Source organism: Streptomyces sp. S063, assembly GCF_002832675.1.
Taxonomy (GTDB): domain Bacteria; phylum Actinomycetota; class Actinomycetes; order Streptomycetales; family Streptomycetaceae; genus Streptomyces; species Streptomyces sindenensis.
The window spans coordinates 5,687,456-5,743,243 of the sequence record NZ_CP021707.1; the positions used below are offsets into that span (position 1 = coordinate 5,687,456).

Here is a 55,788-nt window from a genome sequence, read left to right on the forward strand (position 1 = left end):
GGAAGGGCGGCTCGGGTATCACCTCGAGTCCGCCCTTCTGGTGCGTGCGCTGACCCACCGTTCGTACGCGTACGAGAACGGCGGCCTGCCCACCAACGAGCGGCTCGAATTCCTCGGGGATTCGGTGCTCGGCCTGGTGGTCACGGACACGCTGTACCGCACCCACCCCGACCTGCCCGAAGGCCAGCTGGCCAAGTTGCGGGCCGCGGTGGTCAACTCGCGTGCGCTGGCGGAAGTGGGCCGCGGCCTCGAACTCGGCTCCTTCATCCGGCTCGGCCGCGGTGAAGAGGGCACGGGGGGCCGGGACAAGGCTTCCATCCTCGCCGACACACTGGAAGCAGTGATCGGCGCGGTCTATCTCGACCAGGGCCTCAGCGCGGCCTCGGAGCTGGTCCACCGGCTCTTCGACCCGCTGATCGACAGGTCCTCGAACCTCGGCGCCGGCCTGGACTGGAAGACCAGCCTCCAGGAGCTCACCGCGAGCGAGAGCCTCGGAGTCCCCGAGTACCTCGTCACGGAGACCGGCCCGGATCACGAGAAGACCTTCACTGCTGCCGCTCGCGTCGGTGGTGTCTCGTACGGCACCGGCACCGGCCGTAGCAAGAAGGAAGCGGAGCAGCAGGCGGCCGAGTCCGCCTGGCGCGAGATCAGCGCCGCCGCAGAGGCACGGCAGGCCGCGGAGAAGTCCGCGGCCGACGGAGGGGCCGCCGACACCCCTGCCGACCCGTCGCCGAACACGGACGCCGCTCCGGCCTGAGCGAGACGGGAACCCCTCGGTGCGAACCGCGCCGAGGGGTTTTCCCTGTCCAGGGGCGGCCCCTCGACCGAGGTGGTCCCGGTGGCACCCGCGGCCTCCGCGTTTCCGCCCGCCTCGTCCCCCGTACTACCGTCGATGTGTCTGGAGTGGTGCACCGTGCCCGAGCTGCCCGAGGTCGAAGTCGTCCGCAGGGGGCTTGAGCGCTGGGTCAGCGGGCGTACCGTCACCGAGGTCGAGGTCCTGCACCCGCGCTCGGTCCGCCGGCACCTCGCGGGCGGCGTCGACTTCGCCGCCCGGCTGCGCGGGGCCCGCCTGGGAGCGGCGATGCGGCGCGGCAAGTACCTCTGGGTCCCGATCGAGGAGGCCTCCGCCTCGCTGCTGGGCCACCTCGGCATGAGCGGACAGCTGCTGGTGCAGCCCGCGGACGCGCCCGACGAGAAGCACCTGCGGATCCGGATGCGGTTCGACGACGCGCTCGGCACCGAACTGCGCTTCGTCGACCAGCGCACCTTCGGCGGGCTCTCGCTGCACGGCAACACCCCCGACGGACTGCCCGACACCATCGCGCACATCGCCCGGGACCCGCTCGACCCGCTCTTCGACGACGCCGCGTTCCACACCGCGCTGCGGCTGCGCCGCACCACCGTCAAACGCGCCCTGCTCGACCAGTCACTGATCAGCGGCGTCGGCAACATCTACGCCGACGAGGCGCTCTGGCGGGCCAAGCTGCACTACGACCGGCCGACCGCGACCCTGACCCGCCCCAAGTCCGCCGAACTGCTCGGCCACGCCCGCGACGTCATGAACGCGGCCCTCGCCCAGGGCGGCACCAGCTTCGACAGCCTGTACGTCAACGTCAACGGCGAGTCCGGCTACTTCGACCGGTCGCTCGACGCGTACGGCCGGGAGGGCGAGCCCTGCAATCGGTGCTCCACCCCGATGCGCCGCCGGGCCTGGATGAACCGCTCCAGCTACTACTGCCCGCGCTGTCAGCGGCCGCCGCGCGCCTCGTCGTAGCGCGCCCGGGCGGCCAGGACCTCGTCCATCCGCCCCTCGACGCAGTGGATGAGACCGAGGAGCTTCTCCGCGACCTCGCGCCCGAACGGGGTGAGCTCGTAGTCCACCCGGGGCGGGTTCACCGGCTGGGCCTCCCGCAGGACGAGCCCGTCCCGCTCCAGGGCGTGCAGGGTCTGGGAGAGCATCTTCTCGCTGACCCCGTCGACGCGGCGGCGCAGCTCGTTGAACCGGAGGCTCTCCTCGTACAGCGCGCCGAGCGTCAGACCGCCCCAGCGCCCGGTGACGTGCTCCAGCGTCGAGCGCGAGGGGCAGGCGCGGGAGAAGACGTCGAACGCGAGGCTGCCGAAGCCGTCCGCACCCCTGCTGCCCGTACCCGTGCTGCCCGTATCCGTATCGCTGGCCATACCAAAAGCTTACTCCCGTACAGCGCTCACCCCGAGGGGGCGCTGTACGGGAGCAAGGGGACCGGCGGGCCGGGTCAGAAGCCGAAGAAGTGATCGGCCGGGTCTGCTACCTGCGGCCATGCAGTCGATCAGCGCAGTGACCTGCGACTGAGCTGTCGATGGTTGTCAGCGTTGGTCGTTGCTATGCGGCCTTCTACGGCCCCAAGGCGGCCCAGGCGGAGCGGACCAAACTAGCTGTGTGCAGGCTGCCGTGCCTCTATCTTTATGCGATGGCGATGTCTAAATCTGCCGTGCAGAGGCTAGGCAAGAGGCTTGAGCTGCCCGGGGCCGTGTCGGAGGAAGATCTCACCCTGCTGGAGGATCTGCTCATCGACTACGACGAACTCCTGACGGCCGCCCGGGGGGTGATCGACGAGCTGTGCGACATCCTTGAGTGGCCGCTGGGCGTCACTCACAGGCTCAAGACTACGGATACCTTGATCCAGAAGCTTCAGCGAGCGAAGGAGCGAGGAGCGAGCACGAACCTGGCTCGTGTACAGGACATCGCTGGCATTCGGGTCTCGGGTCGTCTTACGCTGGCGGAGCAAGACCTCCTCCGAGAGATGATCGTTGACCGGTTTGAGCAGCAAGGTCACGGATGTTCATTCAAGGATCGTCGCGAAGATCCGATGGTGGGCTACAGAGCCGTACACGTGATCGTGTCCATCGATGGCCGGTTTGTCGAGGTTCAGATACGCACAACAGGGCAAGACCTATGGGCCAACGTCTTCGAGCGGATCGCGGACATCTTCGGGCGTGGCATCAGGTATGGAGATCCGCCTGAGTTCGGTGGGGAAGCGGTGACGGACATCATCGCCAGCATGGAGGTCTTCTCGGCTAAGCTGTATGAGCTGGAGAAGATGGTAGAAGATTCGCGAGAAGCTACCCTGGGGCTCCAAGACTCGATTCTCAGTACACTGCGCCACATCTTGCAGCAGACTGAAGCCATCAAGGAAGGCTAGCTACATGAAGGCACTGAAGCACTTCCTGCTCGTCTACGATCGTCGTACTGGTGAGACCGATGTGCGCTGTGAGTACCCGGCCTCTGAGGGGCGAGCCGCACTTCGTGCCAGGTTTAAGCTGGAACGCGAACTGCGCGGGGAGCATGACACTGAGATCGTGGTCCTCACCGGCTCATCTCTTGAAGGTCTGAGGAAGACCCACTCCAGGTACTTTGGCGGAGCAACCGGCAGGGCGCTTGCAGCGGCCTGACCTGCGTGAACGCTAGCGAACCCGATTTGCACAACGGAGCGTAGTCCCGATTATGTTGCCAGGGCGGCGATCGGTACTACGCTCCGTCGCTATGCTGACCTTCGGTCACGGAGCGTAGTACCGATCGCCGCCCTGGCAAGTATTTTTTGCTAAACGCATGCCAAGAATTGACCTTTTCTTTACCGAGGCTGCGACGCTGCAATCTCGCCTTTCGCCACCACTCGCCCTAGCTCCCATCCCGTCCGCCTTCGACCCACACGTCGTGGAGCGGTCGTGGTTCAGGGCGTCAAGGTGGAGCGCGCCACTGTACGAACGACCTTGACGCCCTGGGCCGCGACTGCTCGGCTCTGCCTGGGTCGAAGGTGGTCGGGATGGGAGCCCCACGACGCTCGCCACGCTCCGGCCGGCACTCGCGAACGGTGCCCCCTCCATCCCGGAGTCTGAGCGCCCCCGCCGGAGGCATCGTCTTGAAGCCGCGGGCTTGGTTCTCGTCTCATGCCCCTCGGGCCTATCCACTGCGGGCGCGCGTCGGCGGCGGCAGCGCCGAGCGGGCCGAAGGCAGGAGCGCGGGCGCAGCCAGAGCCGGGAAGCGCGCCCGGCGGAGCGGAGCGCAGCCGGGTGCCTTGATGAGGTAGAGAAACCTGTAACCCGGCCTGCGTGCTGACTAGGGAGCCTGCTCGGCGGAGAGGGCGTCCGCGATAGCTTGCATCTCGTGGGTAACGGCGTTGGCACCCAGAGAAGCGAACGTCTCGGCCTTGTTGGGCTTGTTGGCGTAGCCGATCACGGTGGCTCCAGCAGCCCGTGCGGCTTGGATGTCAGTCACTGAGTCACCGATCAGAGCGCATACAGAAACGTCCACGTGCATCAGTTCAGCGGCGTGGATCAGCGGGTACGGATTCGGCTTCATGAGATGCGGCTGCTCGGACGGGCGGCCCACGATCTCGGCGACGTACCCCCCCAACTCGTGACGGTCCAAGAAGGCCCTCACGCATTGGGCCGAGTTGTTGCTTACCACCGCAATCCCCCGGTTGGACTCCTTGGCTGCCAGCAGCGCAGCCACAGATCCCGGCGTCGGAGCTCCAGCAACCTCAACCGCCCGAACCTCTGCTGCCGTGAGGGCCTGCTCGATCATCTGGCCCAAAGCGGCGTCCGCCTCGTGGGCAATGCTCAGAACCTCGATGGGGTCGGTCGTTCCCATAGCCTTCGCGCCCGCAGCTTGGTCTTCAGCCGAAAGCAGCCGGGTCAGTTCGCTGGCGACTTGCGGTGCCGGCAGCCCGGCGAATACGTCGCAGAGAGGCCCGTCGAAGTCGAACAGCAGAACGCGGGCCCCGGTGAGCGCCTGGCTGAGCGGGTCAGTGGGCATCAAGATCAAAGTCCCTTCCGATGGTTCCCCACACACTGTCGAACCACATGCGGGCCTGCTGCACCTGTTGGGCCCCGCTGGAGGATTCACCGTCGTTGAGGGAGTGGTGGAACAGCACGGTGTCCTTGCCCACCAAGTCGTAGATCTCGATGGTTTCGCCTTGGGCGACGACCTTGTTGGGCCGGATCGGGTAGTACCCAAAAAAGGCATCCTCGCCGTTGACGACGTACAGCTTGAAGAAGGGCGTTCCGCTGTGGACGCGCACCTGGATGCGCGTTTCTGAGACCAGACCCAGGTGCTTCAGCTCGGCGAAGGAGTCACGGATGCTGCGGGTGTAGCTGACCATGATCTCCCGCATGCGGTCGCGGAGGCGCTGATCATCCCCTCCGTCCGTCATCCGGACCGGCGCGGCCTGGGCCACAGACATGTCCGGAACGAGGATCCGCATGGTGATGCTCTGCGGCGTCAGCCTGCCCACGCGGATCTTGTCCAACGGCTCTTGCAGCGCACCGTGCAGGGTTTCGCTGGAGAACCCGGCGAAGTCGATGGTGACCTCATCCCGGCTGAACGCCTGCTCTACATACGGGCGAAGACCAGATGGGCGCTCGGTGCGGTTGCGGACGTAGACCCCGCTGCCCTTACGGGAGACGACGAGTCCCTCGTCTTCCAAATCCCGCAAGGCCCGCTGGATTGTGGCCCGCGCGAAGCCATACAGCTCGGTCAGCTCTTTATGGGACGGGAGCTTCTCCCCGGGGGCGATTCGGCGAGTTCGGATGGCGGCGCTCAGGCTGCTCGCCACCTGCTCGTACGGAGGTCGATCGTCGTCTGGGTCCAACGGTTCGGGAACGAAGCTCATCCGTCGATGGTAGGGGACCGAAGCCCTACCAGGACAGTCATGTCGGTCAAGTTGTTGACATGGCTAGCCATGCTCCCTAACTTGGGACGTGGCCAACCAAGCTAGCCAGGTTGGTCAAGTCGGGGCGGCACCCCTACGGCCAAGCAGATGTGCCGCCCCTCGTCCCCTGAGGGAGCTTCCATCATGCCTGCAACGCTCTTAGCCACGCGTGCCAGTTCGGATTCTGCCGCTGAGCGTGTCTTGCTCACGGTCTTGCGGATGACGGGTGCCGAACGGTCGGTCGCGCTGTACGCCTCGGACATGCCCACGGGCTTCTCCTGGTCGCGGGGCGTCACGCCGCAGGTGATCGCCTGGGTCATGCAGGGCGTTGACCGCCTCGGCTTCGACGACGTGTACCGCTCCGGCATCGAGGTGCAGTACTACAGGGTTCTGCGTCTGGCCGGTCAGGTTCCGGCAGAGGCGCGGCGCTGGCTCCGTGGTCGCTTCCCCGACCGTGCGCGGCTGGGCTGTGTCGAGCGGGCCAACGCCATGCTGACCTTCCGTCTGGGCGACCACGAGCCGGTTTCCGGCTTCGTCGGGGACGACACCTTCCGGGTCTACCGCGCCTACGGCGATGACGCGGACGAGGTGGGCGTGTGAGCTTCCCGGACGACGCCCTGCACGCGGCTGAGTGGGCCGACGAGAAGCGGGCCGAGCAGATCGGAATGTACCTCGACGCCCACGACGTACGCCCCTACACCCGGTTCTTCACCGTGGTCGATGACGCGCACTACGCCGAGGAAGACGCCAAGGTGCGCGGCCTCTACCGGCCGATCGGGCACGGCTACCCGAGGGAGGACGACCAGTGACGTCCTTCCCCGTAGAGCCCTCGGCCGTGGCCGGTACCGCCGCCATCGTGGGCACCGACCCGCTGACGCTGGCTGACCTCTTACGGGTCGCCAACGCTCCAGGCTTCGATCGGTGGCAGGAGCAGGTCCGCCGGACCGGTGGCTGCTCGGACCCGATCCACCTGGAAGGCATGACCACCACCCGCGACGCCAAGTCCGGGCAGGTGCTCTACTCCTACAGCACCCAGGGCGAGCCCGGCGGACGGCTCCGTGTCGCGTGCGGGAACCGGCGGGCTTCCCGCTGCCCCTCCTGCGCCTGGACCTACGCCGGAGACACCTTCCACCTGATCCGCGCCGGGCTCACCGGTGACGTGGCCAAGGGGACTCCGGTCACGGTGCGCACGCACCCCAAGGTCTTCGCCACGCTCACCGCCCCGAGCTTCGGCCCGGTCCACAACCGGCCCACCAAGGGTGTCTGCCGCTGCGGCACGGACCACCCGGAGGACTCCCCGCTGCTGGGTACGGCTCTGAACCCTGGGACGTACGACTATGCGGGGGCGGTGCAGTGGAACAACCACGCCGGGGACCTCTGGCGACGGTTCACCATCTACCTCCGCCGGGAGGTCGCCGCCCGCGCCGGCCTTTCCCAGAAAGCCGCTGCCGAGGTCTGCCGGGTCTCCTTCGGGAAGGTCGCCGAGTTCCAGAAGCGCGGCGCGGTCCACTTCCACGCCATCGTCCGACTCGACGGCCCCGACGGACCCGAGACCCCGCCCCGGGCTGGGCCTCCGTCGCCCTGCTCACGGATGCCATCCAGGCGGCTGCCGCCCGCGCCACGGTCCCGCTCCCGCCCTCCGGCGACTACCCGGCCCGGATGCTGGCGTGGGGCACGCAGGTGGACGTACGGCCCATCGGCGCCGGGAGCGCGAATGAGGATCTGTCGGAGGAGGCGGTTGCCGCGTACGTGGCGAAGTACGCCACCAAAGCCGCAGAGACCACCGGGACGGTTGACCGCCGCATCGGGGAACTGGGCGAGCTGGACAAGCTCACCGACCTGCCCGACCACGCCCGCCACCTGATCGAAGCCTGCTACGCCCTGGACGACGCCTACCCGGACCGGATGCTGTGGCGCTGGGCCCACATGCTCGGCTTCCGAGGCCACTTCTCCACCAAGTCCCGTGCCTACTCCACCACCCTCGGCGCACTGCGCCAGGTGAGGGCCGACTACCGGGCCCGCCAGGAACGCCGCGAACGCGGCCTGCCCGACCCGGACGACGCCCCGGAGGGCTCCACACTGACCCTCGCCCACTGGACGTATGCCGGGCACGGCCACACCCCCGGCGAGTCCTGGCTCGCGGCGACCATCGCCCGCGATATCCAGACCGGCCGTACCACCGCCCGCGAAGCACGCGCCGAACTCGAAGACCTGGACCACCTCGACGCGGTGGAGGGGTGGGCATGAGGCGTGCGCTGCCCGACCGCTACCTGACCCCGCTCGACCTGGCTGACCTCCTGGGCGTGCCCGTCGAGACCGTCTACCAGTGGCGGCGCAAGGACACCGGTCCCCGCGGCTTCCGCGTCGGCCGGCATCTGCGCTACGACCCCGAAGACGTCCGCGCCTGGGTCGCCACCCTCATGGACAAGGAAGCCGCCTGATGGCCGGACACATCCAAGACCGCTGGTACAAGACCGAGCCCGGACCGAGCGGCAAGCCCGTACGCGTCAAGACCGACCGCCACGGCATCGGCCTGCGCTACCGCGCCCGCTACATCGGCCCCGACGGCACCGAGAAGTCCAAGAGCTTCCCCGACAAGCAGAAGCGCAAGGCTGAGACCTGGTTGTCCAACGTCGAAGCAGACATGTCCCGTGGCGACTACATCGCGCCCGAGGCAGGCAAGGTCACCTTCGAGCAGTACGCGACGCGGTGGATGAAGACGCAGATGACGGACCCGGCGACCCGCGAAGCCGTCGAGATGCGGCTGAGGCTCCACGCTCTCCCGCACATCGGTAAGCGGCCCATCGGGTCGTTCAACCCGACCCACCTTCGCCTCTGGATGCGGGGCCTGGAGGACGCGGGCCTGTCCGCCGCCTACCGGCGCGGGATCTTCGCTCACGTATCGACGGTGTTCACGGCCGCAGTCGAGGACCGAGTCATCCGGGCGAATCCGTGCTCGGCGCGATCGGTCAAGGCTCCTCGTCTCGATCCCCGAAAGATCAAGCCTTGGTCTGCCGAGCGCGTCAAGGCTGTTCGGGATGCCTTGCCGGAGAAGTGCCGCGCGATGGTGGATCCCGCTGCCGGATGCGGTCTGCGTCAGGGGGAGGTGTTCGGGCTCGCGGTTGAGGACGTGGACTTCTTCGGTGGTGTCCTCCACGTGGTCCGGCAAGTCAAGTTGCTCCGTGGGCGGCCCGTCTTCGCTCCGCCCAAGGGAGGGAAGGAGCGGGATGTTCCTCTGCCGGAGTCCATCGCCTTCGGGTTGGCCGGCCACCTGACGCGGATGCCTGCTGTCGAGGTGACGTTGCCGTGGAAGACGTTGGACGGCCCGCCCGTCACTGCGGCGCTGATCTTCCGGAGCCCTGAGGGGCACGCACTGAACCGCAACAAGTTCAACGATCGTCAGTGGCGGCCTGCTCTGCGTGCTGCTGGTGTGGCTGAGGGGCGGGATAACGGGATGCACGCGCTGCGGCACTTCTACGCGTCGGTGCTTCTGGACGCGGGGGAGAGCATCAAGGCTCTGAGCGAGTACCTGGGGCATCACGACCCCGGCTTCACGCTGCGGACCTATACCCACCTGATGCCGTCGAGCGAGACCCGCACGCGCGCTGCCGTGGACGCAGTCTGGGCCGCCCCGGTTACCGATGACGGCCCGGAGACGGCCCAGAAGGGGCTATAGGTCGTTGACCTGCGGATTTCTCAAAAGCCGAAGTTCTGGACCCACCACGGGCCGCCGGGGCCCTCGTGGATACCGATGCCGATGGTCTTGTAGTCGCAGTTGAGAATGTTCGCCCGGTGGCCTTCGCTGTTCATCCAGCCCTCCATCACTGCCCGGGCGTCCGCCTGGCCGCGGGCGATGTTCTCCGCCGCCAGCCCCTGGACGCCCGCCTGCGCGGCCCGGTCCCACGGGGTGTCGCCGTCCGGGTCCGTGTGGTCGAAGAAGCCACGGGCCGCCATGTCCTCGCTGAAGTTCTGGGCGAGCGAGGTCAGCGGGGCGCTGGTGGACAGCGGGGAGCAGCCGACCTTCGCGCGCTCCTGGTTCACCAGGGCCAGCACCTCGCTGCGTGCGGAGGCGTCGGTCGGGGAAGGGTTCGGCTTCTTGCTGGGCGGCGGGGCGGTGGAGGTCTTCGGCGGTGCCGGGGCCTTGCTCGTCGGGGCGGAGCTCTTCTCCGGGGCCGAGGTGGGGGCCTTCGACGTCTTCGACGGGGTGGCGGCCGGCTTCTTCGACGTGGAGGGCGCGGCCGACTTCGACGGGGCCTTCGAGGTCTCCGAGGGGGAGGGCGTCTTGGACGGGGTCTCGGACGCCGTCCTCGACGGCGACTTGCTCGGCGCCTTTGGACGCTCGCTGTCCCGGTCGGCGGGGGAGGAGGACCGGTCGGCCGGCGCGGTGGAGCTGCCGCCCTGCGTCAGCAGGTCCGGAGCGCCGCCCGTGCGTACCTGGTCGGCGGCGGTCGGGGAGCCGGTGGTGTACGTGTCGCCGCCGGGGACCAGGCCAGAGGCGACGGCCACGGCGCCGACGGCCACAGCGGCAGAGACGCCGAGGAGTCCGGTCCGGATCGGTACGGCGGACTTCTTCCGGCGTGTGCCCCGGCCCCGGGAAGCGGCCTTGGCCGCGGGCTGCTCAGCGGCGGGGCCTGCGGCGGATCGTCGATGGCGTCCCATGCGCTGTGCCTTCCTGATTCTCCGGACGTCGTTGCGACGTCACGCGACTGCCCCGTTTGCTGAACGGCCCCGATGATCGAATGCGATCGCACGCGGAGCGGTGGAGCGAGCGAATGCCGCTCGACCGACTTTTCCGTCGACGCCCGCCACCCGCCCGATACTCACCCGATCGAGTGAGGCTGCTGCGACGGGACTGTAGCCCATGGGTGAAAGGGGGCGGCGTGGTTCTTGAGCAATTGGCCGGTTAGCGTTCGGGCATGAACGAAGAAGCACGCCTCGTCGTCTGGGTACGCGGCCGAGTACAGCAAGTAGGCTTCCGCTGGTTCACCAGGGCAAACGCTTTGGAGATCGGCGGCCTCATCGGGTTCGCCCTCAATCTCGACGACGGCAGAGTGCAGATCGTGGCAGAAGGACGGCGTGAGAATTGCCACCGTCTGCTGGACTGGCTGAGGTCCGACGACACACCCGGGCGCGTGGACGGGGTCACTGAGATCTGGGACACCCCGCGCGGTGGCTACGAGGGATTCGCCATCCGCTGATCCGGCCCGGAGCGACCCCTTCCGATCCGCTCCGTGAACGCCCTGCGCCGAACCGTCACCGGAACGCCCTCCCGGCCCCCGCCCGGCCCTCGCACCCGAAATGACCTGCGGCGGGACCCGGAGGAGACCGATGGTTGCCAGATGCGGAATGTCGTGCAAGGCTGCGGCATTGACGAAGATCCGCGCACCCTTCGGGGTCCCGCAGGAGAGTCGCGCCGCAAGATCGTCCAGCCGCGCGCCCCCGGGACACCCGGGCACACAGGGTGTGATCGTGTTGACCGTCAAACTTTTTGGTGAGACGCTGAAAACCCCGCGCACCTTAGCTGTTCGGTAGAGCTGACAAGCAGCAGAACCGCAGTGGTGACAGAGCCCTGCCGAGCACCGCGGGTGCGATCCCCTGACGACCCACACCGCATCGGTCGGTCACTCATTGTGGAGGACCATCCATCATGGCAAAGGCGCTTCTCGGTTACGTCGGCGGTTCCGACCCGCGACTCCTCGCCGAGATGCGACGGCTCCAGCAGCGCGTCCAGGACCTGGAATCCGAGCTCACCCGGATCCAGGACGAGAACGACGCGCTCAACGCCGCCGCTCAGCACCAGGAGTCGCTGCTCGACAGCATCGACATCGACGTACCCCAGGGCGAGCCTGCACTGACCTGACCGTGACGGCCCCTTCGGGCCGGTCGGGCCGGGCACGCTCAGTAGCCTCGGAATCTCTCTGATCCGTCCTGCGTCACGGATCGCCGTCCCCGAACACCGGGGTCCCCGCACCGCCGGGGATGTCGATGTCCGGTCATCTGGCGATGCACGGCGCGGGCCACAACTGGATGAACGGTGACGTCGGCAGCACAGCGACGCCGACCAGATTCACAGGGACGCTTCGGCGTCCCTTTTTCTTTGCCCGACGGCCATCCCCGGGCCTGCCCCCCTTCGCTTACCGTCTGATGTGCCCTGCACCTTCATCAGCGAAACCGAGAGTGAAAGGTAGAGTCCGGCGGCGTGCACCTCAAGGCCCTGACCCTGCGTGGTTTCAAATCGTTCGCGTCCGCCACCACCCTGCGGTTCGAACCGGGGATCACCTGCGTCGTCGGACCCAATGGATCCGGAAAATCCAATGTGGTGGACGCGCTCTCCTGGGTCATGGGGGAACAAGGGGCCAAATCCCTGCGCGGCGGCAAGATGGAAGACGTGATCTTCGCCGGGACGACCGGGCGACCGCCGCTCGGCCGCGCGGAAGTCTCGCTGACGATCGACAATTCCGACGGCGCATTGCCCATCGAGTACGCCGAAGTGACGATCACTCGGATCATGTTCCGCAATGGCGGCAGCGAATACCAGATCAACGGCGACACCTGCCGACTGCTCGACATCCAGGAACTCCTCTCCGACTCCGGTATCGGGCGTGAGATGCACGTCATCGTCGGGCAGGGCCAGTTGGACTCCGTGCTGCACGCCGACCCGATGGGCCGCCGGGCCTTCATCGAGGAAGCCGCGGGCGTCCTCAAGCACCGCAAGCGGAAGGAGAAGGCGCTGCGGAAGCTGGACGCGATGGGCGCCAACCTCGCCCGTGTCCAGGACCTCACCGACGAACTGCGCCGCCAGCTCAAACCGCTCGGCCGGCAGGCCGCCGTCGCCCGCCGGGCCGCCGTCATCCAGGCCGATCTGCGCGATGCCCGGCTCCGGCTCCTCGCCGACGACCTGGTGACCCTGCGGGACGCGCTGCGCGACGAGATCGCCGACGAGGCCGAGCTGAAGAAGCGCAAGGACGCGGCCGAGGCCGAGCTGAAGACGGCCCTCCTCCGCGAGGCCGAACTGGAGGGCGAGGTGCGCCGGCTCGCGCCCCGGCTCCAGCGCGCCCAGCAGACCTGGTACGAGCTCTCCCAGCTCGCCGAGCGGGTCCGCGGCACGGTCTCGCTCGCCGACGCCCGGGTCCGCAGCGCCTCCCAGGCGCCCGCCGAGGAGCGCCGCGGCCGCGATCCGGAGGACCTGGAGCGCGAGGCGGCCCGGATCCGCGAACAGGAGGCGGAGCTGACGGCGGCCCTGGAGGCGGCCGAACACGCGCTGGAGGACACCGTCGCCCACCGCGCCGACCTGGAACGCGAGCTGGCCGCCGAGGAGCGCCGGCTCAAGGACGCGGCCCGCGCCATCGCCGACCGGCGTGAAGGGCTCGCCCGGCTGAACGGCCAGGTCAACGCGGCCCGCAGCCGGGCCGGTTCGGCCCAGGCCGAGATCGACCGGCTGGCGGCCTCCCGTGACGAGGCCCAGGAGCGTGCGGTCACCGCCCAGGAGGAGTACGAGCAGCTCAAGGCCGAGGTCGAAGGACTGGACGGCGTCGACGAGGAACTGACCGCCCGCCACGAGGAGGCCAAGCGGGCCCTGGCCGAGGCCCAGGCCGCCCACAGCGCGGCCCGCGACGAGGCCACGGCCGCCGAGCGCAGGCGGGCGGCGGTAGCGGCCCGGCACGAGGCACTGGCCCTCGGGCTCCGCCGCAAGGACGGCACGGGCGCGCTGCTCGGCGCCCGGGACCGGCTGACCGGGCTCCTCGGGCCCGCCGCCGAACTGCTGACCGTCGAGCCCGGGTTCGAGATCCCGGTCGCGGCCGCCCTCGGCACGGCGGCGGACGCGGTGGCCGTCACGGACCCGGCCACCGCCGCCGACGCGATCCGGCTGCTGCGCGGACGGGACGCGGGGCGCGCGTCGATGCTGCTGGGCGGGGAGCGGGTGCCCGTGCCGGGGCAGGGCGGCGAACAGAGGCCGGGTGAGGAGTGTCCCGCCGCCCAGCTCCCCGCGCAGAGCGGTGCGCCGGGCGGTACGGAGACCGGGGCCGGTGCCCATGGCCGTACCGAGAGCGTCACGCTCACCACCACCGCGCCCGCCGTCGCCGACCTCGTGCGAGGGCCCGCCTCGCTGGTCGGGGCCGTCCGCCGCCTCGTCGCGGACATGGTGGTCGTCGCGACACTGGAGGACGCCGAGGAACTGGTCGCCGCGCACCCCGGGCTGACCGCGGTGACCGGGGAGGGGGACGTGCTCTCCGCCCACTTCGCGCACGGCGGGTCGGCCGGGGCGCCCAGCCTGCTGGAGGTGCAGGCCTCCGTCGACGAGGCCGCCGCCGAGCTGGCCGAGCTGGCCGTACGGTGCGAGGAGCTGGCCGAGGCCCAGCGCCGGGCGGGGCAGCGGCGCACGGAGCAGGCCGCGCTCGTCGAGGAGCTGGGGGAGCGCCGCCGGGCGGCCGAGCGGGAGAAGTCCGGCTTCGCCCAGCAGCTCGGGCGGCTCGCCGGGACGGCCCGGAGCGCGGCGGGCGAGGCCGAGCGCATGACCGCCTCCGCCGCCCGCGCCCAGGAGGCCCTGGAGCGGGCCACCGAGGAGGCCGAGGAGCTGGCCGAGCGGCTGCTGGTCGCCGAGGAGACACCGGCCGAGGAGGAGCCCGACACCTCCGTACGGGACCGGCTCGCCGCCGACGGCGCCAACGCCCGCCAGACCGAGATGGAGGCCCGGCTCCAGGCCCGTACGCACGAGGAGCGGGTCAAGGCGCTGGCCGGGCGCGCCGATTCGCTGGACCGGGCCGCCCGGACCGAACGCGAGGCCCGCGCCCGCGCCGAACAGCGCCGGGCCCGGCTGCGGTACGAGTCCGAGGTCGCCTCCGCCGTGGCGTCGGGCGCCCGTCAGCTGCTGGCGCACGTCGAGGTGTCCCTCGTACGGGCCGACCAGGAGCGGACGTCGGCCGAGGCGGCGAAGGGCGAGCGGGAGCGCGAGCTGGCCGTCGAGCGCGACCGGGGCCGGGAGCTGAAGGGCGAGCTGGACAAGCTCACCGACTCGGTGCACCGGGGCGAGGTGCTGGGCGCGGAGAAGCGGCTGCGGATCGAGCAGCTGGAGACGAAGGCCTTGGAGGAGCTGGGCGTGGAGCCCGCGGGGCTGATCTCCGAGTACGGGCCCGATCAGCTGGTGCCGCCGTCGCCCGCCGCCGAGGGCGAGGAGCTGCCGGAGGATCCCGAGCACCCGCGCAACCAGCCGAAGCCGTACCGGCGGCCCGAGCAGGAGAAGCGGCTGCGGTCGGCCGAACGGGCGTACCAGCAACTCGGGAAGGTGAATCCGCTCGCGTTGGAGGAGTTCTCGGCGCTGGAGGAACGGCACAAGTTCCTGTCCGAGCAGCTTGAAGACCTGAAGAAGACCCGGGCCGATCTGCTCCAGGTGATCAAGGAGGTCGACGAGCGGGTCGAGCAGGTCTTCACCGAGGCCTACCACGACACCGCCCGGCAGTTCGAGGGCGTCTTCTCGCGCCTCTTCCCCGGCGGCGAGGGCCGGCTCATCCTCACCGACCCGGACAACATGCTGACCACCGGCGTGGATGTCGAGGCGCGCCCGCCGGGCAAGAAGGTGAAGCGGCTCTCCCTGCTGTCGGGCGGCGAGCGGTCCCTGACGGCGGTGGCGCTGCTGGTCTCGATCTTCAAGGCCCGGCCCAGTCCGTTCTACGTGATGGACGAGGTCGAGGCCGCGCTCGACGACACCAATCTGCAGCGGCTGATCCGGATCATGGAGGAGCTCCAGGAGAGCTCGCAGCTGATCGTGATCACCCACCAGAAGCGGACGATGGAGGTCGCCGACGCGTTGTACGGCGTGTCCATGCAGGGCGACGGGGTCTCGAAGGTCATCAGCCAGCGGCTGCGCTGACTCCTCAGCGAATCATCAGAGGTTCGACGCACCTTTTGGGCACCCCGGGGTACACGGCACCAGACCCGCTGTTTGACTTCGTTTCTTGAACGCATAACCTCTGCAAAGTTGATTTGGTCTTCAAGTGGTGGCGAGACGGATGATGTGCGCCACTGGGAAGGCTCACACCCCACGTCTGCCCCCCGGCCAGGCATCAGGAGTTCACGTGACCAGCAGCACAGCGAACGGACCCGAGTCCGGGGCGAGGGCGGCCCACCCGGAGCACCTCGGCCACGTCATCTTCATCACCGCGGCCGCGGCGATGGGCGGCTTCCTCTTCGGCTACGACAGCTCCGTCATCAACGGCGCCGTCGAGGCGATCCGCGACCGGTACGACATCGGATCCGGAACGCTCGCCCAGGTCATCGCCATCGCGCTGATCGGCTGCGCGATCGGCGCTGCCACCGCGGGCCGGATCGCGGACCGGATCGGCCGCATCCGCTGCATGCAGATCGCCTCGGTGCTCTTCACCGCCAGCGCGATCGGCTCCGCGCTGCCGTTCGCGCTCTGGGACCTGGCGATGTGGCGCATCATCGGCGGCTTCGCCATCGGCATGGCCTCCGTGATCGGCCCGGCCTACATCGCCGAGGTCTCCCCGCCCGCCTACCGCGGCCGGCTCGGCTCCTTCCAGCAGGCCGCGATCGTCATCGGCATCGCCGTCTCCCAGCTGGTCAACTACGCCGTCCTCCAGATCGCCGACGGCGACCAGCGCGGAGAGATCCTGGGTCTGGAGGCCTGGCAGTGGATGCTCGGGGTGATGGTCGTCCCGGCCGTCCTGTACGGACTCCTCTCCTTCGCCATCCCCGAGTCCCCGCGCTTCCTCATCTCGGTGGGCAAGAAGGCCGAGGCCCGCAAGATCCTCGAAGAGGTCGAGGGCGACAAGATCGACCTCGACGCGCGCGTGACCGAGATCGAGACGGCCATGCACCGCGAGCACAAGTCCTCCTTCAAGGACCTGCTCGGCAACCGCTTCTTCTTCCTGCCGATCGTCTGGGTCGGCATCGGCCTCTCGATGTTCCAGCAGCTCGTCGGCATCAACGTGGCGTTCTACTACTCGGCGACGCTGTGGCAGTCCGTCGGCATCGACCCGACCGACTCGTTCTTCTACTCGTTCACCACCTCGATCATCAACATCATCGGCACGGTGATCGCGATGGTGCTGGTCGACCGGGTGGGCCGCAGGCCGCTCGCCCTCGTCGGCTCCATCGGGATGGCGGTCGCGCTCGCCGTCGAGGCCTGGGCCTTCTCCGCCGACCTGGTCGACGGCAAGCTCCCCACCGCCCAGGGCGCCACGGCGCTGGTCGCCGCCCACGTCTTCGTACTCTTCTTCGCCCTGTCGTGGGGTGTCGTCGTCTGGGTCTTCCTGGGCGAGATGTTCCCGAACCGCCTGCGCGCCGCCGCCCTCGGCGTCGCCGTCTTCGCGCAGTGGATGGCCAACTGGGCGATCACCGCCAGCTTCCCGAGCCTGGCCGACTGGAACCTCTCGGGGACGTACATCATCTACGCCTGCTTCGCCGTGCTCTCGATCCCCTTCGTGCTCAAGTTCGTGAAGGAGACCAAGGGCAAAACGCTCGAGGAGATGGGCTGATCCCCGCTGCCCCCTCCTCACGGCGCCGCCCCGGCTCACTCGAGCCGGGGCGGCGCCGTTTCAGGCGATCGCCCCGCAGAACACCCGCAGGCTCCGCCACCCCTCCTCCACCGGCATCCCGCCGCACAGCGGATGCAGCACCAGGCCCTCCGCGCCCAGCCCCGCCGGCTCTTCCGGCGTGACGATCCGGTACACCCCCTCCTCGCGCAGCTCCGTCGCCGCCGAGCGCACCGCCGAGCGGATGTCCTTGGGCTGCCAGGAGGCGTACGTCCGCGCCTCGTGCGGCAGGTGCTCGCCGTACAGCGCCCACGTCCGCTCCGGGTCCTCGGAGACATGCAGCAGCGGGGTGCGCTCGGCGGGCATCACGCAGAAGCCCTCCGTCCCGTGGGCCGCGCACCGCTCCCGGTAGTACGCCTCCAGCTCCGGCAGATGCGCGCTCGGGAACAGCGGCAGCCCCAGCCGCGCCGCCCGCCGCGCCGCCGCCCGCGAGCTGCCGCCCACCAGCAGCGTCGGATGCGGCCGCGTGTACGGGCGCGGGGTGACCCGCGCCGTACGGCCCCGGTACGGGAACGGCTCCCCGGTCCACGCCGCCAGCAGCGTCTCCAGCAGCTCGTCCTGGAGCCTGCCGCGCCGGCCCCACTCCACTCCGGCCCGCTCGTACTCCTCCGGGCGGTAGCCGATCCCCGCCACCGTCACCAGCCGGCCCGCGCTCAGCAGGTCCAGCACCGCGATGTCCTCCGCGAGCCGCAGCGGATCGTGCAGTGGCCCGATGATCGCCGAGACGGTCACCGCGATCCGCCGGGTGGCGCCGAAGACCGCGCCGACGAAGGTGAACGGGGAGGGCAGCCAGGAGTTCGCCACCCCGTGGTGCTCCTCGGTCTGCACCGTGTCGACGCCGTGCGCGTCCGCCTACACCGCCATCTCCAGGGCGGCGCGGTAGCGGGCCGAGAGCGATACGGGGGTGGCGTCGGGCTCGACGAGATTGAACCGGACCACGGTGAAGGCCATCGGGGGCGTCCCTTGGCCGAAGCGGGCGGCTGTACGAGCAGGCGGGCGGGCGACTGCCCCATCGGGCGGCCGCACCGTACCTGGCGAGGCGTCAGAAGTGGAGAGGTTCACATCCGCATTGCGGCCAAAAGGTGCATACGAGGCCCACCGGATCGCCGGGGGACCGCCGGGGCAGCGCCCGCGGTGCGGCCGTGGCCGATACTGGACGGGTTATGGAACTCGTCGAAATCGTCATCCTCGCTGTAGTCATCGCCCTGGTCGCTGTCGGCCTGGTCGGCGGGCTCGTGGTCGGCAGCCGCAAGAAGAAGCAGCTGCCGCCCCCGCCCCCGAGCACGCCGACCATCACCCCTCCCGCCGAACCGCAGGTCGGCGAGGAGGCCGAGACGCCGCGCGACGAAGCGCGGCGCACCATCGACGAAGTCGGCCTCCCGGACGCCACCGCGCCCGTGGAGCAGGAGGCTCCGGTCGCCGAGGCCCCCGCGCTGGAGGTCCCCGAGCCCACCGCCGGCCGGCTCGTCCGCCTGCGGGCCCGGCTCGCCCGCTCGCAGAACTCGCTCGGCAAGGGGCTCCTCACCCTGCTCTCCCGGGACAACCTCGACGAGGACACCTGGGAGGAGATCGAGGACACCCTCCTCACCGCCGACGTCGGCGTCGCCCCCACCCAGGAACTGGTCGAGCGGCTCCGCGAGCGCGTCCGCGTGCTCGGCACCCGTACCCCGGAAGAGCTGCGCACCCTGCTCCGCGAGGAGCTGATCACCCTGCTCGGCCCGGACTTCGACCGCGAGGTCAAGACCGAGGGCGGCGCGGAGACCCCCGGGGTCGTCATGGTCGTCGGGGTCAACGGCACCGGCAAGACCACTACCACCGGCAAGCTGGCCCGGGTGCTCGTCGCCGACGGCCGCAGCGTGGTGCTCGGCGCGGCCGACACCTTCCGCGCCGCCGCCGCCGACCAGCTCCAGACCTGGGGCGAACGCGTCGGGGCTCGTACGGTCCGGGGCCCCGAGGGCGGCGACCCGGCGTCGATCGCCTACGACGCGGTCAAGGAAGGCATCGCCGAGGGCGCGGACGTCGTCCTCATCGACACCGCCGGCCGGCTGCACACCAAGACCGGCCTCATGGACGAGCTGGGCAAGGTCAAGCGCGTCGTGGAGAAGCACGGCCCGCTGGACGAGGTGCTGCTCGTCCTCGACGCCACCACCGGCCAGAACGGTCTGGTCCAGGCCCGGGTGTTCGCCGAGGTCGTGGACATCACCGGCATCGTCCTCACCAAGCTCGACGGCACCGCCAAGGGCGGCATCGTCATCGCGGTCCAGCGCGAGCTGGGCGTGCCCGTGAAGCTGATCGGCCTCGGCGAGGGTCCGGACGACCTCGCCCCGTTCGAGCCGGGCGCCTTCGTGGACGCCCTGATCGGCGACTGAACCGCCCCGCATCCGGTACGGCGGACGGGCGGCGGCTCCTCTCAGGAGCCCGCCGCCCGTCCGCCGTTTCCGTACTGCTCGGAGGGCTGCGAGCGGTGGCAGATCAGGGGGCTATGAGCGGTGGCAGACGTACGCCAGGGTCCCCAGCAGCAGCCGCGCCTGCGGGGGAGCGGCCGCCGTGTCCAGCACCGGGGGCCGCAGCCAGCGGACCGGGCCGAGACCGCCGAGGTCGGACGGCGGGGCGGTGATGTGCGTCCCCGGGCCCAGGGCGCGCAGATCCAGGCCCGCGTCGTCCCAGCCCATCCGGTAGAGCAGCTCGGGCAGCTCGGCGGCGGCCCCGGGGGCGACGAAGAACTGCGCCCGCCCGGTCGGCGTCACCGTGACCGGGCCGAGCGGCAGCCCCATCCGCTCCATCCGCACCAGGGCCCGCCGCCCGGCCTGCTCCGCGACGTCCAGGACATCGAAGGAGCGGCCCACCGGCAGCAGCATCGCGGCGCCGGGCGTCCGGACCCAGGCGTCCGCCGCGCGGTCCAGGCCGGTGCCCGCCGGAACCTCCCCGGCGAAGCCCAGCGGGTGGGCGCCGGGGGAGGGGCAGACCGGATCGCCGCACGAGCAGGCGCCGGCCTCGGCCCGCGCTCCGGGCGCCACCGCCCAGCCCCACAGCCCTGTGTACTCGGCCACCGCCGTGCCCTCCGTGCTGCGGTGGCGCCGCCGCGCACCGGATCGCATCTCCCGGATGCCGCCGATCGTGAAGCCCATGCCCCCTCCAACGGGTACGGCTCGCCGGTGGTTACGACCCGCGTCGCTCGGGTAACCCTCCGTCGCTGCACTCGATCGAGTGGCGTGCGCGGTGGTGTGAAAGGGAGTGCGACACGGTGTACGCGCCCCCGAGTGCTTCCGTGCGCTCGCCCTCGGTCCTGATCCCTCAAGTCAAGCGCGCGCAGCGGTAGTCGGGTTCATTCGAAGGGGTGGCGAATGGTGGCGTTTCCTCAATCTCCCTCGCGAGAGGGGTGATCGTAGGATTACCGTCGGTACACGGACTCTGGGAGTATGTGCACCCACGGGTATGCCGCAGGCAACCCGATTTCCTGTTCGAGGGCGTCCAACTCCCTTACGGACAGCACCGATGCACGGCATTCTGACAACGGTTCGCGCGATGAGGTTTCAGCGGGATGGGGGCGTTCGAGTGAGTGGCAGCGGCGCAGGCGACACGGATGCCGGAAAGCGTCCCAACGAGCAGTTGGGTTCGTGGTTCGTGCGCAGTGGCTGGTCCAAGGGCGAGCTGGCACGCCAGGTCAACCGGCGGGCCCGGCAGATGGGCGCCCACCACATCAGCACCGACACCTCCCGGGTGCGGCGCTGGCTCGACGGCGAGCAGCCCCGGGAGCCGATCCCGCGGATCCTCTCCGAACTGTTCTCGGAACGCTTCGGTGCCGTCGTCGCCGTCGAGCAGCTCGGACTGCGCACCGCCCACCAGTCACCCTCGGTGGCCGGCGTCGACCTCCCCTGGGCCGGCCCGCAGACCGTCGCCCTGCTCAGCGAGTTCTCTCGCAGCGACCTGATGCTCGCCCGGCGCGGCTTCCTCGGCAGCTCGCTGGCGCTGGCCGCGGGGCCCGCGCTCATCGAGCCGATGCAGCGCTGGCTGGTGCCCGTTCCCGTACAGGGGGTCGGCGAACCGGAGGCCCCCGCCGACCACCGACCCTCCCGGCTCTCCCCGCCCGAGCTGGACCTGCTGGAGTCGACCACCGCGATGTTCCGGCAGTGGGACGCCCAGTGCGGCGGCGGACTGCGCCGCAAGGCCGTCGTCGGGCAGCTGCACGAGGTCACCGACCTGCTCCAGGAGCCCCAGCCCGGCCCCACCGCCCAGCGGCTCTTCCGCTGCGCCGCCGAACTGGCCGAGCTCGCGGGCTGGATGAGCTACGACGTCGGCCTCCAGCCCACCGCCCAGAAGTACTTCGTGCTCGCCCTGCACGCCGCCAAGGAGGCCGGCGACAAACCGCTCGGCAGCTACATCCTCTCCAGCATGAGCCGCCAGATGATCCACCTGGGCCGCCCCGACGACGCCCTGGAGCTGATCCACCTCGCGCAGTACGGCAGCCGCGACTGCGCCACCTCCCGTACGCAGGCCATGCTGTATGCGATGGAGGCCCGCGCCTACGCCAACATGGGGCAGCCCAGCAAGTGCAAACGGGCCGTACGGATGGCCGAGGACACCTTCCTGGACGCGGGCCTCGACGGCGAGCCCGAGCCCGACTGGATCCGCTTCTTCTCCGAGGCCGAGCTGAACGGCGAGAACGCCCACTCCTACCGTGACCTGGCCTATGTGGCCGGCCGCAGCCCCACCTACGCCTCGCTCGCCGAGCCCGTCATGGAGAAGGCCGTCGAACTCTTCGGCGAGGACGACGAGCACCAGCGCTCCTACGCGCTCAACCTCATCGGCATGGCCACCGTCCATCTCCTCCAGCGCGAACCGGAGCAGTCCACCGTGCTCGCCGGCCAGGCCCTGAAGATCGCCAAGAAGGTCCGCTCCGAGCGGGTCAACACCCGCCTGCGCAAGACCGTCGACACCGCTGCCAGGGACTTCGGCGATGTCGCCGACGTCGCCCGGCTCACCGAGCTGCTCCACGAACAGCTGCCGGAGACCGCCGAAGCGGTCTGACCGGCATCCGAGGCACCGGCCGCGGCGCCCCTTCCGTACACCCCGACTCGGCTCCCCCATCGCCTGGTCACACGGAGGGTCGCCGTGGCCGGTTTCGTGCTTTCCGGCCCGAAGGGCCGCCCCCCGGGCGTTTCAACCGCACCGTATGCGGCGTGCGCCGCAGGATAGGCAGGGCACCGGACGCGCCACCCCGGATTCATTCGGCCGTAACACGCGATCCCTCTTCGTCACGCTCGCGAAACATCGTGCGGCATCCCATGAAACGGCTCTCCGCCAACCTCGTGGCTCATAACCGGCCCGCACCTGTTCCCCAGTGGTCCCGCAGCATTCCCCCGCACGCCGCGGCCGCACCGACGACGAGGAGACGCCGATGCCCCCAGGCATCACGACGCTTGCCGCAGACGCCCCTGAGCTGTCTGCCGCCAACACCGGGTTCATGCTCATCTGCTCGGCCCTGGTGATGCTCATGACTCCCGGCCTGGCCTTCTTCTACGGAGGCATGGTCCGCGTCAAGAGCACCCTCAACATGCTGATGATGAGCTTCATCAGCCTCGGGATCGTCACGGTCCTGTGGGTGCTCTACGGATTCAGCCTGGCCTTCGGCTCCGACGTCGGCTCCGTCGTCGGCTGGAGCTCCGACTACGTGGGCCTGAGCGGCATCGGACTGAACGAGCTGTGGGACGGCACCACCATCCCGGTGTACGTCTTCGCCGCCTTCCAGCTGATGTTCGCCGTGATCACCCCGGCCCTGATCAGCGGTGCGCTCGCCGACCGAGTGAAGTTCACCGCGTGGGCGCTGTTCATCGTCCTGTGGGTCACCATCGTCTACTTCCCCGTGGCCCACTGGGTCTGGGGTTCCGGCGGCTGGCTCTTCGAGATGGGCGTCATCGACTTCGCCGGTGGTACGGCCGTCCACATCAACGCCGGCGCCGCCGCTCTCGGCGTCATCCTGGTCATCGGCAAGCGCATCGGCTTCAAGAAGGACCCGATGCGGCCGCACAGCCTGCCGCTCGTCATGCTCGGCGCCGCCCTCCTGTGGTTCGGCTGGTTCGGCTTCAACGCCGGATCCTGGCTCGGCAACGACGACGGCGTCGGCGCGGTCATGTTCCTGAACACCCAGGTCGCCACCGCCGCTGCGGTCCTCGGCTGGCTGATCTACGAGAAGCTGCGCCACGGCTCCTTCACCACCCTGGGCGCCGCCTCCGGCGCGGTCGCCGGCCTCGTCGCCATCACCCCGGCGGGCGGCTCCGTCTCCCCGCTCGGCGCGATCGCGGTCGGCGCCATCGCCGGTGTCCTGTGCGCCATGGCGGTCGGCCTGAAGTACAGGTTCGGCTACGACGACTCCCTGGACGTCGTCGGCGTCCACCTCGTCGGCGGCATCATCGGCTCCATCCTGGTCGGCTTCTTCGCCACCGGAGGCGTCCAGTCCGACGCCGCGGGCCTCTTCTACGGCGGCGGGGTGGAACAGCTCGGCAAGCAGGTCGTCGGCGTCGTCGCGGTCCTCGCGTACTCTCTCGTCGTCTCCGCGGTCATCGCCCTGGCCATCCACAAGACGATCGGGATGCGGGTCTCCGAGGACGACGAGATCTCCGGCATCGACCAGGTCGAGCACGCCGAGACGGCGTACGACTTCAGCGGCGCCGGCGGCGGCTCGGTCTCCCGCACCACCGCCCCCGCCCCCGCCACGACGGCAGCACCGAAGGAAAAGAAGGTGGACGCATGAAGCTCATCACCGCGGTCGTGAAGCCCCACCGGCTGGACGAGATCAAGGAGGCCCTCCAGGCCTTCGGCGTCCAGGGGCTCACCGTCACCGAGGCCAGCGGTTACGGGCGCCAGCGCGGCCACACCGAGGTCTACCGGGGCGCCGAGTACACCGTCGACCTGGTCCCCAAGATCCGCATCGAGGTCCTCGTCGAGGACGAGGACGCCGAACAGCTCATCGAGGTCGTCGTCAAGGCCGCCCGGACCGGCAAGATCGGGGACGGGAAGGTCTGGAGCGTTCCGGTCGACACCGCCGTCCGGGTACGGACCGGCGAACGCGGCCCGGACGCCCTCTGACCGACGGCCCACGAACGGAAGGCAGCTGGGTGACGAGTACCGAAGTGACCACCGAAACCGAAGGCTCGGGACCCAGCGGCTACGCGGCGGCCCGGCTGCGCCTCCTCCAGCAGGAGGCGCGGTCCGGGCCGCCGCGCCGTGCGGCCCTCGCCCGCCTCACCGACGACTGGCTCACCGCCCTGTTCACCGCCGCCGCGACCCGGGCCGGGGTACGCGGCGCCGCCCTCGTCGCCGTCGGCGGCTACGGCCGCGGTGAGCTCTCCCCACGCAGCGACCTCGACCTGCTCCTCCTGCACGACGGCAGCGCCGACGCGGCCGCCGTCGCCGCCCTCGCCGACGCCGTCTGGTATCCGGTCTGGGATCTGGGCCTGGCCCTCGACCACTCCGTCCGCACCCCCGGCGAAGCCCGGAAGACGGCGGGGGAGGACCTCAAGGTCCAGCTCGGCCTGCTGGACGCCCGCCCGGTCGCCGGAGACCTCGGGCTCGTCGCCTCCCTGCGCACCGCGATCCTCGCCGACTGGCGCAACCAGGCCCCCAAGCGCCTGCCCGCCCTCCACGAGCTCTGCCAGGAACGCGCGGAGCGGGCCGGCGAGCTCCAGTTCCTCCTGGAACCCGACCTCAAGGAGGCCCGCGGCGGCCTCCGTGACGCCACCGCCCTGCGCGCGGTCGCCGCCTCCTGGGTCGCCGACGCGCCCCGCGAAGGACTCGCCGAGGCCCGCCGCACCCTCCTCGACGCCCGCGACGCCCTCCACCTCACCACCGGGCGCGCCACCGACCGCCTCGCCCTCCAGGAACAGGACCAGGTCGCCGCCGCCCTCGGCCTCCTCGACGCCGACGCCCTGCTGCGCCAGGTCTACGAGGCCGCGCGGACGGTCGCGTACGCCACCGACGTCACCTGGCGCGAGGTCGACCGGGTCCTGCGCGCCCGCTCCGCACGCCCCAGGCTCCGCGCCCTGCTCAGCGGCGGCCTCGGCGGCAGACCCGCCCCCGAGCGCACCCCGCTCGCCGACGGCGTGGTGGAAGCGGACGGCGAGGTGGTCCTCGCCCGCGCCGCCCGTCCCGAACGCGACCCCGTCCTCACTCTGCGCGCCGCCGCGGCCGCCGCCGAGGCCGGACTCCCGCTCTCCCGCCACCTCGTACGCCATCTGGCGGCCACCGCCCGGCCGCTGCCGGTCCCGTGGCCCCCCGAGGCCCGCGAGGAACTGGTCACCCTGCTCGGCGCGGGCGAAGCCACCGTCGGCGTCTGGGAGGCGCTCGAAGCGGAAGGGATCATCACCCGGCTGCTGCCCGACTGGGAACGCGTCCACTGCCGCCCCCAGCGCAACCCCGTCCACACCTGGACCGTCGACCGGCACCTCGTGGAGACCGCCGTCCGCGCCGCCTCCCTCACCCGCCGCGTCCACCGCCCCGACCTCCTCCTGGTCGCCGCCCTCCTGCACGACATCGGCAAGGGCTGGCCCGGCGACCACTCCGTCGCCGGTGAGGTCATCGCCCGGGACATGGCCACCCGGATCGGCTTCGACCAGCACGACGTGGGCGTCGTCGCCACCCTCGTGCGCCACCATCTGCTGCTCGTCGACACCGCCACCCGGCGCGACCTCGACGACCCCGCCACCGTCCAGGCCGTCGCCGGGGCCGTCTCCAGCTCTTCCACCCTGGAGCTGCTGCACGCGCTCACCGAGGCCGACGCGCTGGCCACCGGCCCGGCCGCCTGGTCCGCCTGGCGGGCCTCCCTCGTCGCCGACCTGGTCAAACGGGTCGGAGCCGTGCTCGCCGGGGAGTTCCCCGAGGAGCCCGACGACGAGGCCCCCAGCGCCGAGCACGAACGCCTCGCCATCGAGGCCCTGCGCACCGGCGAACCCGTCCTCGCCCTGCACACCCAGCCCGAGGAGCCCGCCGGGGACGGCGAAGTGGAACCCGTCGGCGTCGAACTCCTCATCGCCCTGCCCGACCGCCCCGGCGTCCTGCCCGCCGCCGCGGGAGTCCTCGCCCTGCACCGCCTCACCGTGCGCGCCGCCGATCTGCGCGCGGTGGAGCTGCCCAACGAGGTGGGGGAGCGCGCGGACCTGCTGCTGCTCAGCTGGCGGGTCGCCGCCGAGTACGGATCCCTCCCGCAGGCCGCCCGCCTCCGCGCCGACCTCGTACGCGCCCTGGACGGCTCGCTGGACATCCGGGCCCGCCTCGCCGAGCGCGAGGCCGCCTATCCGCGCAGGCGAGGCGTCAAGGCTCCGCCGCCCCGGGTCACCGTGGCCGCCGCGGGCTCCCGGCGCGCCACCGTCATCGAGGTCCGCGCCCAGGACGCCCCGGGGCTGCTGCACCGCATCGGCAACGCCCTGGAAGAGAGCGCGGTACGCGTGCGGAGCGCCCATGTCTCCACACTCGGCGCCAACGCCGTGGACGCCTTCTACGTCACCGGGACCGACGGCGAACCTCTCTCCCCGGCCCGGGCCTCGGAGGTCGCCCGGGAGGTCGAGAAGGCCCTCGGCTGACGCGGAGGACGCCTCCGCACGGCCCTCGCCCGGCACCGGATCCGGGCGAGGGCTTGGTGTTCTCCGGGGGGCGGATACCCTGGAGGGCGACTGACCTGCCCCGCCCCCGACCCTGAGGACCGACGAGCGCCGTGTTCGATACTCTCTCCGACCGCCTTAGCGCGACTTTCAAGAACCTCAGGGGCAAGGGCCGCTTGTCCGAGGCGGACATCGACGCCACGGCACGCGAGATCCGTATCGCCCTGCTGGAAGCCGACGTCGCCCTGCCCGTGGTCCGGGCCTTCATCGCCAACGTCAAGGAGCGGGCGCGCGGCGTCGAGGTCTCCCAGGCGCTGAACCCCGCCCAGCAGGTCGTCAAGATCGTCAACGAGGAGCTCGTCGCCATCCTCGGCGGCGAGACCCGGCGGCTGCGGTTCGCCAAGACCGCGCCCACCGTGATCATGCTCGCCGGTCTCCAGGGCGCCGGTAAGACGACGCTGGCCGGAAAGCTCGGCCTCTGGCTCAAGGGCCAGGGCCACTCCCCGCTGCTCGTCGCCTGTGACCTCCAGCGCCCCAACGCCGTCAACCAGCTGAGCGTCGTCGCCGAGCGCGCCGGCGTCGCGGTGTACGCCCCCGAGCCGGGCAACGGCGTCGGCGACCCGGTCCAGGTCGCCAAGGACTCCATCGAGTTCGCCAAGGCCAAGGTCCACGACATCGTCATCGTCGACACCGCCGGCCGCCTCGGCATCGACCAGGAGCTGATGCGGCAGGCCGCGGACATCCGCGACGCCGTCAGCCCCGACGAGATCCTCTTCGTCGTCGACGCGATGATCGGTCAGGACGCGGTCAACACCGCCGAGGCCTTCCGCGACGGCGTCGGCTTCGACGGCGTGGTCCTCTCCAAGCTCGACGGCGACGCCCGCGGTGGTGCGGCCCTGTCGATCGCCCACGTCACGGGCAAGCAGATCATGTTCGCGTCGAACGGCGAGAAGCTGGAGGACTTCGACGCGTTCCACCCGGACCGGATGGCCTCCCGCATCCTCGACATGGGTGACCTGCTCACGCTGATCGAGCAGGCGGAGAAGACGTTCAGCCAGGAAGAGGCCGCCAAAATGGCCTCGAAGCTCCAGTCGAGCAAGGGTGGGAAGGACTTCACCCTCGACGACTTCCTGGCCCAGATGGAGCAGGTCCGCAAGATGGGCTCCATCTCCAAGCTGCTCGGCATGCTGCCCGGCATGGGGCAGATCAAGGACCAGATCAACAACATCGACGAGCGCGACATCGACCGCACCGCCGCGATCATCAAGTCGATGACGCCCAAGGAGCGCGCCGAGCCGACGATCATCAACGGTTCGCGCCGGGCCCGTATCGCCAAGGGTTCGGGCGTCGAGGTCTCCGCGGTCAAGAGCCTGGTGGAGCGCTTCTTCGAGGCCCGCAAGATGATGTCGAAGATGGCCCAGGGCGGCGGCATGCCCGGGATGCCGGGGATGCCCGGCATGGGCGGCGGTCCCGGCCGGCAGAAGAAGCAGGTCAAGCAGGCCAAGGGCAAGCGCAAGAGCGGCAACCCGATGAAGCGCAAGGCCGAGGAGCAGGCCGCGGCGGCCCGCCGTGAGCAGGCGGCGGCCCAGGGCGGCGCGTTCGGGCTGCCCTCCCAGGACGGCGCCAAGGACTTCGAGCTCCCGGACGAGTTCAAGAAGTTCATGTAAGCAACCACGGCACGGGTAAGGGGCGCCCCCTCTCAAGGGCGCCCCTTACGCGTTCGGCAGTCAGGTCACACAGACCAGATAGCGGAAGACGTTCGGCATCCACACCGTGCCGTCCTCCCGCCGGTACGGATGGAGGGCTTCCGCGACCTCCTTCTCCACCTGGGAGCGGTCCGTGGCCCGTACGGCGGCGTCGAAGAGCCCGGTGGACAGCAGCCCGCGCACCGCGCTGCCCACGTCCGCGTAACCGAACGGGCAGGACACTCGTCCCGAGCCGTCCGGCTTCAGCCCGGCCCGCGCCGCCACGTCCTCCAGATCGTCCCGTAGCGTCGGCCGCCACCTGCCCGGCTCCGTACGCGGCGGACGCGCGGTGTCCGCGAGGCGGGCGGCCACCTGAAGCACCGCGGCCGTGGCGCAGCGCTCCGGCGGGCCCCAGCCGGTCAGCACCACCGCCGCGCCCCGGACGGCCAGCGGCACGGCCGAGCGCAGCGCCGGCACCAGCCCCTCGGAGTCCCCGGCCACGCAGCCGATCGGCTCGAAGACCGTGATCAGGTTGTACGGAGCGCCGTCCGCGCCGGCGGGTGCGGGACCCCCGTCCGCCACGAGCCGGGCCCGGCGGCGTGCCGGGTGCGGGGAGTGCGCGGGCGCATCGTCCCAGCCGGCGTCGGGCAGCAGCCGCGCGCGGGCCAGCGCCAGGCGCTCCCGGTCGGAGTCCACACCCGTGACATGCGCTCCCCGGGCCGCCGCGACGAGCATCGCGAGGCCCGAACCGCAGCCGAGGGACAGCATCCGGGTGGACGCCCCGATCTCCATCCGGTCGTACACCGCCTCGTAGAGCGGCGCGAGCATGCGTTCCTGGATCTCGGCCCAGTCGCGTGCGCGGGTACCGGCGTCCGCCGGCGTGGAGGCGTCCGCGCCCAGCTGGTTCCGGACGAGCGTTGGTGTCATGGAAAGTGCCCCAATCCGCCAAGAGGTCGGTCGTGCCCGAGTGGACGTCCCCCGTGTGCGAGTGTTCCGCACCCCGTAGCCAGAGAACTGCGCATCCGCCGTTCCGTCCAGGGGTTGTGGAGCAGTGCTTGCGTGCCCCGGTCGTGCGCCCCGTCCCACGTCTGCTCTCCGACCAGTCTTACCCGACACCCCGCGCCGGGCACGTCGAGCGGAGAGGAGGGTAGTCTTCCGGGCGGATTCGTCAGGGCCGCGCGCCGCCCGCGCACCTGACGGCCGCGGCCGCCGGGCGCACCGCACGCTGTGCACCACCTTGGTGCGAGCTGTGCGTCTTCTCCGCAGTTCTGCGTACCCGCCCTCGTCCGGACGCATCAAGGGCAACTGACTGGTACGTGCAAATTATTTGGGATGCCCCGGAATAGGAACACCACGGCACTCGGGCTCGTTGTCACGACGTGAGCACGACACCACCTGTACTTGCCGCAGAGCTGGCACAGGCGTGGGCCGACATTCAGCGGTACCACCCCGAGCTGCCCGATCTAGCCGCGCCCGAGTCCCTGATCGGAGAGTCCTCGTCCGCCTGTGGCGCCGAGCTCTCCTTCGAGCGACTGCTCCACGAGGCAGTCCACGGCATCGCCGCCGCGAGAGGAGTCCGAGACACCTCCCGCGCCGGCCGCTACCACAACCGACGCTTCCTCGCGATCGCCGAGGAGCTGGGCCTCGATCATGCCGAGGAACCCCACCCCAGCAGCGGATTCTCGCTGGTCACGCTGAATCCGGAAGCCAAGCGCCGGTACCGTCCGACCACCGAACGGCTGCAGCGCGCCCTCAAGGCGCACACCGTCGCCACCGCCGCCGACACCAAGCGCTCCTTCCGCGGACCTGCCGCCCGGCACGGTTCCTCCGGGGGCGGCGTGCGGGTCAAGGCCGTCTGCGACTGCGGACGCAACGTCCGCGTCGTCCCGTCGGTCCTGGCGCAGGCGCCGATCGTCTGCGGCGGCTGCGGCAAGCCGTTCCGGATCCCGGAAGCGGCGGTCGCGGTGGGGTGAGCCGATGTGGTGTGGCACAATGGCTAGCTGTACTCGACAGTCGCACAGGACCCCTCTCTCCTCCGGCTGACGCGTCCATCGGGCACACGAGTACCGCAACCCCACGTGGCATCTTCGTTGTGCCCAACCACGTCAGAGACCAGGAGACACCACTTCCGTGGCAGTCAAGATCAAGCTGAAGCGTCTGGGCAAGATCCGTTCGCCTCACTACCGCATCATCGTCGCCGACTCCCGTACCCGCCGTGACGGCCGGGCCATCGAGGAGATCGGCCTGTACCACCCGGTGCAGAACCCCTCGCGCATCGAGGTCAACTCGGAGCGCGCGCGTTACTGGCTGTCCGTCGGCGCCCAGCCGACCGAGCCGGTTCTCGCGATCCTGAAGCTCACCGGTGACTGGCAGGCCCACAAGGGCCTCCCGGCCCCCGCGCCGCTGCTGCAGCCGGAGCCCAAGGCTGACAAGCGCGCGCTGTTCGAGGCGCTGTCCGCGGACGGCGACGAGGCCAAGGGTGAGGCCATCACCCCCAAGGCCAAGAAGTCCGACAAGAAGGCGGACGAGGCGGCTGACGCTGCCGAGTCCACCGAGTCGACCGAGGCCTGAGCATGCTCGAGGAGGCTCTCGAGCACCTCGTGAAGGGCATCGTCGACAACCCCGACGACGTGCAGGTTGCCGAGCGCACCCTGCGTCGCGGGCGCGTGCTGGAGGTCCGGGTCCACCCCGACGACCTCGGCAAGGTGATCGGCCGTAACGGCCGCACCGCCCGCGCCCTGCGTACGGTCGTGGGTGCGATCGGCGGCCGCGGTATCCGCGTCGACCTCGTCGATGTGGACCAGGTTCGCTGATCAGCGAGTTGAACACCGGCCAGGGCCGGGGAGGGCCTTCGGGCCGTCCCCGGCCTTTGTCGTCGGCCACCCGGACGTCTCCCCCTCCCCGTCCGCACCCCATCAATCGGAGAACAGCGTGCAGTTGGTAGTCGCGCGGATCGGCCGCGCCCACGGCATCAAGGGCGAGGTCACCGTCGAGGTACGAACGGACGAGCCGGAGCTGCGGCTCGGCCCCGGCGCCGTCCTGGCCACCGAACCGGCGGCGACGGGCCCGTTGACCGTCGAGGCCGGCCGGGTCCACAGCGGCCGGCTCCTGCTGCGCTTCGAGGGCGTACGCGACCGCAGCGCCGCCGAGGCTCTCCGCAACACCCTCCTGATCGCCGAGGTGGACCCGGACGAACTGCCCGAGGAAGAGGACGAGTTCTACGACCACCAGCTGATCGACCTCGACGTGGTGCTCGCCGACGGCACCGGGATCGGCCGGATCACCGAGATCTCCCACCTGCCCTCGCAGGACCTGTTCATCGTGGAGCGTCCCGACGGCAGCGAGGTGATGATCCCCTTCGTCGAGGAGATCGTCACCGAGATCGACCTGGAGGAACAGCGCGCGGTGATCACCCCGCCGCCCGGTCTGATCGACGAGAACGAGGCCGTGATCGCCTCCTCCCGCGACGAGGAGACCGGCGAGGCGGCCTCCGGCGACGCGGCCGGGACGCCGAAGGGCGACGCCTGATGCGGCTCGACGTCGTCACGATCTTCCCGGAGTACCTGGAACCGCTGAACGTCTCCCTCGTCGGCAAGGCCCGCGCCCGCGGCGTGCTGGACGTCCACGTCCATGACCTGCGGCAGTGGACGTACGACCGGCACAACACGGTCGACGACACCCCCTACGGCGGCGGGCCCGGCATGGTCATGAAGACCGAGCCCTGGGGCGAGGCCCTGGACGAGTCCCTGGCCGACGGCTACGAGGCCGGGGCACACTCCCCGGTCCTCGTCGTGCCCACGCCCAGCGGCCGGTCGTTCACCCAGGAGCTGGCCGTCGAACTCTCCGCCGAGCCCTGGCTGCTCTTCACCCCGGCCCGGTACGAGGGCATCGACCGCCGGGTGATCGACGAGTACGCCACCCGGGTGCGGGTCGTCGAGGTCTCCATCGGGGACTACGTGCTGGCCGGCGGGGAAGCGGCCGTCCTGGTCATCACGGAGGCGGTCGCCCGACTGCTGCCCGGTGTCCTCGGCAACGCCGAATCCCACCGGGACGACTCCTTCGCCCCGGGCGCGATGGCCAACCTCCTGGAGGGGCCCGTCTACACCAAACCGCCCGAGTGGCGCGGCCGGTCCATCCCGGACGTCCTGCTCACCGGCCACCACGGGAAGATCGCGCGCTGGCGGCGCGACCAGGCCTTCGCCCGTACCGCCCTCAACCGGCCCGATCTGATCGAGCGGTGCGAGGCGAGCGCCTTCGACAAGAAGGACCGCGAGATCCTCTCCATCCTCGGCTTCGCACCGGAGCTCGGCGGCCGATTTTGGCGCAGGCCCACCGTCGTGGAAGAATAGGCCGCTGCTGTCCGTCCGGCGTGCGCCCCTGCCACAGGGGGAAAGACGCCCGCCCGACGCGATCAGCATCCCGAACTCTTCAACGACCTTCCCGTCGATGACCTGTGGCATCGGCGAAGAAAGCAGAAACCATGGCTTCCCTGCTCGATGACGTCAATGCCGCCACCCTGCGGTCCGACGTCCCGGCGTTCCGCCCCGGTGACACCGTCAACGTCCACGTGCGCGTGATCGAGGGCAACCGCTCCCGTATCCAGCAGTTCAAGGGTGTTGTCATCCGCCGCCAGGGCGCGGGCGTCAGCGAGACCTTCACGGTCCGCAAGGTCTCGTTCTCCGTCGGCGTCGAGCGCACCTTCCCGGTGCACAGCCCGATCTTCGAGAAGATCGAGCTCGTCACCCGCGGTGACGTCCGTCGCGCCAAGCTGTACTTCCTCCGTGAGCTGCGCGGCAAGGCCGCGAAGATCAAGGAGAAGCGCGACAACTGAGCTGCCGCCCGGTCATCCCCCTGCGGGTGACCCGTCCACAGCCCGGCCGGATAAGCTTCGGCGGCGATGGACACGCAAGCACAGCACTCGGAGCGCGACCGCTCCTCGGAACCCGACGCGGGGGCCGGGGAGAGGTCGCGCTTTTCGCGTATGCGGGCCCGCCTCGCCTCCGCCCTGTCCTGGCGTCGGGTGCTCACCGGGGCGGTCCTGGCCACCGTCGCCCTGCTGCTGTTCAGCTCCTACGTCGTCCAGCCCTTCCTGATCCCCAGCGGCTCGATGGAGCCCACGCTGCGGGTCGGTGACCGGGTCCTCGTGAACAAGCTGGCATACCGTTTCGGCGCCGAGCCGCAGCGCGGCGACGTGGTGGTCTTCGACGGGAGAGGGTCGTTCGTACGGGAGAACCTCGACGCGAACCCGCTGGCCGGGCTGGCGCGCGGGGCGGCGGCCTCCCTCGGGCTCGCGGAGCCCGCCGACACCGACTTCGTGAAGCGGGTGGTGGGCGTGGGCGGCGACCGGGTCGTGTGCTGCGACGCGAAGGGGAGACTCGCGGTCAACGGCACCGTCGTGGACGAGCCCTATCTGTACCCCGGTGACACCGCTTCCCGGGCGCCCTTCGACATCGTGGTGTCCGCCGGCACCCTCTGGATGATGGGCGACCACCGCAGCCGCTCCAGCGACTCCCGTGACCGCCTCGGATCGCCCGGCGGCGGGATGGTCCCCGTCGAGCGGGTGACCGGCCGCGTGGACTGGCTGGGCTGGCCGCCCGCCCGGATCGGCTCGCTGACCGGGACCGGCGCCTTCGGTGACGTGCGGGCACCTGGCGCGGCGCATGGGTAACCGCGGACGCCCGCGCGGGGCATCAGACCCCCGCGCGTCCCTGCCGACCGGGACCAGGCCGACCGGGCCGCGCTCGCTGCCCACCCGGGCGGAGCGCCGCAAGCTCGCCAGGAAGGTCCGGCGCAAGCGCCGCAGGTCCGCGGTGAAGGAGATACCCGTCCTCGTCGTCGTGGCGCTGCTGATCGCGCTCGTCCTGAAGACGTTCCTGGTCCAGGCGTTCGTCATCCCGTCCGGGTCGATGGAACAGACCATCCGGATCGGCGACCGGGTGCTCGTCGACAAACTGACCCCGTGGTTCGGGTCCGAGCCGCAACGCGGCGACGTCGTGGTCTTCAAGGACCCCGGCGGCTGGCTCCAGCAGGAGAACCCCGGGCAGAAGAAAGACCCGCCGATCGGCGTCAAGCAGGCCACCGAACTGCTGACCTTCATCGGGCTGCTGCCGTCCGACGGCGAGCAGGATCTGATCAAGCGGGTCATCGCGGTCGGCGGTGACACCGTGAAATGCTGCGGCGAGGACGGCCGGGTCACCGTCAACGGCGTACCGCTGGCCGAGACGTACCTCCACCCCGACGACCGGCCCTCGACCATCTCGTTCGAGGTGAAGGTCCCCGAGGGGCGGCTCTTCGTGATGGGGGACCACCGGTCCGACTCCGCCGACTCCCGCTTCCACCTCGACGAACCCGACCGGGGCACGGTCGCCGAGGAGGAGGTCGTGGGGCGAGCCGTCGTGATCGCCTGGCCGTTCGGCCACTGGAGCACTCTGGAGGAGCGCGAGGCCTTCCGCGCGGTCCCGGACTCGCGCGCATCGAGGGCGGCGGCCGGGGCACCGTCGAATAGTCTGGCACCTCCGGATCGCGATGGAATGGTCCGGCTCCCGACCCCTGCGGAACTCCCGCTCGTTATGGGAGTGGTGGGCCTGCGTCTGATGGGGCGCGGGCAGTGGCACGTATTGAGGAGTGGATGTGGGGGATTTGGCGGTCGGCGCACGATCCGGACACGACGAACCCGAGGACCGGCCGGAGCGCGACGAGTCTCCCGCGGGTGGGGCGGCGGTCCCGCCGGAGGGCGAGGGCGACGCCCCGGGCGGCGGTGAGCCTCCGAAGGCCAAGAAGCAGCGTTCCTTCTGGGTGGAACTGCCGCTGCTCGTCGGTATCGCCCTGATCCTGGCGCTGCTGATCAAGACGTTCCTGGTACAGGCGTTCTCGATCCCCTCGGACTCCATGCAGAACACGCTGCAGCGGGGCGACCGGGTGCTGGTCGACAAGCTGACCCCGTGGTTCGGCTCGGAGCCGGAGCGCGGCGAGGTCGTGGTGTTCCACGACCCGGGCGGCTGGCTGGAGGACACCGTGACCCCGGAGCCCAACGCGGTGCAGAAGTTCCTGAGCTTCATCGGCCTGATGCCGTCCTCCGAGGAGAAGGACCTGATCAAGCGGGTCATCGCGGTCGGCGGCGACACCGTGGAGTGCAAGGAGAACGGCCCGGTCACGGTCAACGGGAAGAGCCTGGACGAGAAGTCGTTCATCTTCCCGGGCAACACCCCGTGCAACGACAAGCCCTTCGGCCCGATCAAGGTGCCCGAGGGCCGGATCTTCGTCATGGGCGACCACCGGCAGAACTCCCTGGACTCGCGCTACCACCAGGAGCTCCCGGGGCAGGGCACGGTCTCCAACGACGAAGTCGTCGGCCGCGCCGTCGTCGTCGCCTGGCCGCTGGGTCGCTGGGCGACCCTTCCGGTCCCCGACACCTTCGACCAGCAGGGTCTGAACACGGCTGTCGCGATGGCGCCGGCGGCACTGGGTGTAGCCGGAGCGGTGCCCCTCGTGTTGTGGCGCCGCCGGAGGCTGACCGCCCCGCGTACCGCCGGGTAGGGTGCCGACTCGGATCAGCGATTGTCGATCTCCGACGGGGGAGCGCTGGGATGAGCGGTACAGGAAGCAAGGAAGACGGCCGCGGCCGGCTCGGCGCCATGCTGTCGGGCCTCGCCGTGGCCGTCGGCTGTGTGCTCTTCCTCGGCGGTTTCGCCTGGGCGGCAGTGGTCTACCAGCCGTACACGATCCCGACCGACTCCATGGCCCCGACGGTGAACCCCGGCGACCGGGTGCTCGCCGAGCGGATAGACGGGGCCGACGTCCGACGTGGTGACGTGGTCGTCTTCACCGACGAGGTCTGGGCCGCCACACCGATGGTGAAGCGCGTGGTCGGGGTCGGCGGCGACGAGGTGGCCTGCTGCGACAAGGACGGCCGCCTCACCGTCAACGGGACCCCCGTCGACGAGCCGTACGTCGACCAGGGCCCGACGGCCGCCGGCGGGAAGGCCCCCGCCTCGCCCCAGGAGTTCTCCGCCACTGTGCCGCGGGGCAAGATTTTCCTGCTCGGTGACGAACGGGCCACCTCCCTGGACTCCCGGGTCCACCTCCAGGAGGCCGGCCAGGGCTCCGTACCGCTGAGCGCCGTGCAGGCCCGGGTGGACGCGGTGGCCTGGCCGATGGACGGCATGATCGACCGGCCCTCCTCGTTCGCCGCGCTGCCCGGCGGGGTGTCCGCCGCGGGGCCCCTGCCGTTCCAGCTGGGCGCGATCCTGGTGGGGGCCGCTCTGATCCTCGGCGGGGCGGTGTACGGCCCCGTGGCGGCGCGCCTGGGCCGCCGGAAGACGTCTGCCCGAGGGGCCCGGTGACCTCCGGAGCCCGCAAGGTCGCCCGCGTGGTCCTGCTGGACCCCGACGACCGCGTCCTGCTGCTGCACGGCCATGAGCCGGACGATCCGGCCGACACCTGGTGGTTCACCCCGGGCGGCGGGCTGGAGGGTGACGAGACCCGGGAGCAGGCGGCCCGCCGGGAGCTCGCCGAGGAGACCGGGATCACGGACATCGAGCTGGGCCCGCTGCTCTGGACCCGGATCTGCTCGTTCCCGTTCGACGGGCGCCGCTGGGACCAGGACGAGTGGTACTACCTGGCCCGTACGGCGCAGACCGCCACCGTCCCGCAGGGCCTCACCGACCTGGAGCTGCGCAGCGTCGCCGGTCTGAGGTGGTGGACTTCCGCCGAACTGCTCGCGACGCGTGAGACGGTGTACCCGACCAGACTCGCCGAGCTGCTGCGCACGCTCCTCGACGAGGGTCCCCCGCGTGATCCGCTGGTTCTGGCCCCCGAAATCGTCTAATCGTCCAGGGGCGCCGAAGGCTGACGCACAATGGGGGCACGCACGGCTGAAGGGGAAACATGCCATGAGCGCCGAGGACCTCGAGAAGTACGAGACCGAGATGGAGCTGAAGCTCTACCGGGAGTACCGCGATGTCGTCGGTCTGTTCAAATATGTGATCGAGACCGAACGGCGCTTCTACCTCACCAACGACTACGAGATGCAGGTGCACTCCGTCCAGGGTGAGGTTTTCTTCGAGGTGTCCATGGCGGACGCCTGGGTCTGGGACATGTACCGGCCTGCCAGGTTCGTCAAGCAGGTCCGCGTGCTGACCTTCAAGGACGTCAACATCGAAGAGCTCAACAAGAGCGATCTGGAACTCCCGGGAGGCTGACCCCAGGCGGCCCCCTGGAGCCGGGGCCGCCGAAACGCGCGTCGCACGGTGTCGTCCGACGCCGCACGTCGTACGGAAAAGCCCGGTCACTCGTGTGGGTGGCCGGGTTTTCCACATCCGCGGAGTTGTCCACCAAGATCCACATCTTTCGGCGGGCCGGGTCACAGTCGGTGCCGGAGGTGGTGCCGATATGAACGCACGGGGGGCACTCGGGCGGTACGGCGAAGATCTGGCGGCGCGGCTGCTGACGGAATCCGGGATGACGGTGGTCGGGCGGAACTGGCGCTGTCGCGCCGGCGAGATCGACATCGTGGCCAGGGACGGGGATGCGCTGGTCTTCTGTGAGGTGAAGACGCGCAGGTCGGACGGGTTCGAACATCCCATGGCCGCGGTCGGCCCGGCCAAGGCGGACCGGCTGCGACGGCTCGCCGAGATCTGGCTGGAGCGGTACGGCGGGCCACCGCCGGGCGGGGTCCGCATCGATCTGGTCGGGGTGATCGTGCCCCGGCGCGGGGCCCCGGTCACGGAGCATGCCAGGGGGGTGTCCTGATGGGGTTCGCACGCGCGTGTTCCGTGGCGCTGGTCGGCGTCGAGGGCGTGGTGGTGGAGGTCCAGGCGGACCTGGAGCCGGGGGTCGCGGCCTTCACCCTGGTCGGGCTGCCGGACAAGAGCCTGGTGGAGAGCCGGGACCGGGTGCGGGCGGCCGTCGTCAATTCCGGGGCCGAGTGGCCGCAGAAGAAGCTCACGGTCGGACTCTCTCCGGCCTCCGTCCCGAAAAGCGGTTCGGGTTTCGATCTCGCCGTGGCGTGCGCCGTGCTCGGCGCGGCGGAGCGGATCGACCCGGCGACGATCGCCGACCTGGTGATGATCGGCGAACTGGGCCTGGACGGCCGGGTGCGTCCGGTACGGGGCGTGCTGCCCGCGGTCCTCGCCGCGGCCGAAGCGGGGTACGAGCAGGTCGTCGTCCCCGAGCAGACGGCCGGGGAGGCGGCCCTGGTGCCCGGGATCTCGGTCCTCGGCGTCCGGAGCCTGCGCCAGCTCATCGCCGTCCTGTGCGACGAACCGGTGCCCGATGAGCCCAACGGCGGCCAGGGGCGCCCCGACGCCATGCTGGCCGGGCTCATGATCCCCGGCACCGGCCTCGGTACGGGGCTCGCACCGGCCGCGGCCCGGGGCGACGGGCACCTGCCGGACCTGGCGGACGTCGCGGGACAACTGCGCCCGCGCCAGGCGTTGGAGGTGGCCGCGGCCGGCGGACACCACTTGCTCCTCTCAGGTCCGCCGGGCGCGGGCAAGACCATGCTGGCCGAGCGGCTGCCGGCGGTACTGCCACCGCTGACCCGGCAGGAATCCCTCGAAGTGACGGCGGTCCACTCCGTGGCGGGCATCCTCCCCCCGAGTGAACCGCTCGTCTCCCGGGCGCCCTACTGCGCCCCGCACCACTCGGCGACCATGCAGTCCCTGGTGGGCGGTGGCAACGGAATTCCGAGGCCGGGGGCGGTCTCCCTGGCCCACCGAGGCGTGCTCTTCCTCGACGAGGCCCCCGAGTTCTCGGGCAAGGCCCTGGACGCGCTGCGCCAGCCGCTGGAGTCGGGCCATGTGGTGGTCGCGCGGGCGGCGGGGGTGGTGCGGCTGCCCGCCCGCTTCCTGATGGTGCTGGCCGCCAACCCGTGCCCCTGCGGGCGGCACACGCTCACCGGCGCGGGCTGCGAGTGCCCGCCCTCGGTGGTGCGCCGCTACCAGGCGCGGCTGTCCGGCCCCCTGCTCGACCGGGTGGACCTACGGGTCGAGGTGGAGCCGGTCGACCGCGCGGACCTCCTGGGCCAGGGCGGCCGGGGCGAGTCGACGGCGGTCGTCGCCGCACGGGTACGGGACGCCAGGGCGCGGGCGGCGGAGCGGCTGGCCGGCACCCCGTGGACCACGAACAGCGAGGTCTCGGGCCACGAGCTGCGAACCCGCCTGCTGGTGGCCCCGGGGGCGCTGGCGGCGGCGGAACGGGATCTGGAGCGCGGCATCCTCACCGCCAGGGGCCTCGACCGCGTGCTGAGGGTGGCCTGGACGGTGGCGGACCTACGGGGCGCAGACCGCCCGGACGCCTCGGACGTGGCGGTCGCCCTGGAGCTACGGACGGGCATCCAGCGCGGGGTGCCGATGGGGGCGGGGAAGCGGTGACGGGGGAGCGGGTGCTCGGGGCGGGCCCAGGGCCCGGGGGCGGCGGTGAGCCCGGCTTCGCCCCGGAGTGCGGCTTTGACCGGGAGCGTGGCCCGGGCCCCGGCCGCGGGCTCGATCGCGGGTACGGATCCGACGGGGAGCATGACGGCGGCCGGGGCCGGGGGCGGGGTCGTCGGGAAACGGAGTCGTGGGACCGGGAGCATGATGCTCAGCGGTTGGCCAGGGCCGCGTTGACGCGGGTGCTGGAGCCGGGGGACGAGCGTGCCGGGCGGTGGCTGCGGCTCACCGGGCCGGTCGAGCTGATGCGGAGGCTCACCGCCGAGGACGGCTCCGCCGACAAGCTGCCGGGCATGACCGCCGCGCGGCTCGAGGGCTACCGGCTGCGGGCGGCCGCAGCGGAGCCGAGGCGGGACCTGGAGACGGTCGCCGCGGTGGGCGGGCGCTTCGTCTGCCCGGGCGACCGGGAATGGCCGAGCCAGCTGGACGATCTGGGCGATGCGCGGCCCGTCGGGCTCTGGGTGCGAGGGCGGCCCGACCTGCGGCTGTGGTCCCTGCGCTCGGTCGCGGTGGTCGGTGCCAGGGCCTGCACGCCGTACGGGGCGCACATGGCGGCCACCCTCGGCTCCGGGCTCGCGGAGCGCGGCTGGGTGGTGGTGTCGGGAGCGGCGTTCGGGGTGGACGGGGCCGCCCACCGGGGCGCGCTGGCCGCGGGCGGGGCGACGACGGCGGTGCTGGCGTGCGGCGTCGACGTACCCTACCCGCGCGGACACGCGGAGTTGCTCGGGCGCCTGGCCGAACAGGGACTCATCGTGGCCGAGTTGCCGCCGTCCGCCCACCCCACCCGCAGCCGCTTCATTCTGCGCAACCGCGTCATCGCCGCCCTGACCAGGGGCACGGTCGTGGTCGAGGCCCGGCACCGCAGCGGTTCCCTGGCCACCGCCCGCCAGGCGCAACGGCTCGGCCGCTTCTCGATGGGCGTTCCGGGGCCGGCCACCAGCGGGCTGTCGGCAGGGGTGCACGAGCTGCTGCGCGGCGAGGGCGTGCTCGTCACGGACGCGGACGAAGTGGTCGAGCTGGTCGGGGACATCGGAGACCTCCCGCCGGCCCGCCGCGGCCCGGTGCTGCCCAGGGACCACCTGGACGCGACCACCGCGCGGGTCCTCGACGCGCTCCCTTACCACGGCGTCACCCACCCCCGTGACCTCGCACGCGCCGCGGGGACCTCGGCCGACGAAACGCTCGGTCGACTGTACGAACTTCACTCACTGGGGTTCGTCGAACGCGAAGGCGACGGCTGGCGGTTGACGCCTCCTTCGGCACGCAACGACGACGCGCGGCGAGGCGGTACTTGACCTGGAGCATTCGGGTGAAAAGGTAAGGCCGATGACCTCGCACGATCGATCGGTGACCTGTTCGGGGCCCGCGCCAACGGCGACGGCCCCGGTCCCGGGCGGGCGCGGACGACGTGGGGGGCGACAGGCAATAGCGCGGCGGGGATCTCTCGTCCTGCGCGGACTGCGACGCCGCAGTCACGCTACGCTCACAAGGATTCCGCTTCAGACGCAAGTCCCCCAGCACTTCACGGCAGAACGGCTCAAGGCACCACATGCCCCAGCACACCTCCGGGTCTGACCGCGCGGCGAAACCACCGGTTGCGCGTGGCACTGTGCGCCCTCCCGCTCCTTCCTCCCTCGACGAATTGTGGCGTTCCTACAAGACCTCGGGCGACGAGCGGCTGCGGGAGCAGCTGATCCTGCACTACTCGCCGCTCGTGAAGTACGTCGCGGGCCGGGTGAGCGTGGGGCTGCCCTCCAACGTCGAGCAGGCCGACTTCGTCTCCTCCGGGGTCTTCGGACTGATCGACGCCATCGAGAAGTTCGACATCGAACGGGCCATCAAGTTCGAGACGTACGCGATCACCAGGATCCGCGGCGCGATGATCGACGAACTCCGGGCCCTGGACTGGATTCCCCGGTCCGTCCGGCAGAAGGCGCGGAACGTGGAGCGCGCGTACGCCACGCTGGAGGCGCAGTTCCGTCGTACGCCCTCGGAGGCCGAGGTCGCCTCGGAGATGGGCATCCCCCTGGAGGAACTGCACGCCGTTTTCAGTCAGTTGTCGCTGGCGAACGTGGTCGCCCTGGAGGAACTGCTGCACGTCGGCGGAGAGGGCGGCGACCGGCTGAGCCTGATGGACACCCTGGAGGACACCGCCGCCGACAATCCGGTGGAGGTCGCCGAGGACCGCGAGCTGCGAAGACTGCTCGCGCGAGCCATCAACACCCTCCCCGACCGAGAGAAGACCGTGGTGACCCTCTACTACTACGAGGGCCTCACCCTCGCGGAGATCGGCAACGTCCTCGGGGTGACCGAGAGCCGGGTCAGTCAGATCCACACCAAGTCCGTGCTCCAGCTCCGGGCGAAGCTGGCCGACGCGGGCCGCTGACCTTTCGTCGCTGTCCCCTCACCGGTGTCCCCCGAGCCCCCTTCCGCCCTCGCCGGGCATCCGATCGGTGGCTGTGCCCTCCCTCCGCGCGCTCGCCGCCGTAAAGTGGATGCGTGCCCAGGATTCGAGCGGCCTCCGTGGCCGAGCACCGGACCATGCAGCGCGGCGCCCTCCTGGACGCCGCGCGATCCCTGCTGTCCGAGGGCGGTACGGAAGCGCTGACCTTCCCCGCACTCGCCGAGCGCACCGGCCTCGCGCGGTCCTCCGTGTACGAGTACTTCCGGTCCCGTGCCGCCGTCGTCGAGGAGCTGTGCGCCGTCGACTTCCCCGTCTGGGCGGCCGAGGTCGAGAACGCCATGCAGCGCGCCGAGACGCCCGAGGCGAAGATCGAGGCGTATGTGCGCCGCCAGCTCGACCTCGTCGGGGACCGCCGCCACCGCGCGGTCGTCGCGATCTCCGCGAGCGAGCTGGACGCCGGTGCCCGGGAGAAGATCCGGGCCGCGCACGGCGGGCTGATCGCCATGATCGTCGAAGCTCTCGGTGACCTGGGCCACGCCCAGCCGAGGCTGGCCGCCATACTCCTGCAGGGGTCGGTCGACGCCGCCGTACGCCGGATCGAACTGGGCGTCGCCGAGGAGCCGGGCGTCATCGCGGACACCGCCGTCGCGATGGTCCTGCGCGGTGTGAGCGGCTGACCCGGCCCCACCCCGCCACCCCTCCGCGCAACGCCCCCGCCTCCGTCCTCGGGCCCGGCTCCGGCACTCCGAACACCGGCAGCAACCGCGAAGGTCCTCTCCGCAGCAGCGCGGGCGGCAGCAGCGAGAGCGGGTCCAGGTAGGCGTCCCCGCGCCGCAGCCCCCAGTGCAGGCAGCCCGCCGCACAGTGGGACGCCCCCGCCTCCAGCACCCCGACCGGCTGTCCCGCGCGCACGTCCGTGCCCTCCTCGGCCAGCGGTCGCACCGGCTCGTACGTGGTGCGCAGCGGCGGTGAACCGCTGCCGGCCACCTCGATGGCGAGCACCCCGCGCCCCGCCACCCGCCCCGCGAACGACACCCGGCCGTCGGCGGCCGCCAGCACCCGGGCGCCCGGACCCGCCGCGAGGTCCACGCCGCGGTGGCCGGGCCCGTACGGACCGGCGGGCGGCTCCCACCCCCGTAACAGCGCGGGCCTCCCCGGCAGCGGCCAGCTCCGGGCCCCGCCGCCCGCATCCGCACCCGGCAGGGAGGCCGGCGCCCCGGTCGGCACGACCTCCGTGCCCGGCGCGGAGCGCACGGCCGGGCCGGCCGGGCCCGGCGGTAGCAGCACGTACAGCAGGAGCCCCAGGAGCAGGAGCGGCAGCAGGGGACGGTGGGCGGGGGAGCGGCGTGGGCCGGGCTGGTGGCGCATGCCCGCCACGATGTCCCGGAGGCCGGGATTCCGGGGATCATGGACCGTTCCTGTGGACTACTCGCCGGTTGTGGACATCCCCGTCACCCGCCCGTGGCGCTGCCGTCACCCGGCCACGGACGTTGCCGTCACCCGGCACTCAGCCGGTCCCGTACACTTCTTACGGCGATCCGGGTCACCGGGTCGACTTCGCACGCCCCGCCACCTTCCTCGTTCTCGAAGGTGGCCGCGCTCCTCGGTCCCTCGTGGCACGGCGCGTCGGGGCGTCAGGCGCGAACGCAAACCTGCGGTCGCGATAACCGAGCACCTCAAGGAGTACGGCCATGGCCGTCGTCACGATGCGGGAGCTGCTGGAAAGCGGCGTCCACTTCGGTCACCAGACCCGTCGCTGGAACCCGAAGATGAAGCGCTTCATCTTCACCGAGCGCAACGGCATCTACATCATCGACCTGCTCCAGTCGCTGTCGTACATCGACCGCGCCTACGAGTTCGTCAAGGAGACCGTCGCCCACGGCGGCTCCATCATGTTCGTGGGTACGAAGAAGCAGGCCCAGGAGGCCATCGCCGAGCAGGCGACGCGCGTCGGCATGCCGTACGTCAACCAGCGTTGGCTCGGCGGCATGCTCACCAACTTCTCCACCGTCTACAAGCGCCTCCAGCGCCTGAAGGAGCTGGAGCTCATCGACTTCGAGGACGTGGCCGCCTCCGGCCTCACCAAGAAGGAGCTCCTGGTCCTCTCGCGCGAGAAGGCCAAGCTGGAGAAGACCCTCGGTGGTATCCGCGAGATGCAGAAGGTGCCCAGCGCCGTCTGGATCGTCGACACCAAGAAGGAGCACATCGCCGTCGGTGAGGCGCGCAAGCTCCACATCCCGGTCGTCGCGATCCTCGACACCAACTGCGACCCCGACGAGGTCGACTACAAGATTCCGGGCAACGACGACGCGATCCGCTCCGTCACCCTGCTCACCCGCGTGATCGCCGACGCCGTCGCCGAGGGCCTCATCGCCCGCTCCGGTGCAGCCACCGGTGACTCGAAGCCGGGCGAGAAGGCCGCCGGCGAGCCGCTGGCCGAGTGGGAGCGCGACCTGCTCGAGGGCGACAAGAAGGACGAGACCGCGGCTGCCGCCGAGGTGCAGTCCTCCGCCGAGACCGAGAAGGTCGCCGACGCCGAGAAGCCGGCCGAGGCTGTCGCCGAGGCCGAGGCCGAGGCCGAGGCTCCGGCCGCGGACGCCGAGCAGGCCTGACACCCGTCACGGCTGCTGACGGCGGGGGCCGACGCCACGAGCGTCGCCCCCGCCGTTCACCCGTAGATCTTTCAGACTTCGAGAGAGACATACAGACTCATGGCGAACTACACCGCCGCTGACGTCAAGAAGCTCCGCGAGCTCACCGGCGCCGGCATGATGGACTGCAAGAAGGCGCTCGACGAGGCCGACGGCAACGTCGACAAGGCCGTCGAGGCGCTCCGCATCAAGGGCCAGAAGGGCGTCGCCAAGCGCGAAGGCCGTTCCGCCGAGAACGGTGCCGTCGTCTCCCTCATCTCCGAGGACAAGACGTCCGGCGTCCTCCTCGAGCTGAAGTGCGAGACGGACTTCGTCGCCAAGGGTGACAAGTTCCAGAACGTCGCCAACACGCTCGCCGCGCACGTCGCCGCCACCTCCCCGGCCGACATCGACGCGCTGCTCGCCTCCGAGATCGAGGCCGGCAAGACCGTCCAGGCGTACGTCGACGAGGCCAACGCCAACCTCGGCGAGAAGATCGTCCTGGACCGCTTCGCGCAGTTCACCGGCGCGTTCGTCTCCGTGTACATGCACCGCACCATGCCCGACCTGCCCCCGCAGATCGGTGTTCTGGTCGAGCTGGACAAGGCCGACGCCGACCTGGCCAAGGGCATCGCGCAGCACATCGCCGCCTTCGCCCCGAAGTACCTGTCCCGCGAGGACGTCCCGGCCGAGGTCGTCGAGGCCGAGCGCCGCGTCGCCGAGGAGACCACCCGCGCCGAGGGCAAGCCCGAGGCCGCCCTTCCGAAGATCGTCGAGGGTCGGGTCAACGGCTTCTTCAAGGAGGCCACCCTCCTGGGCCAGCCGTACGCGCTGGACGCCAAGAAGTCCGTCCAGAAGGTCCTGGACGAGGCCGGTGTCACCCTGAAGCGCTTCTCGCGCATCAAGGTCGGCATCTGAGTCCGTCCGGGCGAACAGCGTCGGACCCGATAGGGTCTGACGCAGTCGACGGCCGCACCCACGCCGGACGACCGCAGATCTGACGAGGAGGCCATTGCCGCTGTAGGGACACCAGACCCACCGGCAATGGCCTTCTTCGTATGTGCACGAGGAGAATTTCCATGGACAAGGGCGCGGACGCCATTCCGGCCGACGACAAGCGCGACGACGACAAGGGTTCCGGGCGCTTCATGCTGAAGCTCTCCGGTGAGGCATTCGCCGGCGGCGGCGGTCTCGGCGTCGACCCCGACGTCGTGCACACCATCGCCCGCGAGATCGCCGCCGTCGTCCGCGACGGCGCCCAGATCGCGGTGGTCATCGGAGGAGGCAACTTCTTCCGTGGTGCCGAGCTCCAGCAGCGCGGCATGGACCGGGCCCGGTCCGACTACATGGGCATGCTCGGCACCGTCATGAACTGCCTGGCGCTCCAGGACTTCCTGGAGAAGGAGGGCATCGACTCGCGCGTCCAGACCGCCATCACCATGGGCCAGGTCGCCGAGCCGTACATCCCGCTCCGTGCCGTGCGGCATCTGGAGAAGGGGCGTGTGGTGATCTTCGGCGCCGGTATGGGCATGCCGTACTTCTCCACCGACACCACCGCCGCGCAGCGCGCCCTGGAGATCGACGCCGAGGCGCTGCTCATGGGGAAGAACGGTGTGGACGGGGTCTACGACTCCGACCCGAAGACCAACCCCGGCGCGGTGAAGTTCGACGCACTGGAGTACGGCGAGGTGATCGCCCGCGACCTGAAGGTCGCCGATGCCACCGCCATCACGCTCTGCCGCGACAACAAGCTGCCGATCCTCGTCTTCGAGCTCACCGCCCTGGGCAATATCGCTCGCGCGGTCAAGGGTGAGAAGATCGGCACGCTCGTGAGCGACGAGAGCACCCGGGCCTGACGGCCCCCAGGATGGACAACGGCCTGCCGGTCGGACACCGTGCAGGTGAGGACGCGACGCAGGACCCGCAGGGCGCGGCGATGACGACGCCGGGCCCACCCAAGACACGCAGGAGCACGTGGTGATCGAAGAAATCCTCCTCGAGGCCGAGGAGAAGATGGAGAAGGCCGTTGTCGTCGCGAAAGAGGACTTCGCCGCGATCCGTACCGGCCGTGCGCACCCGGCGATGTTCAACAAGATCGTCGCCGACTACTACGGCGCGCTGACCCCGATCAACCAGCTGGCCTCGTTCTCGGTTCCCGAGGCGCGGATGGCCGTCGTGACGCCGTTCGACAAGACCGCGCTGCGCAACATCGAGCAGGCGATCCGCGACTCCGACCTCGGCGTCAACCCGAGCAACGACGGCAACATCATCCGGGTGACGTTCCCTGAGCTCACCCAGGACCGCCGCAAGGAGTACATCAAGGTCGCCAAGACCAAGGCCGAGGACTCCAAGATCTCGATCCGCTCCATCCGCCGCAAGGCCAAGGAGACCCTCGACAAGCTCGTCAAGGACAAGGAGTCCGGCGAGGACGAGGTGCGCCGCGCCGAGAAGGAGCTCGACGACACCACCGCGAAGTACGTCGCGCAGGTGGACGAGCTGCTCAAGCACAAGGAAGCCGAGCTGCTCGAAGTCTGATGAACGACTCTTCCTGGGGTGCCCCGCAAGGAGCCGGATACTGGGGCACACCCGAGATGAGGGCTGCCCCGGCGGGTCCTGCCCACGATGTGCACGGCGCCCAGCAGACTCGGCCCATGCCCATCGTGCCGGACGTTCCCGACGCAGGTAGAGACGCAGACAGAGAGCCGGAGAGCCGCGACGACCGGGACGGGGACGCCGCTCACACCAGCGGCCCCCTGTTCCGTGACGAGATGCCGCAGGAGCCCATGTCCACCCCGCCGCCGTCCCCGCCGCAGAAGAAGCGCGCGGGGCGTGATCTGCGCGCCGCCATAGGGGTCGGCGTGGGCCTCGGCGCCCTCATCGGCGTCTCGCTGTTCATCGTGAAGGCCGTCTTCATCGGCGTCATAGTGATCGCCGTCGTCGTCGGCCTCTGGGAGCTCACCTCCCGTCTCCAGGAGCGCAAGGGCATCAAGGCGCCCTTGATCCCGCTGGCCGTCGGCGGAGCCGCGATGGTCGTCGCCGGGTACGCCCGGGGCCCCGAGGGCGCCTGGGTCGCCATGGCCCTGACCGCCCTCGCGGTGCTGGTCTGGCGGATGGCCGAGCCACCGGAGGGGTATCTCAAGGACGTCACGGCCGGGGTCTTCGCGGCGTTCTACGTCCCGTTCCTGGCCACCTTCGTCGCCCTCCTGCTCACGGCTGACGACGGGCCTTGGCGGGTCCTGACCTTCCTCGTCCTCACGGTCGTCAGTGACACCGGGGCGTACGCGGTCGGCTGGCGCTTCGGCAAGCACAAGCTCGCCCCGCGCATCAGCCCCGGCAAGACCCGCGAGGGCCTGCTCGGGGCGGTCGCCTTCGCCATGGTCGCCGGCGCGCTCTGCATGGAGTTCCTGATCGACGGCGGCGCCTGGTGGCAGGGCCTGCTGCTCGGCCTGGCGGTCGCGGCCAGCGCCACCCTGGGAGACCTGGGCGAGTCCATGATCAAGCGGGACCTCGGGATCAAGGACATGGGCACCCTGCTCCCCGGCCACGGCGGCATCATGGACCGGCTGGACTCGCTCCTGCCGACCGCACCGGTGGTGTGGCTCCTGCTGGTGCTGTTCGTCGGCTCCGGCTGACCGCCACAGCACCCCGGGACCCCGTCCCACCTGCACGTTTAACGATCGAGGGCCCGTCGTCCACAGGGCGGCGGGCCCTCGCCCGTATGTCTGCCACACTGGATGAACCATGCCTAAGCCCGGAGAACTCACTTTCGTCGCGCCCCGCGGAGCCAAGAAGCCGCCGCGGCACCTCGCCGACCTCACGCCCGCCGAGCGCAAGGAAGCGGTCGCCGCGACCGGCGAGAAGCCGTTCCGCGCCCAGCAGCTCTCGCAGCACTACTTCGCGCGGTACGCGCACGACCCGGCCGAGTGGACCAACATCCCGGCCGCGTCGCGGGAGAAGCTCGCCGAGGCGCTGTTCCCCGAGCTGATGTCCGTCATCCGGCACATCAGCTGCGACGACGACACCACCCGCAAGACCCTGTGGAAGCTGCACGACGGGACGCTCGTCGAATCCGTCCTGATGCGCTATCCGGAGCGCGTCACGATGTGCATCTCCTCGCAGGCCGGCTGCGGGATGAACTGCCCCTTCTGCGCCACCGGGCAGGCCGGCCTCGACCGCAATCTGTCGACCGCCGAGATCGTGCACCAGATCGTCGACGGCATGCGCGCCCTGCGCGACGGCGAGGTGCCCGGCGGTCCCGCCCGGCTCTCCAACATCGTCTTCATGGGCATGGGTGAACCGCTCGCCAACTACAAGCGGGTCGTCGGCGCCATCCGCCGGCTCACCGACCCCGAGCCGGACGGCCTCGGTCTCTCGCAGCGCGGGATCACCGTCTCCACCGTGGGCCTCGTCCCGGCCATGCTGCGCTTCGCCGACGAGGGCTTCAAGTGCCGCCTCGCCGTCTCGCTGCACGCCCCCGACGACGAGCTCCGCGACACCCTGGTCCCCGTCAACACCCGGTGGAAGGTCCGCGAGGTCCTGGACGCCGCCTGGGAGTACGCGGAGAAGTCCGGCCGCCGGATCTCCATCGAGTACGCCCTGATCCGGGACATCAATGACCAGGCCTGGCGCGGCGACCTGCTCGGCCGGCTGCTCAAGGGCAGGCGGGTGCACGTCAACCTGATCCCGCTGAACCCGACGCCCGGCTCCAAGTGGACCGCCTCGCGACCCGAGGACGAGAAGGCGTTCGTCGAGGCCATCGCGGCCCACGGGGTGCCCGTCACCGTCCGGGACACCCGCGGTCAGGAGATCGACGGGGCCTGCGGTCAGCTGGCGGCCTCCGAGCGCTAGGGGGCGGTGGAAACCTCCGGTGTAGCCTGGGGCCGAAATCAACTTCATATTCCGACAGGGGAGCGCCACAGCGCTGAGAGTGCGGCACCAAGGACAGGTTGGCCGCAGACCCTCTGAACCTCGCCCGGGTCATTCCGGGTAGGAAGTTCGGACCTAACTCAAGCTGTTGCGCCCTGCCCGCTTCCGGTACGCCGGACAGCGGGCGGGGCCGCGTCTCTTCCTGGTCACCTCCAGGAGGAATCACATGAACACCACCACCAAGTACGCGGCGACCGCGCTCGCGGCGGCGCTCGGCGTCACCGTGCTCGCCGGCTGCGGCAGCGACGACGGCCCGGCGGGCTCCGGGGCGTCCAAGGGCAGCGGCTCCAAGACCGTGACCCTGGTCAGCCACGACTCCTTCAACGTCTCGGAAGACGTGCTGAAGGCGTTCACGAAGGAGACCGGTTACACGGTCAAGACCCTCAAGAGCGGCGACGCCGGGGCCGCGCTCAACCAGGAGATCCTGACCAAGGGCTCCCCGCGCGGCGACGTCTTCTTCGGCGTCGACAACACCCTGCTCTCCCGCGCCCTCGACAACGGCCTCTTCACCCCGTACGAGGCCAAGGGCCTGGACCGTGTCGCGCCGGACACGCAGACGGACGAGAAGCACCGCGTCACGCCCGTCGACACCGGTGACATCTGCGTCAACTACGACAAGAAGTACTTCGCCGACAAGAAGCTCGCGCCGCCGAAGACCTTCGCGGACCTGATCAAGCCCGCGTACAAGGACCTCCTCGTCACCGAGAACGCCGCCAGTTCCTCGCCCGGCCTCGGCTTCCTCCTCGGCACCGTCGCCGCCGAGGGCGAGGACGGCTACGAGGCGTACTGGAAGAAGCTGAAGGCCAACGGCGTCAAGGTCGTCGACGGCTGGGAGCAGGCGTACAACGAGGAGTTCTCCGGCTCCGCCGGCGGCAAGAAGACCAAGGCCGACCGACCGCTCGTCGTCTCCTACGCCTCCAGCCCGCCCGTCGAGGTGCTCTACGCCGACCCGCAGCCGGAGGAGGCCCCCACCGGGGTCGCCACCGGCACCTGCTTCCGGCAGACCGAGTACGCCGGGCTGCTCACCGGGGCCAAGAACGAGGCGGGCGGCAAGGCGCTGCTGGACTTCATGATCAGCAAGACGTTCCAGGAGGACATGCCGCTGAACATGTTCGTCAACCCGGTCGTGACGGACGCCGAGCTGCCGGAGCTGTTCACGAAGCACGGTGAGAAGGTCGACACGCCTCCCACCGTCACGCCCGAGAAGATCGCCGCCAACCGTGAGCAGTGGATCCAGTCGTGGCAGTCGCTGGTCCTGAAGTAGGGATCGAGAAGAAGGCCGCCCGGCCCGCCGGGGGCGGGTCCGGGCGGCGCGGGGCCGCGGTGCGGCTCGGCCTGATGGCCGTGCCCGTCGCGTTCTTCGCGCTGTTCTTCGCCTATCCCGTGACCGCCATCGTCGGCCGCGGGTTCAAGGCGGAGGGCGACTGGCAGTTCGGGCGGATCGGTGACGTGCTGAGCCGCCCGGACATCCTCGACGTCCTCTGGTTCACCACCTGGCAGGCCCTCGCCTCGACCGCGCTCACCCTGCTCATCGCCCTGCCCGGGGCGTATGTCTTCGCCCGCTTCGACTTCCCGGGCAAGCAGGTGCTGCGGGCGGTCGCCACCGTGCCGTTCGTGCTGCCCACCGTCGTCGTCGGTACCGCGTTCCTGGCGCTGCTCGGGCGCGGCGGGCTCCTCGACGAGCTGTGGGGCGTCCGCCTCGACACCACCGTGTGGGCGATCCTGCTGGCCCACGTCTTCTTCAACTACGCCGTGGTCGTCCGGACGGTGGGCGGGCTCTGGTCCCAGCTCGACCCGCGCCAGGAGGAAGCCGCCCGGGTCCTGGGGGCCGGGCGGTTCGCCGCGTTCCGCCGGGTGACGCTGCCCGCGCTCGCCCCGGCCGTGGCCGCCGCCGCGCTGATGGTCTTCCTCTTCACGTTCACCTCCTTCGGCGTCGTACAGATCCTCGGCGGACCGGCGTACTCCACCCTGGAGGTGGAGATCTACCGGCAGACCGCTCAACTGCTGGACCTGCCGACCGCCGCCGTGCTGACCCTGGTGCAGTTCGCCGCGGTCGGCGGAATCCTCGCCGTGCACGCCGCGACCGTACGCCGCCGGGAACGGGCGCTGAAGCTCGTCGACCCGGCGCAGACCTCCCGCCGGCCACGCGGAGCCGGACAGTGGGCGCTGCTCGGCGGCGTACTGCTCACGGCACTGCTGCTGATCCTGCTGCCGCTCGGCGTGCTGGTGGAGCGTTCCTTCGACGGACCCGGGGGGTACGGTTTCGGGTACTACGAGGCCCTCCAGACGGTCGGGGCGGGCGGCTCCTCCACCTTCCTGGTGCCGCCGCTGGAGGCCGTCGCCAACTCCCTGCGGTACGCGCTCGTCGCGACGCTCATCGCCCTCGTCGTCGGCGGGCTCGCGGCGGCGGCCCTGACCCGGCGGGCCGGGCGGCTGGTCCGGGGCTTCGACGCGCTGCTGATGCTGCCCCTGGGCGTCTCCGCCGTGACCGTCGGCTTCGGCTTCCTGATCACCCTGGACAAGCCGCCGCTCGACCTGCGGACCTCCTGGATCCTGGTCCCGCTGGCCCAGGCGCTGGTCGGTGTCCCCTTCGTCGTCCGGACCATGCTGCCCGTGCTGCGGGCCGTCGACGACCGGCTGCGGGAGGCGGCCGCCGTGCTGGGGGCCTCGCCACTGCGGGCCTGGCGGGAGGTCGATCTGCCGCTGGTCCGGCGGGCGGTGCTGGTCGCGGCGGGCTTCGCGTTCGCCGTCTCCCTCGGGGAGTTCGGCGCGACGGTCTTCATCGCCCGGCCCGACAACCCGACCCTGCCGGTCGCCGTGGCGCGGCTGCTGGGCCGGTCGGGGGAGCTCAACTACGGGCAGGCGATGGCCCTGAGCACGATTCTGATGCTGGTGTGCGCGGTGTCGCTGCTGCTCCTGGAGCGTATCCGCACCGACCGATCCGGGGAGTTCTGAAGACATGCTGAGCTTGCGGGAAGCCACCGTACGGTTCGGGGAGCGGGCCGCACTCGACGCGGTGGACCTGGAGGTCGCCGACCACCGGATCGTCTGCGTCCTCGGGCCCAGCGGCAGCGGGAAATCCACCCTGCTGCGGGCCGTCGCCGGCCTCCAGCCCATGGACGGCGGCCGGGTCCTGCTGGCGGGGCAGGACCAGGCGGGCGTCCCGGTGCACCGGCGCGGACTCGGCCTGATGTTCCAGGACCACCAGCTCTTCCCGCACCGGGACGTCGGCGCCAACGTCGCCTTCGGGCTGCGCATGCACGGCACCGGACGGGCCGAGACGAACGCCCGGGTCCGTGAACTCCTGGAGCTGGTCGGGCTGCCGGGCGCGGAACGCCGGGCCGTAGCGGCCCTCTCCGGCGGCGAACAGCAGCGGGTCGCCCTGGCCCGCGCGCTCGCCCCGAGCCCGAAGCTGCTGATGCTGGACGAGCCCCTCGGTCAGCTCGACCGGAGCCTGCGTGAACGGCTCGTCGTGGAACTGCGCACGCTCTTCCAGGAGTTGGGTACGACCGTGCTGGCCGTCACGCACGACCAGGGTGAGGCGTTCGCGCTCGCCGACCGGGTCGTCGTGATGCGGGACGGCCGGATCGCGCAGGAGGGCACCCCGCTGGACGTCTGGCAGCGCCCCGCCTCCGCGTTCGTCGCCCGGTTCCTCGGCTTCGACAACGTCACCCCCGCCACGGTCACCGGGCAGGCCGCCGCCACCGCCTGGGGCAAGGTCCCGGTGCCCGACGGTTCTCCGCAGGGCGAGGCCGATCTGCTGGTCCGGCCGGCCGGGGTCCGGATGGGCGCCCCCGAGGACGGCCTGCGCTGCACGGTCGGCGTCCGCACCTTCCGGGGGAACCGCGTGAGCGTACGGCTGCTGCCCGAGAACGCGCCGGTGCTGGAGGCCGAATGCGCCCTGCGGGACACCCCGGAGGAGGGCGCGATCGTCGGCGTCGGCTTCGACGCGGCGGAGACGGTGGTGCTGGCGGGCGGATGACCCTCAGGGGCCGTCCGTCCGGAGGCGATGGGCTCCCGCCACCACCAGACCCAGCTCGTACGCGAGGATCACCGCCTGCGCCCGGTCCCGCAGCCCCATCTTCGCGAACAGCCGGTTGATGTGGGTCTTCACCGTGTGGTCGGTGATGGTCAGCCGGTCGGCGATGTCCGCGTTGGACAATCCCCGGGCGATCAGGACGAGCACCTCGGCCTCGCGCGCGGTCAGCCCCTCGACCGAGCGCTTCGGGGGAGCGCTGACCCGCTGCCGGGCGAACTCCGCGATGAGCCGCCCGGTGATCTCGGGGGCCAGCAGGGCGTGGCCGCCCGCCACCACCCGTACGGCGTGCAGCAGTTCGGGAAAGGTCGCGTCCTTCAGCAGGAAGCCGCTGGCCCCGGCGGTGAGGGCGTCGTACACGTACTCGTCCAGGCCGAACGTCGTCAGCATCAGCGCCCTGGTCGCCCCGTTCGACGCCGCGACGATCTCGCGCGCCGCGTCGATGCCGCCGAGGCGGGGCATCCGGATGTCCAACAGGGCCACATCGGGACGCAGTTCGGCCGCCCCGGCCACGGCCTGTACGCCGTCCTCCGCCTCCCCGACCACCTCGATGTCCTCCTGTGTGCTCAACAGGCCGGCGAACGCCGTCCGTACGACGGCCTGGTCGTCGGCCACCAGCACCCGGATCACCACGGCAGCTCCGCCTCCACGAGAAACCCGCCGACCGGACCTCGGCCAGCGGTGAGCGCCCCGCCGAGCAGGGAGGCCCGTTCGGCCATCCCCACCAGCCCGTGCCCCGACCGCCCGGCGGGGCCGGATGGGCCGGGGCCCGGCCCGTCATCGGTCACGCGGATCGTCAACAGACGCGTTCCGTAATGGAGTTCCACGACCGAGTGCGCGCCCGGGGCGTGCCGCCGGGCGTTCGTCAGGGCCTCCTGGACGATCCGGTACGCCGACAGCTCCCAGGACGCGGGCAGCGGGACCCGCTCGCCGTCGATCCGCAGTTCGGCCGTGCCGCCCACCGCCCGGTGCTGGTCGAGGAGGTCGCCGAGACCCGCCAGGGAGGGCTGCGGGGCCGTGAGCGGGGCCGGCGACGTGTCGTCGCCCGACCGCAGCACCCCGAGCAGCCGCCGCAGCTCCGCCATCGAGGAGCGCGCGGTGCCGGCGATTTCCTGGAAGGCGTCCCGCGCCGGGGGCGACAGGTCCGGGGTCGTGTACGTGGCGCTCTCGGCCCGGACCGCGATCACCGAGACCGAGTGGGCGATCATGTCGTGCAACTCCCGCGCTATCGCGGCCCGTTCCCCCTCGGCCGCCTGTCGCCGCTCCATCTCCAGCAGCCGGGACTGGGCCGCCGCCCGGGTGTGCCGGGTCTCCTCGCGCGCCCGCACCGCGTCGCCCGTGCTCACCGCGCCCAGGATCATCACCGTCAGCACCAGCGTCTCGGCGTACAGCCCCAGACTGAACCGGTCGGTCCCCTGGAGCACGGGCAGCCCGGGGGAGCCGTCCCGCGCCCACCGGTCGATGTGCACCAGGTTGACCGTCAGCGCCGCCAGCGAACCGGCCAGCACGAGGATCGCCGGATGCTGCACCCGGTGCCGCCCCAGGGTGTAGCAGCCGATCAGGGACCCGGCGATCGTCGCGTACGCCATGTTGCCGTCGGTCGCGAAGCTCAGCAGGGCCGCGCCCACGGTCAGGAACCCGACGGCGGGCCAGGTCGCCCGCAGCGCCAGCGAGGCCGTACAGAGCACCACCCCGAACGCCGTGATCACCGAACCCGGTACGAGGGCCAGCTCCACGACCGCGAAGAGCGTCAGCCCCGCCGCGGTCAGCCAGGCGTACGAGGGAGCCGCCGCCCAGTGCCGCAGCCGTCGCCGCACCCCGCGGTCCGGCGGCGGTGCTTCGGGGG

Annotated in this window: 53 protein-coding genes and 2 pseudogenes (2 of these 55 only partly in view); 45 read left to right on the top strand and 10 right to left on the bottom strand. The window is 70.8% G+C overall.

The annotated features are described in order from the left end of the window. On the top strand, positions 1 to 757 hold the 3' portion of the coding sequence (rnc, locus tag CCZ36_RS26320; protein ID WP_006127880.1) for a ribonuclease III. 68 nt of this gene lie to the left of the window's left edge; 757 of the gene's 825 nt are visible here — the last part of the coding sequence; its start codon lies beyond the left edge, outside the window; the stop codon is at positions 755 to 757. Positions 758 to 913: 156 nt separating this feature from the next. Then, on the top strand, positions 914 to 1,774 hold the full coding sequence (gene mutM / locus CCZ36_RS26325; protein WP_069740143.1) for a bifunctional DNA-formamidopyrimidine glycosylase/DNA-(apurinic or apyrimidinic site) lyase: 861 nt from the start codon (positions 914 to 916) through the stop codon (positions 1,772 to 1,774). On the opposite strand, the gene CCZ36_RS26330 is transcribed toward mutM, so the two are convergent. Next, a complete protein-coding gene (locus CCZ36_RS26330; protein WP_128818697.1) occupies positions 1,747 to 2,178 on the bottom strand; it encodes a winged helix-turn-helix transcriptional regulator in 432 nt (143 codons plus the stop codon). The two genes, mutM and CCZ36_RS26330, sit on opposite strands and share 28 nt — an antisense overlap. 158 nt (positions 2,179 to 2,336) lie before the next feature. On the opposite strand from CCZ36_RS26330, the gene CCZ36_RS26335 reads away from it, so the two are divergent. Both CCZ36_RS26335 and CCZ36_RS26340 read left to right on the top strand, forming a co-directional pair. After that, a complete protein-coding gene (locus CCZ36_RS26335; RefSeq protein WP_128818698.1) occupies positions 2,337 to 3,179 on the top strand; it encodes a hypothetical protein in 843 nt (280 codons plus the stop codon). A gap of 4 nt (positions 3,180 to 3,183) precedes the next feature. Continuing rightward, the gene (locus CCZ36_RS26340; RefSeq protein WP_128818699.1) at positions 3,184 to 3,429 is read left to right on the top strand and encodes a hypothetical protein; all 246 of its coding nucleotides are present in this window, start codon (positions 3,184 to 3,186) and stop codon (positions 3,427 to 3,429) included. Positions 3,430 to 4,093: 664 nt separating this feature from the next. Here CCZ36_RS26340 and CCZ36_RS26345 read toward each other — a convergent pair. Continuing rightward, positions 4,094 to 4,792 carry an HAD family hydrolase gene (locus CCZ36_RS26345; RefSeq protein WP_030704620.1) on the bottom strand — a complete coding sequence of 233 codons (699 nt, stop codon included), beginning with the start codon at positions 4,790 to 4,792 and terminating at the stop codon, positions 4,094 to 4,096. Beyond that, positions 4,782 to 5,648 carry a GntR family transcriptional regulator gene (locus tag CCZ36_RS26350; RefSeq protein ID WP_030298416.1) on the bottom strand — a complete coding sequence of 289 codons (867 nt, stop codon included), beginning with the start codon at positions 5,646 to 5,648 and terminating at the stop codon, positions 4,782 to 4,784. Before CCZ36_RS26350 ends, CCZ36_RS26345 begins: the two co-directional genes overlap by 11 nt. Positions 5,649 to 5,906: 258 nt before the next feature. On the opposite strand from CCZ36_RS26350, the gene CCZ36_RS26355 reads away from it, so the two are divergent. The 5 genes and pseudogenes from CCZ36_RS26355 (at position 5,907) to CCZ36_RS26375 (ending at position 9,363) form a co-directional block, all read left to right on the top strand. Further along, positions 5,907 to 6,287, top strand: coding sequence for a hypothetical protein (locus tag CCZ36_RS26355; protein WP_237302746.1), 381 nt, complete (start codon positions 5,907 to 5,909; stop codon positions 6,285 to 6,287). Next, positions 6,284 to 6,496 (top strand): hypothetical protein, encoded by a 213-nt coding sequence (locus CCZ36_RS26360; protein ID WP_128818701.1) that lies wholly within the window; start codon positions 6,284 to 6,286, stop codon positions 6,494 to 6,496. The genes CCZ36_RS26355 and CCZ36_RS26360 overlap by 4 nt, the downstream gene beginning before the upstream one ends. Positions 6,497 to 6,522: 26 nt before the next feature. Next, positions 6,523 to 7,934, top strand: a pseudogene (gene repSA, locus CCZ36_RS26365) (replication initiator protein RepSA). Continuing rightward, entirely contained in the window at positions 7,931 to 8,128 is a 198-nt protein-coding gene (locus CCZ36_RS26370) for a helix-turn-helix transcriptional regulator (protein ID WP_089116703.1), read from the top strand. Before repSA ends, CCZ36_RS26370 begins: the two are co-directional and overlap by 4 nt. Beyond that, entirely contained in the window at positions 8,128 to 9,363 is a 1,236-nt protein-coding gene (locus tag CCZ36_RS26375) for a tyrosine-type recombinase/integrase (protein WP_128818702.1), read from the top strand. Before CCZ36_RS26370 ends, CCZ36_RS26375 begins: the two co-directional genes overlap by 1 nt. 20 nt (positions 9,364 to 9,383) lie before the next feature. Here CCZ36_RS26375 and CCZ36_RS26380 read toward each other — a convergent pair whose 3' ends face one another. Continuing rightward, on the bottom strand, positions 9,384 to 10,346 hold the full coding sequence (locus CCZ36_RS26380) for a CAP domain-containing protein (RefSeq protein ID WP_128818703.1): 963 nt from the start codon (positions 10,344 to 10,346) through the stop codon (positions 9,384 to 9,386). Positions 10,347 to 10,603: 257 nt separating this feature from the next. Between CCZ36_RS26380 and CCZ36_RS26385 the strand changes: the two genes are divergently transcribed. From CCZ36_RS26385 to CCZ36_RS26405, 4 genes are all read left to right on the top strand, one after another. After that, positions 10,604 to 10,885 carry an acylphosphatase gene (locus tag CCZ36_RS26385; protein ID WP_069740146.1) on the top strand — a complete coding sequence of 94 codons (282 nt, stop codon included), beginning with the start codon at positions 10,604 to 10,606 and terminating at the stop codon, positions 10,883 to 10,885. 449 nt (positions 10,886 to 11,334) lie between these two features. Beyond that, on the top strand, positions 11,335 to 11,547 hold the full coding sequence (locus CCZ36_RS26395) for a hypothetical protein (RefSeq protein ID WP_006127885.1): 213 nt from the start codon (positions 11,335 to 11,337) through the stop codon (positions 11,545 to 11,547). A 339-nt stretch (positions 11,548 to 11,886) separates the two neighbouring features. Next, positions 11,887 to 15,555, top strand: a complete 3,669-nt coding sequence (locus CCZ36_RS26400) for an AAA family ATPase (RefSeq protein WP_128818704.1) — start codon at positions 11,887 to 11,889, stop codon at positions 15,553 to 15,555. 205 nt (positions 15,556 to 15,760) lie between these two features. Then, positions 15,761 to 17,182: a sugar porter family MFS transporter gene (locus tag CCZ36_RS26405; protein ID WP_069740198.1), complete on the top strand. Its 1,422-nt coding sequence runs from the start codon at positions 15,761 to 15,763 to the stop codon at positions 17,180 to 17,182. 60 nt (positions 17,183 to 17,242) lie between these two features. On the opposite strand, the pseudogene CCZ36_RS26410 reads toward CCZ36_RS26405, so the two are convergent. Next, a pseudogene (locus tag CCZ36_RS26410) lies at positions 17,243 to 18,190 on the bottom strand (LLM class flavin-dependent oxidoreductase). A gap of 212 nt (positions 18,191 to 18,402) precedes the next feature. On the opposite strand from CCZ36_RS26410, the gene ftsY reads away from it, so the two are divergent. Then, positions 18,403 to 19,608 carry a signal recognition particle-docking protein FtsY gene (gene ftsY, locus CCZ36_RS26415; RefSeq protein WP_069740199.1) on the top strand — a complete coding sequence of 402 codons (1,206 nt, stop codon included), beginning with the start codon at positions 18,403 to 18,405 and terminating at the stop codon, positions 19,606 to 19,608. A 111-nt stretch (positions 19,609 to 19,719) separates the two neighbouring features. Here ftsY and CCZ36_RS26420 read toward each other — a convergent pair whose 3' ends face one another. Continuing rightward, complete coding sequence (locus CCZ36_RS26420) at positions 19,720 to 20,367, bottom strand: bifunctional DNA primase/polymerase (RefSeq protein ID WP_128818705.1); 648 nt, start codon at positions 20,365 to 20,367, stop codon at positions 19,720 to 19,722. 427 nt (positions 20,368 to 20,794) lie between these two features. Here CCZ36_RS26420 and nsdA point away from each other — a divergent pair, with 427 nt between their 5' ends. The 5 genes from nsdA to ffh all read left to right on the top strand — a co-directional run bounded on the left by nsdA (position 20,795) and on the right by ffh (position 28,499). Beyond that, positions 20,795 to 22,267, top strand: a complete 1,473-nt coding sequence (gene nsdA / locus CCZ36_RS26425) for a transcriptional repressor NsdA (RefSeq protein ID WP_128818706.1) — start codon at positions 20,795 to 20,797, stop codon at positions 22,265 to 22,267. 370 nt (positions 22,268 to 22,637) lie between these two features. Next, positions 22,638 to 23,990 (top strand): ammonium transporter, encoded by a 1,353-nt coding sequence (locus CCZ36_RS26430; RefSeq protein ID WP_128818707.1) that lies wholly within the window; start codon positions 22,638 to 22,640, stop codon positions 23,988 to 23,990. Continuing rightward, a complete protein-coding gene (locus tag CCZ36_RS26435; protein ID WP_006127894.1) occupies positions 23,987 to 24,325 on the top strand; it encodes a P-II family nitrogen regulator in 339 nt (112 codons plus the stop codon). Before CCZ36_RS26430 ends, CCZ36_RS26435 begins: the two co-directional genes overlap by 4 nt. A gap of 29 nt (positions 24,326 to 24,354) precedes the next feature. Beyond that, complete coding sequence (locus tag CCZ36_RS26440) at positions 24,355 to 26,814, top strand: [protein-PII] uridylyltransferase (RefSeq protein WP_128818708.1); 2,460 nt, start codon at positions 24,355 to 24,357, stop codon at positions 26,812 to 26,814. A gap of 131 nt (positions 26,815 to 26,945) precedes the next feature. After that, positions 26,946 to 28,499, top strand: coding sequence for a signal recognition particle protein (gene ffh / locus CCZ36_RS26445; protein WP_069740204.1), 1,554 nt, complete (start codon positions 26,946 to 26,948; stop codon positions 28,497 to 28,499). A gap of 60 nt (positions 28,500 to 28,559) precedes the next feature. Here the strand turns inward: ffh and CCZ36_RS26450 are convergent, their stop codons facing one another. Beyond that, complete coding sequence (locus CCZ36_RS26450; RefSeq protein ID WP_128818709.1) at positions 28,560 to 29,444, bottom strand: methyltransferase domain-containing protein; 885 nt, start codon at positions 29,442 to 29,444, stop codon at positions 28,560 to 28,562. Positions 29,445 to 29,896: 452 nt separating this feature from the next. Here CCZ36_RS26450 and CCZ36_RS26455 point away from each other — a divergent pair, with 452 nt between their 5' ends. From CCZ36_RS26455 to CCZ36_RS26535, 17 genes are all read left to right on the top strand, one after another. After that, complete coding sequence (locus tag CCZ36_RS26455) at positions 29,897 to 30,490, top strand: hypothetical protein (RefSeq protein WP_003965961.1); 594 nt, start codon at positions 29,897 to 29,899, stop codon at positions 30,488 to 30,490. A gap of 157 nt (positions 30,491 to 30,647) precedes the next feature. Beyond that, the gene (rpsP, locus tag CCZ36_RS26460; RefSeq protein ID WP_069740206.1) at positions 30,648 to 31,088 is read left to right on the top strand and encodes a 30S ribosomal protein S16; all 441 of its coding nucleotides are present in this window, start codon (positions 30,648 to 30,650) and stop codon (positions 31,086 to 31,088) included. 2 nt (positions 31,089 to 31,090) lie between these two features. Then, complete coding sequence (locus CCZ36_RS26465; protein WP_003965959.1) at positions 31,091 to 31,330, top strand: RNA-binding protein; 240 nt, start codon at positions 31,091 to 31,093, stop codon at positions 31,328 to 31,330. Between the two features lie 118 nt (positions 31,331 to 31,448). Further along, a complete protein-coding gene (gene rimM / locus CCZ36_RS26470) occupies positions 31,449 to 32,045 on the top strand; it encodes a ribosome maturation factor RimM (RefSeq protein ID WP_069740207.1) in 597 nt (198 codons plus the stop codon). Continuing rightward, entirely contained in the window at positions 32,045 to 32,866 is an 822-nt protein-coding gene (gene trmD / locus CCZ36_RS26475; RefSeq protein WP_128818710.1) for a tRNA (guanosine(37)-N1)-methyltransferase TrmD, read from the top strand. The genes rimM and trmD overlap by 1 nt, the downstream gene beginning before the upstream one ends. A 131-nt stretch (positions 32,867 to 32,997) precedes the next feature. Continuing rightward, the gene (gene rplS / locus CCZ36_RS26480; protein WP_006127901.1) at positions 32,998 to 33,348 is read left to right on the top strand and encodes a 50S ribosomal protein L19; all 351 of its coding nucleotides are present in this window, start codon (positions 32,998 to 33,000) and stop codon (positions 33,346 to 33,348) included. Between the two features lie 66 nt (positions 33,349 to 33,414). Then, positions 33,415 to 34,185, top strand: coding sequence for a signal peptidase I (gene lepB, locus CCZ36_RS26485; protein ID WP_128818711.1), 771 nt, complete (start codon positions 33,415 to 33,417; stop codon positions 34,183 to 34,185). Then, complete coding sequence (gene lepB, locus CCZ36_RS26490) at positions 34,178 to 35,278, top strand: signal peptidase I (RefSeq protein ID WP_234427938.1); 1,101 nt, start codon at positions 34,178 to 34,180, stop codon at positions 35,276 to 35,278. The genes lepB (CCZ36_RS26485) and lepB (CCZ36_RS26490) overlap by 8 nt, the downstream gene beginning before the upstream one ends. Positions 35,279 to 35,312: 34 nt before the next feature. Next, positions 35,313 to 36,053 (top strand): signal peptidase I, encoded by a 741-nt coding sequence (gene lepB / locus CCZ36_RS26495; RefSeq protein ID WP_234427939.1) that lies wholly within the window; start codon positions 35,313 to 35,315, stop codon positions 36,051 to 36,053. A 50-nt stretch (positions 36,054 to 36,103) separates the two neighbouring features. Then, positions 36,104 to 36,859: a signal peptidase I gene (lepB, locus tag CCZ36_RS26500; protein WP_069740210.1), complete on the top strand. Its 756-nt coding sequence runs from the start codon at positions 36,104 to 36,106 to the stop codon at positions 36,857 to 36,859. Continuing rightward, the gene (locus CCZ36_RS26505) at positions 36,856 to 37,344 is read left to right on the top strand and encodes an NUDIX hydrolase (RefSeq protein ID WP_069740211.1); all 489 of its coding nucleotides are present in this window, start codon (positions 36,856 to 36,858) and stop codon (positions 37,342 to 37,344) included. The genes lepB (CCZ36_RS26500) and CCZ36_RS26505 overlap by 4 nt, the downstream gene beginning before the upstream one ends. A gap of 64 nt (positions 37,345 to 37,408) precedes the next feature. Next, a complete protein-coding gene (locus CCZ36_RS26510; protein ID WP_003965949.1) occupies positions 37,409 to 37,717 on the top strand; it encodes a DUF2469 domain-containing protein in 309 nt (102 codons plus the stop codon). Between the two features lie 190 nt (positions 37,718 to 37,907). Next, positions 37,908 to 38,267, top strand: coding sequence for a YraN family protein (locus CCZ36_RS26515; protein WP_069740212.1), 360 nt, complete (start codon positions 37,908 to 37,910; stop codon positions 38,265 to 38,267). Beyond that, positions 38,267 to 39,889 carry a YifB family Mg chelatase-like AAA ATPase gene (locus CCZ36_RS26520; RefSeq protein ID WP_069740213.1) on the top strand — a complete coding sequence of 541 codons (1,623 nt, stop codon included), beginning with the start codon at positions 38,267 to 38,269 and terminating at the stop codon, positions 39,887 to 39,889. The genes CCZ36_RS26515 and CCZ36_RS26520 overlap by 1 nt, the downstream gene beginning before the upstream one ends. 239 nt (positions 39,890 to 40,128) lie before the next feature. Beyond that, a complete protein-coding gene (gene dprA, locus CCZ36_RS26525) occupies positions 40,129 to 41,241 on the top strand; it encodes a DNA-processing protein DprA (RefSeq protein WP_128819743.1) in 1,113 nt (370 codons plus the stop codon). Positions 41,242 to 41,495: 254 nt separating this feature from the next. Continuing rightward, positions 41,496 to 42,332 (top strand): RNA polymerase sigma factor WhiG, encoded by an 837-nt coding sequence (whiG, locus tag CCZ36_RS26530; RefSeq protein ID WP_069740215.1) that lies wholly within the window; start codon positions 41,496 to 41,498, stop codon positions 42,330 to 42,332. A 137-nt stretch (positions 42,333 to 42,469) separates the two neighbouring features. Beyond that, entirely contained in the window at positions 42,470 to 43,027 is a 558-nt protein-coding gene (locus CCZ36_RS26535; protein ID WP_128819745.1) for a TetR/AcrR family transcriptional regulator, read from the top strand. Here CCZ36_RS26535 and CCZ36_RS26540 read toward each other — a convergent pair. Further along, entirely contained in the window at positions 42,978 to 43,718 is a 741-nt protein-coding gene (locus CCZ36_RS26540) for a M23 family metallopeptidase (RefSeq protein WP_128818712.1), read from the bottom strand. The genes CCZ36_RS26535 and CCZ36_RS26540 overlap by 50 nt on opposite strands. Before the next feature lie 323 nt (positions 43,719 to 44,041). On the opposite strand from CCZ36_RS26540, the gene rpsB reads away from it, so the two are divergent. From rpsB to CCZ36_RS26585, 9 genes are all read left to right on the top strand, one after another. Next, positions 44,042 to 44,962: a 30S ribosomal protein S2 gene (gene rpsB, locus CCZ36_RS26545; RefSeq protein WP_128818713.1), complete on the top strand. Its 921-nt coding sequence runs from the start codon at positions 44,042 to 44,044 to the stop codon at positions 44,960 to 44,962. Positions 44,963 to 45,061: 99 nt separating this feature from the next. Beyond that, positions 45,062 to 45,898, top strand: a complete 837-nt coding sequence (gene tsf / locus CCZ36_RS26550; RefSeq protein ID WP_069739323.1) for a translation elongation factor Ts — start codon at positions 45,062 to 45,064, stop codon at positions 45,896 to 45,898. A gap of 161 nt (positions 45,899 to 46,059) precedes the next feature. Further along, positions 46,060 to 46,836: a UMP kinase gene (gene pyrH / locus CCZ36_RS26555; RefSeq protein ID WP_032782223.1), complete on the top strand. Its 777-nt coding sequence runs from the start codon at positions 46,060 to 46,062 to the stop codon at positions 46,834 to 46,836. Positions 46,837 to 46,957: 121 nt separating this feature from the next. Next, the gene (gene frr, locus CCZ36_RS26560; RefSeq protein WP_018960718.1) at positions 46,958 to 47,515 is read left to right on the top strand and encodes a ribosome recycling factor; all 558 of its coding nucleotides are present in this window, start codon (positions 46,958 to 46,960) and stop codon (positions 47,513 to 47,515) included. Further along, the gene (locus CCZ36_RS26565; RefSeq protein WP_128818714.1) at positions 47,515 to 48,612 is read left to right on the top strand and encodes a phosphatidate cytidylyltransferase; all 1,098 of its coding nucleotides are present in this window, start codon (positions 47,515 to 47,517) and stop codon (positions 48,610 to 48,612) included. Before frr ends, CCZ36_RS26565 begins: the two co-directional genes overlap by 1 nt. Positions 48,613 to 48,721: 109 nt before the next feature. Beyond that, positions 48,722 to 49,828 (top strand): 23S rRNA (adenine(2503)-C(2))-methyltransferase RlmN, encoded by a 1,107-nt coding sequence (gene rlmN / locus CCZ36_RS26570; protein ID WP_069739322.1) that lies wholly within the window; start codon positions 48,722 to 48,724, stop codon positions 49,826 to 49,828. A 244-nt stretch (positions 49,829 to 50,072) separates the two neighbouring features. After that, positions 50,073 to 51,170, top strand: coding sequence for a thiamine ABC transporter substrate-binding protein (locus CCZ36_RS26575; RefSeq protein ID WP_069739321.1), 1,098 nt, complete (start codon positions 50,073 to 50,075; stop codon positions 51,168 to 51,170). A gap of 74 nt (positions 51,171 to 51,244) precedes the next feature. Next, positions 51,245 to 52,861, top strand: coding sequence for an ABC transporter permease (locus CCZ36_RS26580; RefSeq protein WP_069739320.1), 1,617 nt, complete (start codon positions 51,245 to 51,247; stop codon positions 52,859 to 52,861). A gap of 4 nt (positions 52,862 to 52,865) precedes the next feature. Further along, positions 52,866 to 53,888, top strand: coding sequence for an ABC transporter ATP-binding protein (locus tag CCZ36_RS26585; protein WP_069739319.1), 1,023 nt, complete (start codon positions 52,866 to 52,868; stop codon positions 53,886 to 53,888). 3 nt (positions 53,889 to 53,891) lie between these two features. Here CCZ36_RS26585 and CCZ36_RS26590 read toward each other — a convergent pair whose 3' ends face one another. Further along, positions 53,892 to 54,575, bottom strand: a complete 684-nt coding sequence (locus CCZ36_RS26590) for a response regulator (protein WP_128818715.1) — start codon at positions 54,573 to 54,575, stop codon at positions 53,892 to 53,894. Beyond that, on the bottom strand, positions 54,569 to 55,788 hold the 3' portion of the coding sequence (locus tag CCZ36_RS26595) for a sensor histidine kinase (RefSeq protein ID WP_128818716.1). The gene runs 37 nt beyond the window's last position; only the last 1,220 of its 1,257 coding nucleotides appear in the window; the start codon falls outside the window, past its right edge; the stop codon is at positions 54,569 to 54,571. Before CCZ36_RS26595 ends, CCZ36_RS26590 begins: the two co-directional genes overlap by 7 nt.

Excerpts from the sequence above, each read along its gene's own strand:
- CCZ36_RS26330 (WP_128818697.1), bottom strand. The coding sequence starts at position 2,178 with ATGGCCAGCGATACGGATACGGGCAGCACGGGTACGGGCAGCAGGGGT.
- CCZ36_RS26335 (WP_128818698.1), top strand. The coding sequence starts at position 2,337 with ATGGTTGTCAGCGTTGGTCGTTGCTATGCGGCCTTCTACGGCCCCAAG.
- CCZ36_RS26340 (WP_128818699.1), top strand. The coding sequence starts at position 3,184 with ATGAAGGCACTGAAGCACTTCCTGCTCGTCTACGATCGTCGTACTGGT.
- CCZ36_RS26345 (WP_030704620.1), bottom strand. The coding sequence starts at position 4,792 with ATGCCCACTGACCCGCTCAGCCAGGCGCTCACCGGGGCCCGCGTTCTG.
- CCZ36_RS26350 (WP_030298416.1), bottom strand. The coding sequence starts at position 5,648 with ATGAGCTTCGTTCCCGAACCGTTGGACCCAGACGACGATCGACCTCCG.
- CCZ36_RS26355 (WP_237302746.1), top strand. The coding sequence starts at position 5,907 with ATGACGGGTGCCGAACGGTCGGTCGCGCTGTACGCCTCGGACATGCCC.
- CCZ36_RS26370 (WP_089116703.1), top strand. The coding sequence starts at position 7,931 with ATGAGGCGTGCGCTGCCCGACCGCTACCTGACCCCGCTCGACCTGGCT.
- CCZ36_RS26375 (WP_128818702.1), top strand. The coding sequence starts at position 8,128 with ATGGCCGGACACATCCAAGACCGCTGGTACAAGACCGAGCCCGGACCG.
- CCZ36_RS26380 (WP_128818703.1), bottom strand. The coding sequence starts at position 10,346 with ATGGGACGCCATCGACGATCCGCCGCAGGCCCCGCCGCTGAGCAGCCC.
- CCZ36_RS26385 (WP_069740146.1), top strand. The coding sequence starts at position 10,604 with ATGAACGAAGAAGCACGCCTCGTCGTCTGGGTACGCGGCCGAGTACAG.
- CCZ36_RS26395 (WP_006127885.1), top strand. The coding sequence starts at position 11,335 with ATGGCAAAGGCGCTTCTCGGTTACGTCGGCGGTTCCGACCCGCGACTC.
- ftsY (WP_069740199.1), top strand. The coding sequence starts at position 18,403 with ATGGAACTCGTCGAAATCGTCATCCTCGCTGTAGTCATCGCCCTGGTC.
- CCZ36_RS26420 (WP_128818705.1), bottom strand. The coding sequence starts at position 20,367 with ATGGGCTTCACGATCGGCGGCATCCGGGAGATGCGATCCGGTGCGCGG.
- CCZ36_RS26430 (WP_128818707.1), top strand. The coding sequence starts at position 22,638 with ATGCCCCCAGGCATCACGACGCTTGCCGCAGACGCCCCTGAGCTGTCT.
- CCZ36_RS26435 (WP_006127894.1), top strand. The coding sequence starts at position 23,987 with ATGAAGCTCATCACCGCGGTCGTGAAGCCCCACCGGCTGGACGAGATC.
- CCZ36_RS26450 (WP_128818709.1), bottom strand. The coding sequence starts at position 29,444 with ATGACACCAACGCTCGTCCGGAACCAGCTGGGCGCGGACGCCTCCACG.
- CCZ36_RS26465 (WP_003965959.1), top strand. The coding sequence starts at position 31,091 with ATGCTCGAGGAGGCTCTCGAGCACCTCGTGAAGGGCATCGTCGACAAC.
- trmD (WP_128818710.1), top strand. The coding sequence starts at position 32,045 with ATGCGGCTCGACGTCGTCACGATCTTCCCGGAGTACCTGGAACCGCTG.
- rplS (WP_006127901.1), top strand. The coding sequence starts at position 32,998 with ATGGCTTCCCTGCTCGATGACGTCAATGCCGCCACCCTGCGGTCCGAC.
- lepB (WP_128818711.1), top strand. The coding sequence starts at position 33,415 with ATGGACACGCAAGCACAGCACTCGGAGCGCGACCGCTCCTCGGAACCC.
- lepB (WP_234427938.1), top strand. The coding sequence starts at position 34,178 with ATGGGTAACCGCGGACGCCCGCGCGGGGCATCAGACCCCCGCGCGTCC.
- lepB (WP_069740210.1), top strand. The coding sequence starts at position 36,104 with ATGAGCGGTACAGGAAGCAAGGAAGACGGCCGCGGCCGGCTCGGCGCC.
- CCZ36_RS26510 (WP_003965949.1), top strand. The coding sequence starts at position 37,409 with ATGAGCGCCGAGGACCTCGAGAAGTACGAGACCGAGATGGAGCTGAAG.
- CCZ36_RS26515 (WP_069740212.1), top strand. The coding sequence starts at position 37,908 with ATGAACGCACGGGGGGCACTCGGGCGGTACGGCGAAGATCTGGCGGCG.
- CCZ36_RS26520 (WP_069740213.1), top strand. The coding sequence starts at position 38,267 with ATGGGGTTCGCACGCGCGTGTTCCGTGGCGCTGGTCGGCGTCGAGGGC.
- whiG (WP_069740215.1), top strand. The coding sequence starts at position 41,496 with ATGCCCCAGCACACCTCCGGGTCTGACCGCGCGGCGAAACCACCGGTT.
- CCZ36_RS26540 (WP_128818712.1), bottom strand. The coding sequence starts at position 43,718 with ATGCGCCACCAGCCCGGCCCACGCCGCTCCCCCGCCCACCGTCCCCTG.
- rpsB (WP_128818713.1), top strand. The coding sequence starts at position 44,042 with ATGGCCGTCGTCACGATGCGGGAGCTGCTGGAAAGCGGCGTCCACTTC.
- tsf (WP_069739323.1), top strand. The coding sequence starts at position 45,062 with ATGGCGAACTACACCGCCGCTGACGTCAAGAAGCTCCGCGAGCTCACC.
- pyrH (WP_032782223.1), top strand. The coding sequence starts at position 46,060 with ATGGACAAGGGCGCGGACGCCATTCCGGCCGACGACAAGCGCGACGAC.
- CCZ36_RS26565 (WP_128818714.1), top strand. The coding sequence starts at position 47,515 with ATGAACGACTCTTCCTGGGGTGCCCCGCAAGGAGCCGGATACTGGGGC.
- rlmN (WP_069739322.1), top strand. The coding sequence starts at position 48,722 with ATGCCTAAGCCCGGAGAACTCACTTTCGTCGCGCCCCGCGGAGCCAAG.
- CCZ36_RS26575 (WP_069739321.1), top strand. The coding sequence starts at position 50,073 with ATGAACACCACCACCAAGTACGCGGCGACCGCGCTCGCGGCGGCGCTC.
- CCZ36_RS26580 (WP_069739320.1), top strand. The coding sequence starts at position 51,245 with ATGGCCGTGCCCGTCGCGTTCTTCGCGCTGTTCTTCGCCTATCCCGTG.
- CCZ36_RS26585 (WP_069739319.1), top strand. The coding sequence starts at position 52,866 with ATGCTGAGCTTGCGGGAAGCCACCGTACGGTTCGGGGAGCGGGCCGCA.